Source organism: Sphingobacteriales bacterium, assembly GCA_016700115.1.
GTDB lineage: Bacteria > Bacteroidota > Bacteroidia > Chitinophagales > UBA2359 > UBA2359.
This window is the reverse complement of sequence record CP064999.1, coordinates 2,306,854-2,364,524: the sequence shown is the minus strand read 5'-3', so window position 1 is coordinate 2,364,524 and position 57,671 is coordinate 2,306,854. Positions and strand designations below refer to the sequence as shown.

The following is a 57,671-nucleotide window of genomic DNA, read 5'->3' as shown; positions in this document are numbered from 1 at the left end:
TCAGCTACAACAACTATTTTAATAAGATGCGCACAAATCCGGCTGCAAACACTCCGACACAAACACAACAAGAGAACAATAACTCAACTCCCGAAACACAAAATACCGAAGGGAATTAAGTTTCGACAATCTTAAATTTAACCCCTCTTTTCTTAAAACTCAGATTGTTTTAACAATTTTTCATTAACAAATCAACCAAATCATATCTATTATGAGCCAAGCAACCGAAACATCCCCTGTGATTCAGGAACCAAAAAAGGAAGCGTGGTTTTCGCCCAAAAACAGAAAACTGGTATCAGATCCACTGACGGATAATAACCCGATTACCATACAGGTTTTAGGTTTATGTTCTGCTTTAGCCGTTACGACACAGGTGAAACCTGCATTAATCATGGCTATCGGTGTTATTTTGGTAACCGCCTTTGCCAACCTGATTATTTCATTGATTCGCAATACCATCCCCAACCGGATCAGGATGATTGTTCAATTAGTAGTAGTTGCGGCATTAGTGGCATTAGTTGACCAGATTTTACGCGCTGTTGCCTTCGATGTCAGCAAGAAACTTTCTGTATTTGTTGGGCTAATCATTACAAATTGTATAGTCATGGGCCGTTTGGAAGCATTTGCAATGGGCAACAAACCCTGGCCTTCATTGTTAGACGGGATAGGAAACGGCTTGGGATATGGGGCAATTTTGGTGATTTTAGCCGTACTTCGCGAGGTGTTTGGTTCCGGAACTTTGTTAGGCTATCATGTGATACCTAAGATTGTCTATGATTTAGGTTATGTCAACAACGGGGTCATGGTAACTCCGGCTTCCGCTATGTTTTTGATTGCCATTATCATTTGGATACAACGCGCCCGAAACCCGAAATTGGTTGATATCAGCTAATGATTTTTTTTATTGTTTAATTCTCCGAAATAGTACGATATGCAAGACTTACTAAACATATTTATCAAATCTGCCTTTGTAGAAAATCTGATATTAGCCTATTTTATTGGGATGTGCTCATTTCTGGCAGTATCAAAAACCGTCAAAACTGCAATTGGCCTGGGCGCAGCAGTAATATTCGTATTAGGTATTACAGTTCCCATAAACTGGCTTTTGCAACATTATCTTTTAGTAGAAGGCGCTTTGGCATGGATTCACCCTTCATTTGCCACCGTAGATTTGACGTTTCTTACATTTATATTGTTCATCGCTGTAATCGCCTCCATGGTTCAATTGGTTGAAATGGTGATTGAAAAAACATCACCAACCCTTTACAATGCTTTAGGTATTTTTTTGCCCCTGATCACAGTAAACTGCGCCATTTTAGGAGGTTGTCTCTTTATGGTTCAAAGAGAATATAACTTCGCGGAAGCTACTGTTTACGGCTTAGGCGGTGGTTTTGGTTGGGCATTGGCCATTATAGCCCTTGCATCAATCAGAGAAAAATTGCGCTATTCCAACGTGCCTGCACCCTTGCGGGGCTTAGGCATTGCCTTTATCATTACCGGACTCATGGGCATTGCTTTTATGAGCCTGATGGGAATTAAATTATAATTCACACTTTCTGCAACACTCAGTAAAAATAGTTTTATGGTACCAGTTATAACGGGAAGCATTTTGGCTTTTCTTTTTATGATTATGTTGCTGACCGCAATCTTACTTTATGCCAAAGCAAAGCTAATCCCTTCCGGCAACGTAAGCATTGTGGTTAACGGACAAGACGATGCGCCCTTGTCTGTTGCTCCCGGCTCAACTTTGCTCACTGTTTTATCCGAAAAACAACTGTTTCTTCCTTCAGCGTGCGGAGGAGGGGGAACCTGTGCCATGTGCAAATGTCAGGTTTTGGAAGGTGGAGGAGATGTATTGCCTACCGAAATGAACCACCTGACCCGCAAACAAGCACAACATCACTGGCGTTTAGCATGTCAGGTAAAAGTGCGCAACGATATGAAAATAGTTGTTCCAGATGAAGTGTTTGGGATTAAAAAATGGGAATGTGAAGTGGTTTCTAACCGCAATGTTGCGACCTATATCAAAGAGTTCATCGTAAAATTGCCCCAAGGCGAGTTTCTGCACTTTGAACCCGGCGGGTATATCCAGATTGATGTACCTACTTGCGAAGTAGATTACAAAGATATAGAGGTCGAGCCTCAATTTCGTCCTGAATGGGATAAATACGGTATGTGGAGTTTAAAAATGAAAAACCCCGAACCGATTTTCCGTGCCTATTCAATGGGAAATCACCCGGCCGAAGGAAATATCATTTTGCTCAATATTCGTATTGCCTCTCCACCGTGGGACAGGGCAAAAAACAAATTCATGGATGTTAACCCCGGCATCTGTTCTTCTTATGTGTTTTCCCGTAAACCCGGTGATAAAGTAACTATTTCAGGTCCTTACGGTGAGTTCTTTATAAAACCCACCAACAAAGAAATGGTCTATATCGGCGGCGGTGCCGGAATGGCTCCTTTGCGTTCTCATTTGTTCCATCTGTTCCATACCGAGAAAAACCGCGAACGAAAAGTAACTTACTGGTACGGCGGTCGTTCTGCAAAAGAACTCTTTTATACTGAAGAATTCCGACAAATCGAAGCAGAGTTTCCAAACTTTACCTATAATATCGCCTTGTCAGAACCTTTACCCGAAGATAACTGGACAGGTTTAAGAGGGTTTATCCACATGGTGCTGTTTAACGAATATCTGAGCAAACATCCCGAACCGGAAGAAGTGGAATATTACCTTTGCGGCCCTCCTGCTATGTTAGCAGCATCCTTAAAAATGTTAGACGACATGGGTGTGCCGGAAGAAAACATCGCATTCGACGATTTCGGAAGTTAATATCTTAACTTTTCTATCTTAAACAGTAAAAGGGACAATTACAACTCTGTGTAATTGTCCCTTTTTTATTGAATATAAAGTGCGAGTTAGGTTGCTTTTACTATGAGACAGAAATTATAAATACTTCCAAAATTATACAAACCTCCTGTATTTACAGAAAACCTATTGACTAAACTATTCAGGAATATAACAAAAAGTTCGCAAGGCCTTTCCTGAACAATCCCCCCTACTCCTTCACCACCTTCCCCGAAACCACCTCAACTCCGTTGTTGAGCGTTACCACATACAAACCCTGAGGGTAAGGCAGCATATCTAAAACGTAGTTGTTTGTCCCAAAGGTTGGCTGTAGGCTTTTTTCAAACAGCAGCCTTCCGGTCAGGTCGTATAGGTTTAGGGTTATGGGTTGGGATTGGGGGGGGGTGTAAGGTAAGAAAGGTTTTTTGTGTAGTGGGATTGGGGCTTATTAGGTTCAGTTTCAGGTTGTTGTTCGAAGAAATAGGTGATGTACTAATACCTACGGTTTCTAAAAGATTTTCATACCATCCTATTTTAACATCAAAGTAAAAAGCCGACAAAACGTCTATATCCCAATCACCGTCTAAATCGGCGGAATGATAAAGGGTGTTGTCCTAAAAAACTCAAGCGGAACCTGTATTGTTTCAAGGTGTTTGTCGAGGGCATCTTCCACTCGACTCACTTCATCTGTGGATTTTTGATTGCAGTAAATCGCAATGGCACGGAAATAATAAGCCAAAGCAAAAATTATTTCTTCGGGTTTGCCCCAACTAACAATCAAATCGGAACCCATATCCCTCAACAAGTGCCGGAGATCTTTCATTCTCTCTAATAAAAGTTTTGCTCGGTGATTTCCGGTTTTAGTAAATACAAACCCGAGGGCAACAAAATGACGAGGGTCTATGCAATAGACCGGTATGATTTATCCGGCATCCTGAACAGCTCGAAACAACACCTTGTTGTCGTGAAACCTCAAATCGTTTCTAAACCAGACAATAATGATTTGTTTCATGCCTGAATAAGAGTACAGGACGGTAAAGTGTTGTTGCCCTTCTCAGGATAAAAATAGTGCCATAAAATTCTTGTTTTTTTCAAATAAAGTTAATAACACAACGATCAGCTACCTAATCAAAGTAATATTCCGGCTAACTTCATGGGTTTTGATTTCGGTAGCAAAGGTAAATGTAGCATATCAGACATTCACGCCAAAGGGAGTGGGTTGTTCGATGAAACGACATTTTTATAATGATGAATAAACTTTAAAACAGGTAACAAAACGCTAAAGTAAAAAGTGATTAGGTCAGTAAATTCATTAACCAATTTTAAAAAAAACTAAAAAAATGAAAACACGAATTTTTCTCCCAACAGTTTTATTAGCACTGTTTGTATGCCTGAATACATTTGCACAAAAATCAGGAATTGTACCCGATCAGTATATTGTTATTTTAAAAGAAAGTTCTGCTAAACCGGTGTTAAAAATTAATTTGGACAAAGGTGGCAACAAAAAACAAACTACCGACCGCGAAGAAAAACAAAAAGGCAACGAAACTTCCCGCCAAAACACACTTAAGAAAGTGCGTGAAGTAAGTGCTAATAACAAATTGAAATCAAATGCTATTTTAGCTGAATTTGCAGATGTTACTGTCGGGTTTGCAGCCAAATTAAGTGAAAAAGAAGTTCGCGAATTAAAGAATGATCCAAATGTTGAGGGGGTATATGAAGACTACTACATTGAAATGGATACAGATGAAGATTTCGATCTGACATGTGTTGAAGTAAGCAGTTCGATGCTTCCTCAGTCAACTGATTGTGCAATAACCAAAGCCGGAGGCCCTGTAAATGGCTCAAACAAAGCGACTTGGATTTGGATTATTGACTCCGGAATAGACTTAGATCATCCCGATTTGAATGTAATTACTTCCTCAACCTATGCCAAGTCATATATTCCGGGCGAAACACCCAATGATGGTTGTGGCCATGGAACACATGTTGCCGGAATTGCTGCTGCTCGCGATAACTCAATTGGTGTTGTAGGAGTATCGGCAGGTGCAAAAGTAGTACCGTTAAAAGTGTTTGACAACAGTTGTGATGGAGCTGCTAGTTTTGCCTCTACCGTACTTACTGCGTTAAACCATGTTGCAATGTATGATATTCCCGGAGATGTTGTCAATATGAGTTTGAGAATTGGAATTTTTAGTGTTAATTGCGAAAGTGGAGATCCTGCATTGCGAAATGCCATTCAAAACCTCGGCTTAGCCGGTACCCATGTTGTAATGTCTGCCGGCAATTTGGGTGTTGCTTCAAACACGCAGCGTCCCGGCTGTATTAATGGAACCAGAGTTTACACAGTCGGCAATATTACTTGTGCAAACGCATATAATACCGGCTCAAATTTCGGCATTCCTTCAATAGATTGGGTTGCCGTAGGCACCAGTGTTTATTCTACACTTCCGGGTGGCGTATATGGGTACAAAACAGGAACTTCAATGTCGGCACCGGTCGTAGCAGGTATCGTTCATTCTAAAAATGCAGCGCCTGTAAGTTTAGGTAATGTTGTCTATGGTGGAACAACCTATAAAATTGCAAAACGGTGATTTTCTAACATATAGTTTTAACACAACCACTGTATCAGCAATAAACTGCTTTTGCAGTGGTTTGTTTTTAATGAACCAAAATCTTTCACTTTAAACTAAATTACAAACATGAAAAGTGCTTTTATTTCAATGATTGTCTATTGTTGTTTTTTGTTGTTTGCCTGTGCCAATCAAAACCCTACATCAAACGACAATAATTCAACCCCAACACCGGAAAAACAAAACCAAGCCCAAAAAGTTACCTGGACTGAACTGTATAAAGGTGGCATGAGCGCTGTTGAACAACCCAAACAGTTGGTCGTTACCAATCAAGACGCATACAGCACATTATGGGCAGAAACTTTCGGATATGTTATCAACCCTGTTCCCGAAATACCAAAGGTTGATTTTTCCCAAAATGTAGTTGTCGCTGCTTTTATGGGACAAGTTAACACAGGAGGACATGAAATAAAGGTAAAATCGGTCGAACAAACCGATGGCGAAACAACGGTCAAACTTCTATATCGTACCCCTGCACAAAACTGTCCGGTTACAGATGCTCAGGAAAACCCTTGTTTGTTTTTTTCCCTGCCAACCAATCTAACCGGCAGCAACAAGGTTGATATTCAGGTAGAATCTGAAACCTATCATTGCGACTGATAACCAGAGGTTGATTTCAAACTTTGCTCTCTGAATAATCTGTTCAGAACTGATTTAACTAAAACAGAATTGCCTTTTTTTTTTGCTATTTCTAAGGAAGTATAAATACCCTACTCCTTCACCACCTTCCCCGAAACCACCTCAATCCCGTTGTTGAGCGTTACCACATACAAACCCTGTGGATAGGGCAGTATGTCTAAGATGTAGTTATTTGTTCCGATGGTTGGTTGTAGATTTTCTTCAAACAGAAGCCTGCCGGTCAGGTCGTATAAGGTTAGGGTTATGGGTTGGGATTGGTGGCTGTGGTAGGTTAGAGTGGCGGAGTTTCGTGTGGGGTTTGGGGTGATTATTAGTGGAAAGGCAAGTGCATTGGGTAGTGTGTTGATACTGACAGGTAAGTAAAGTTGATTGATATAGGACAATATATTTAGAGACAACCCGGATGATGATAAAGCGTCTAAATCTCCATCAGTATCTATATCAACCGCATATACTGCATCAGGAGATTCTTGAGTCAGGTTTAATAATTGTTGACTTCCAAATGTGCCCCCTCCTAAATTTCTAAACCATGAAACTTTACTTGTTGGGTTACCACCGTTGAACCCAGATCCGACTAACACATCTTTCCACCCATCATTATCAAAATCTGCAGCTATGGCAGCACGCGCAAATGGTGAATTACCACTAACATAATGATGTTGGATAAAATTTCCAGTGCCATCATTTTCAATCCATTTTACATTGTTATTTTGATATGCAGGATATATAATATCTAAATCCCCATCATTATCGAGGTCTGCAGCTGATACTTTGTAAACCATAGTAGCGCTTAATATGTATAATTCGTTACTAAAGTTTCCTCCGCCTTGATTCATATACCAAGATATACTATTGTCTATATCAGAGCAAGTTAAAATATCAACCAAACCATCATTATTAAAATCTTCTAAAATAAGTGTTCTTTTAGCATTGGCATAGGTTGCTATTATTATTTCATCTGAAAATATGCCATCACCCTCGTTTAAGTACATAACCAATTTGTCTTGATGGAAGTACGAAACAACCAAATCTATATTGCCATCATTGTTTATATCGCCGGTGGTTATTGTAGTGAAACTGTTATAGGTTTTTTCGTCAACAACATATTTGATGTTGAAACTTCCAGATCCGTCATTTTCATGCCATTCAACTGTACAGTCGTACTCAGAAGCAGTGGCAATATCCAAATCACCATCATTGTCTAAATCTGCTATTGAAACGGATCTTATCAGATTGTTGTTAAAAGCAAACCTATTGATGCTGACAAAATTGCCATTTCCAGTGTTTTTGAACCAAGCCATAAATCTATCATAATAACTGGAAGTTAGTAAATCTTCAATTCCATCGTTATCAAAATCTGCAAAATGAATGTATAATGAGGCAAAAGTATCAAAAGTGATAATATGCTGATCGCTAAAGTTTCCAAAACCATCATTAGCTAACCATGCAATTTTGTTGTTTGACGTTGCAGCTACAAGTATATCTAAAGTGCTATCATCATTTAAATCAGCAACAGTTATGTCGTGAGAATTTCTCATGTTTTCTGCAATTATTTGAGGTTCGTTGTAAATACCTCCTCCTGCATTTATAATTAATATTATTACATGATCCATAGATGTATAATTACTACTAACTACTATATCAGGCCAACCATCATTTGTTAAATCGGTTACTGTAATAGCATGTGGATCAATAAAATCCGTTAGTACAGTTTGTAAAGTGCCAAAATTACCTGACAAGTTTTGGAAAATCTGAAAAACTCCAAAAAAAATATTGGATAAAACAATATCTGTTTTACTGTTTCCGTCTAAATCACCAAATGCCATATCAGCACATTCATATGCCTCCAAATATATGCTTTGATAAATACTAAATTGCCCTAAACCATTATTCTTATATATTCTCAAGTATGAATCTGCAACAATAAGGTCTATATCCCCATCATTGTCAATATCTGTAATTGACAAGTTCTTTAAATAGTTTATGTTCATAGATTCTCCTAATGCAAAACTCCCATATCCATTATTAAGATACCAAACAATTTGTCCATCATCTTTTGATGCTGATATAACATCTGTATCGCCATCTAAATCAATATCTGCAAAATCTACAAAAAAAGCACCTAAGGCAAACGCATCTATAATATTTTGTAGCCCAAAAATACCGTCTCCTAAATTCTTATGCCATGCAACTTTGTTGTCATATTTTGATGCAAAAACAATATCTAAATTGCCATCATTATCCAAATCTGTTGCTCTGACACAGTATGCTCCAATAGCATTGTTTGATATGATTTTGATTAAACTGTAGTTACCGCCCCCTTCATTTTTGAACCAACCAATTCTATTGTCAGCAACCGATGCTGACACAATATCATCGAGTCCATCATTGTCAATGTCCGCTACAAAAACAGATATTGGACCATTTGTTTGAGGCATTAATATTTGTTGTTGACTAAAACTTGTTTGCCCCACTGTACTAAAAAAAAAGCAAGATAACGAATGTATAAGCAAAATGATATTTAAAAGACAAAGCCTTTTCATAGTATTTATAATTTGATTTTAAAAACATGGTTTGAAATTCTTATCGTAAATGTAGTCATTGAAAAATTTCTACACATCTCCATATTAATAAATTACTCCTTAACCACCCTACCCGAAACCACCTCAACCCCATTGTTTAGCGTTACCAAATACAAACCGTTAGAATACTTTGTCATATCCAAAATGTAGTTGTTTGTACCAAGGGTTGCTTGCAGGGTTTCAGTGTGGAGCAGCCTGCCGGTTAGGTCATAGAGGTAGATGGTTATGGGTTGGGTTTGTGGGGAGGTGTAGATTAGGGTGGCGGTGTTTTGCGTGGGGGTGGGTACGATATGGAGGGTGACAGTTGTTACATCGGGAGTGCCGATACCGGTGAAAAGCAAGTTTTCCTTCCAGGCTATTCTATCATCATGATTCGAAGCAAATAAAGCATCTAAATCACCATCTCCATTTAAGTCGGCTGCATAAACATCTCTAGCATTACTGGCACCGGAGATGTTTTGTGTTGTGCTGAAATTGCCTGTTCCGTCATTTTCATACCATTCTACATCACCATATATAAAATAACCGGATAAATTTAAATAGCCGTAATAAGTAGTAGCCATAATATCAATATCTCCATCGTTATCCAAATCGGCTGTAAAAATTTTTGTTAATTGGTGGTTGGCAGTAGTTAATATAATTTGCTGTTCGCCAAAGTTGCCGAAGCCATCATTTTCTAACCAAGCCATATAATCACCATAAGCCAACAAAACATCTATATCTCCATCCCCATCTAAATCAGCAGTATATAATAATGCTGAAGTGCCGGGAGTTGAAGTGATGATTTCCTGCGACCCAAAAATACCTGCTCCTTCGTTTTTATACCATGCAATTTTACTATGAAAAGCCGATATAAGATCTAAGTCGCCATCGCCATTCAAATCAGCTAAACAAACTGACCTTATTTCATTGTTAGCAGTACTAATGATTTGCAGCGGACTAAAGTAGCCGAAGCCATCATTTTCGAACCAAACTATATTATCACCATAAGTCGCTAACACATCTATATCCCCATCTTCATCTATGTCATCGGCATGAACTGACTTTAAAGGAGTTGTGTTATCAATAAATGCTGTGATGATTTGATATGGTTCAAAATTACCCGCCCCATCGTTTTCGTAGCATACTATTGTATTCTGAAAAGCCGATAATACATCAAAGTCGCCATCGCTATCCAAATCAACAATATAAACATACCCAGATTTATTGATAGATTTATTGATGGTTTGTGGTGGTCCAAAATTACCAATCCCATCGTTTTCGTACCAAGCTATTCTTTTATAAGAACCAGACAATACATCCTTATCCCCGTCACCATCTAAATCAGCAGCATAAACAAAATATGCTTTATACGCAGAAGGAGCGATGATTTTATCATCAATGAAATTACCTAATCCATCATTTTCATACCAAGCTATTTTGGCATCGCGATAAGTTGACGTATAAATACTATTGTTAAAAGAACCTGATATTACGTCTTGATCACCATCCCCATCCAAATCTGCGGCATAAACAGAATGAGCACCAAAGGCATATTGAGTAATGTCATACTGTGATATAAAATTACCTAATCCGTCGTTTTCATACCAGACAACCGAATTTAACTCCAATATGTATAGCTCCATTGAAAAATCATAATACACGTTTCCATTGGTAGATAAAACGTCTAAATCACCATCGCCATCCAAATCAGCAACATAAACTGAAATGGATATTTCGGGGGGAGTATCAGTAAACTCTTGAATGATAAAGTTTCCCAACCCGTCGTTTTCAAACCATGCATTATTTGCCAAATTAAATAACACATCTAAATCCCCATCGCCATCCAAATCAGCAGCAGACACAAACCATATATCATTAGCAGCAATAGTGATAATTTGCTGCACTCCAAAGTTGCCAGAGTCATCGTTTTCATACCAAGCTATTTTGCCATACGCATAAGAAGCCGATAACACATCTGTATCCCCGTCTCCGTCCAAATCGGCAGCATATACAGACAATGCGCCATCGGCAACTGTGGAGATAATCTGTTGCATACCAAAGTTACCATCACCATCATTTTCATACCAGGCTATTTTGTCGTCATTTCTGGAAGCCGACAACACGTCTAAATCCCCGTCCCCATCCAAATCTGCGGCAGAAACAGAACTTGCGCCATCGGCAGTAGGAGAGATAATCTGTTGTAAACCAAAGTTCCCTGCGCCGTCGTTTTCATACCAAGCTATTTTGTCATCCGCATAAGAAGCCGATAACACATCTGTATCCCCATCTCCGTCCAAATCGGCAGCATATACAGACAATGCGCCATCGGCAACTGCGGTAATGATGTGTTTTACTCCAAAATTACTAGCCCCGTCGTTTGCATACCAACCAATTTCATCGTCTTGATAAGAAGCCGATATAACGTCTGTATCACCATCTCCATCTAAATCGGCAATATAAATAGATGATGGAGATATGTTTTTCACAATCACCTCTTGCGAACCAAAGGTTGTTTGAGCAAAAACCGCCATAGTTGATAACAAAAATAAAATAGCACAAATAAATCCTGAAAACCGGGTGAGTTGAAATGATTTCATTGTTCTTATTTTTAAGTGGTTGAAATAAATTTTTTAAGAGTAAGATATTAGACGAAAGATGAAAGACATAAGACGAAAGAACTTACCACTTATGCCTTACCACTTATCCCCCCTACTCCTTCACCACCTTCCCCGAAACCACTTCAACCCCGTTGTTGAGCGTAACCAAATACAAACCCTGTGGATAGGGCAGTATGTCTAAGATGTAGTTGTTTGTTCCGATGGTTGGTTGTAGATTTTCTTCAAACAGAAGCCTGCCGGTCAGGTCGTATAAGGTTAGGATTATGGGTTGGGATTGGTGGCTGTGGTAGGTTAGAGTGGCGGAGTTTCGTGTGGGGTTGGGCAAGATATGGGTTATACCTAAACCCGCAACGGACTGGGTCCGGTTCAGGGTGATGACTTCTCCTGCCTGCCTTGTGGTTCCGTCGTAATCGGTTTGGAAGAGGCGGTAGTAAGTAAACGGGTAGGGATTGGTGTGGGTGTATTGGTAACTTTTTGCGGTGGAAGTGGTGCCTGCTCCGGCTATTTGGGCGAGGGAAGTAAACTCGTTTCCGTCGGGTGAGTATTGGAGAGTGAAGTAGGCGTTGTTAATCTCTGCTGCCGTTGTCCATTGCAAGAGGTTGGTGTGGGGGAGTGTGGTGCCAGTGAATCGGGTGAGCGTTATGGGCAGAGGGGGCGAGGCAGGCAGTTCGTAAACCAGCGTATTCAGAGTGGTATTGGTGATGATGGGCGGGTTTTGGTCAAAGTAAATGTCGGCGGTGTTGTTTACGGGGGTGTTATCGGATAAGCCGGGGAGAGGCTTAACAGCAAACATCACGAAGCCGTGACTGCCGGGTTCGTTGGTTGTGCTGTCGGGCAGCATGATATCGTGAAAATGAAATTCTACCAAGCCATTTGAGTAGCGGTAGGTTTGCATGTCATGGCTGCTGTTGACGATTCGGAAGGTGCTGTGGTCTAAATGTGGAGAAAGCACATCGGTGATGCGCACGTAAAAAGCGGTGTCGTTGCCGGTGTTTTGGAAACGGATGGTATAAAACAGTTCCTCGTCCATGAGGGTATAGTTTTGCGGACCGATACCTGAGGGAGAAACAGTTTTGTCGTTGGGGTCGTAAGCACAATTTACTGTCGGGTAGTACGCAAAACTATTTGTAAAAGTTTGATTGCCGGAACTGTCGTAGCTTGTAACATTGAGGTTGTTTTGTAAAACGGTACCAAATTCAGAAAAACCGGGAGCTTGTATGCCTGCAATGATAAGGTTGTTGCTGTTGGGCAACAGGTTGTTGATATGCCAATAGACAGTACCCATTATGCCGACAGAATCGGGCGGAGGAGTGGCGCTGATAAATGTAAGCAGGTCATCGGGCTGAAAAGCAACAATAGTCAAATCTTCTACTGCCGTTCCTTCGTTGGCAATGGTAAGGTAATAAGTAACAATATCGTTACATCGGTTAAAACCGGAAATCAGATAAGGTTGAATTTCAGAAACCGGATTGACGGGGTAAATGCCAAAATTGTTGTCGTTGCTTCCTTGTGTAGATGTAACGTTTACTGTTAATGTAGTGGGTGAGGTTGCCATCCACCCTTCCGGCAGGGTAAAAGTTAGTATATAATCGCCCTCTTCGGGGTAGAAGAAAGCAAATGTTCCGTTTGTATTGGTATAGGTGTTGATAGAGTTGGGAGTTATGGCTATATTTTGGAAATTTAAACCGAAATCGTCTTCATCGAGTAAGCCGTTTTGGTTGAAATCATAAAACACTGTACCCATGATTTGCGGGTTGTTGGAAAGGTTTTCAAACCAAACAATTTTATCGAATATAGATGTTGCCGCAACGATGTCCAAATCACCATCTCCGTCCATGTCAGCCAGACATACGGCTTCTACCCAACCATTTACATAGGCAGCAATTTGTGCCGAAGTGAAGTCGCTGCCGTTTCCTAAGTTTTCATAATAGTATATTGTTGTTTCATCTACCACAATAATGTCATCATCACCATCTCCATCCAAATCTGATGCTTTTATTTTACAGCACACTGCACCGGCTATAAAGTTGGAATTGCCAAAACTTCCTGCGCCATCGCCTTCAAGCCAAACTAACCAATTAGGGGAAGTTCCTAAATGCCCGATTATATCAATATTACCGTCGTTGTTGATATCCCCAACTTCAACCGGGCTAACCGGATATTGCTCGGCATAAGCGAACCCGGCAAAACCATCATTCAAGTATATCTGTGTTAATGACGATCCTCCACCAAACGTTCTGTTTAAAAAGTCTGCAAACCCGTCATTATTGACATCGGCAAGGACAAAGTTTTTTATGCTGGCGTAGCTGCCGACAAAAGTAAAATTACCTGCGCCATCGTTTAAAAACCATTTCAAGTCATCAGAATCGGTCAGGGCAACAAAATCCATAAAACCGTCATTGTTTAAATCGGCTGTCGCGCCCTTAACACATTGCGACAACAGCAAGTTATCGGCAGGGTTGTTTAAGGCATCGGGTAAAAAGTTCATCCATGCTTGGTGTTGATAGAAAAGTTGTCCTTCGGCACTTCCTGTTTCATATCCAAAATAGGTGATTTTGTTCAAATTATTCATGTAAGCGAACTCGTCGCAGTAGTTGTTGTCGGTGTTTTGAATAATTATTTGAGACGGAGCGAAAGTTGTTCCCGGTTGGTTTTTGTGCCAGACAATATTGCCGTTGCCGCCCGATGCCGATATTACGTCGGGCAATCCGTCTTCGTCCACATCTGCAACATAAACATCGGTAGGATTGGTAATTATGGGATTTATCAGGTTATGATTGGTGAAATTAAAAGGGGAAGTCTGTTCCTCCCATTCCAATACATCGTTGTTTTGGAGGGCTTTAGCAATATCTACCAAACCATCGTTGTTAAAGTCGGCAATTGCAAAGGTCATACCGCAGGCAATTGTATAAGGTAGCCCCTGCCAGGTAAAATTGGCAGAGCCGTCATTTAACAATGCTCCGAAACTTCCACCCCAAGCCCAAGCACTTACTGAGATGATTACATCGGTATATCCGTCGTTGCTTATATCGCTAATTTAAAATCTACGATAGCTGAAAACAGAAACGGGCTTGTGTATAAAACCTCCTGTGCGCCGTAGTTTCCCAGTCCATCGCCGGGTTTCCACGAAACAATGGCAAAATTCGTTTCGTTTACTCCGGCTGTTACCAAGTCGGGAATTCCGTCTCCGTTCAAATCGCCCAGCACCCCTCAAAAGGCGGTACGCCGGCTGCGGGCTGCGGCGGGTTGAAATTGCCCGTGCCATCATTGGCAAACCATATCCAACCGCTGCCTAAAGCAACGAGAATATCTTGATCTCCATCTGAATCAAAATCTTCATACCGTACTTCCGATGCCATTCCAGACAAGTCGTCAATATATTGTAAGGGTCCGAAATTATTTGAACCCAAGTTTTGAAACCATGACAGTCGCCGTTTAATTTCCGACAGCATGAGTATGTCGGAGAAACCATCGCCGTTAAAATCGGGCGTGCCAACCAATATCGGGAGGTTAATTTCCGATTGCGCAATCACCTGTTCGGGACCAAAGGTAATCTGTCCCTCCACCTCTATAGTACTAAACCAAGATAAAACAATACACAAAAAACCCGCTAACGGAGAGAATTGGAATGATTTCATTGTTCTTATTTTTAAGTGGTTGAAATAAATTTTTTAAGAGTAACGTGAGGTTGGAATTAAATTTAGATAAATAATAGTGGGGAATAGAAAAAAGAGGTTGTAGTTGATATAATTTTGAGTTTGGAAAAAAAATCACCAAAAAACAACCACTATATTCTTTATGCTTCTTGTTATAACAAACAAACTGGTATCGTTGTACATAGAGATTGACGATTTATTGCTTGACTATACTAACTGCAATCAATCACACTGTATTTTGGGTCATAAACCTCGGGACGAAAGCTTGGTTTAAGTCCATCGGAAATAGCCACAATTCTTGTATTTTACCAATTATCCGGTTACAAAACTTTTCAATACTACTATGAACAACTCATTTTGGGCGAATTTAACCATTATTTTCCAAAAGCACCCGGCTATAAGCACTTTTTATCATTGATACACAAATGCTTGCCGGTATTAGTGCTTTGGATGTTACGTTCATGTGAAAAAGCCCTCAAAACAGGCTGTTACTTCATAGACGCAACCAAATTACCGGTATGCCATATACATCGTCAAAGCCAAAATCGGGTGTTTAAAGACATCGCTGCCAAAGGTAAGACCTCCACAGGTTGGTTCTTTGGCTTGAAGTTGCATTTAGTCATCAACCAATTCGGAGAAATTGTTAAGTTTGCGCTTACTGCTGGAAATGTGGCAGACAATAACCACAACTTGCTGCGCTATCTGTTGGGCAACTTGCAGGGCAAATGTGCAGCAGACAAAGGCTATTACACCAAACTCTTTGACGAATTTGTTAAACAAGGTTTACAGCTTATCCTAAAACCAAAGAAGAACCGTAAAAATCAATATCCCGCTTTGCCTAAAGATGTCTCTCTCAGTAAAAAAAGAGCATTGATTGAATCGGTAAATGATATTCTGAAAACAGTTTGCAATTTAGAACACACAAGACATCGCAAACCGGAAAACGCAGCTACACATTTTATGGCTGCTCTAATTGCCTATCAACACTTAGATAAAAAACCATCTGTTTTTATCCCCAACGAAAATAATTACACAAACACCATCCAATTTGTTGCTTAATATCACTTAATCCCTTGTAAAATAAGACTCCAATTTCCAACCTCACGTTAAGAGTAAGATATTAGACGAAAGATGAAAGACATAAGACGAAAGAACTTACCACTTATGCCTTACCACTTATCCAATTTACTCCTTCACCACCTTCCCGGAAACCACTTCAACCCCGTTGTTGAGCGTTACCACATACAAACCCTGAGGGTAAGGCAGCATATCTAAAACGCAGTTGTTTGTTCCGATGGTTGCCTGTAGGTTTTTTTCAAACAGCAGCCTGCCGGTCAGGTCGTATAAGGTTAGGGTTATGGGTTGGGATTGGGGGGAGGTGTAGGCTATGGTTGCTGTGTTTTTGGCGGGGTTGGGTATTATTTTTATGGAGAAAGCCGAAGCATCCGGCAAAGTGGTAACGTTTAGTACCGTTTCCAAGAGGTTTTCATGCCAAGCAATGATATTTTCATATCGAGCAGCGAATAAGATGTCATCATCACCATCACCGTCCAAATCGGCAGCAAAAACAGAAGTTGGCCCATTCGTAGTGGTTATTAGTTGTTTTAACCCAAAGTTTCCTGTACCATCGTTTTCATACCATGCTAATTGGTTGTTATATAAAGATGCTGAAATTATATCTACATCACTGTCATTGTCTAAATCAACTGCAAAAACAGACCAAACTCCATTAGCAGTGTTGGAAACAACTTGCATTTGAGTGAAATCTCCGTTTCCATCATTTTGGTACCATGTGATTGTATGGTCATCGGCAGAAGCCGATATTACATCAATATTGCCATCGTTGTTTAAATCGTCCGCAAAAACCGATTGTGCACCTATAGCAGTGCTGGAAATGACCCGTGATTCGCCAAAATTGGCAGAACCATCGTTTTCGTACCATGCAATCGTATTATCTAATCTCGAAGCCGAAAGAATATCAAAATCTCCATCGCCGTCCAAATCATCGGCATAAACACAACGTACTCCCATTGCATTTGTAGATATAGTTTGTTCATCGGTAAAGTTACCCGAACCGTCATTTATATACAAGGCAATTTTATTATCCAATCTTGAGGCCGATATGACATCAAAATCCTCATCGCCGTCCAAATCGGCAGCAAAAACAGAATAAGCCCCTAAAGCATTGGTCGAAACAACTGGCTGTTCTTCAAAACTGCCATTTAAGTTTTTGTACCATGCTATTTTGTTATCCAATTCGGAAGCCGATAAAACATCGTTAATGCCATCTCCGTCTATATCGACCGAGTAAACAGATCGCGCACTTAAAGCAGAAGTAGTAATAATAATTTGCGGCATAAAACGGCCGGCACCATCGTTTTCGTACCATGCTATTTTATTGTCGTTGGCGGAAGCCGATATTACATCTAAATCACCGTCTCCGTCTAAATCAATTGCATAAACAGATTGTGCATCCAAAGCTCCGGCGGTTACAATTTTTACTGTATTAAAATTACCGGCACCATCATTTTCATACCAAACTATCGCTCCTTCATTAAAAGTTGCAATAACATCGAAATCGCCGTCATTATCAAAATCGTCAGCATATACAGGCATGTCATAACTTCCGCTGAATGCTATAATTTGTTCTTGTCCGAATATTCCGGAACCATCATTTTCAAACCAAACTATTTTGTCGTCCCAAGTTGATCCCGATAAAACGTCTATATCTCCGTCACCGTCTAAATCAACAGCAAAAACAGATTTAACTCCAGCGGAATTAATAGATATGATTTGTTCTGCACCGAAAATTCACGATCCGTCGTTTTCATACCAGGCAACTTTGTCATCAAAAAAAGAAGCCGTCAAAACATCTAAATCACCATCTCCGTCCAAGTCAGACGCTGATGCATAAGTATTGCCAACAGAATCATCTATGGCAATAATTTGCTGCGCTCCGAAATTGCCGCTTCCATCGTTTCTATACCATGCTACTTTATTGTCAATGTAAGAAGCCGAGATGACATCCAAATCTCCGTCTTGGTCTAAATCGGCAGCATAAACCGATTGAGCGCCAACAGTAAATAAAGAGATTATTTTTTGCGGACTAAAATTGCCGGTTCCTTCATTTTCATACCAGGCTATTTTATTATCCCAATCTGAAGCAGATAAAACATCAATGTCTCCATCGCCATCTAAATCTGAAGCATACACGGAGACGGCCATTAGCGCATTAACAGAGATAATTTGTTGAGAACCAAAATTACCCATTCCGTCGTTTTCGTACCAAGCTATTTTGTTGTCATTAAAAGAAGCCGACAACACGTCTATATCTCCATCGCCGTCAAGATCGGCGGCATAAACAGATTTTACCCCATCAACGAGAGTGGTTACAATTCGCTCAAGACCAAAGTTTCCGATACTGTCGTTTTCATACCATGTTATTTTATTATTATTAAATGAACTTGCCAAAACATCCAAATCGCCATCGCCATCAATATCGGAACTATAAATAGTGGTTGCATCTATCGGTATGTTGGAGATAAAACGCCGAGTGTCAAACAGAGTTTGTCCATAAATCAATTCGGCAAATAATGAGCAAACTGCGTAAGTCAAAAGTGGGGTTAATTTTCTCATCTCTGGTAAAATTTATCGTAATTATTTACTTTTTAGGAAACTCTTGTCCGTAAAAATATAGCCGAGAAACTACACTATGGCGGTTTTACTGTTGGTTTACTCCTTCACCACCTTTCCCGAAACCACCTCAATCTCATTGTTGAGCGTAACCACATACAAACCCTGCGGGTAAGGCAGCATATCTAAAACGTAGTTGTTTGTTCCAAAGGTTGGCTGTAGGTTTTTTTCAAACAGCAGTCTTCCGGTCAGGTCGTAGAAATTTAGGGTTATGGGTTGGGATTGGGGGCTGTGGTAGGTTAGGGTGGCTGTGTTTTTTACGGAGTGTTCTTGTGGTAAAAATCAAGCCTGTATAAGATTTTCCACTTCCAATTTAAGTGTTGGCAGGTGGTTTACGATTACCGCCCATATTTGAACAAGCTCCACTTCATCGTAGCCATGCGAAATTTTATTGCTCATGTTAATGATTTTTCTGGTGTTGGAAATGGTAATATCAGGCTTCATATCCAACAGACGTTTTACTGCCTCCCCAATAATTTCAAAATTGCGTTCAACAGCTTGTTGAACGAGTTTATTTTGCTCATAACCGGCAAAATCTAAAGGATAACCAACATACACATTAATATTGCCGATGCTGTCCAAGATGTCTTGCAAAAGTTTATAGTACCTGTTATCCATAAACCTTTACTTTAGAGGCATTGATTTCCCGAATAAAGTAGGGGTTTTTAGGTGTGGACTCTTGCAGTAAATCAATCTTTCTTTGCAGTAAATCTTCAAGTTCGAACTGTAAATTCCACATTAACTCCCCTTTTTCAAGCGGCGACAACCCCTCTTCAAAATTGACGAGTAAATCAATATCGCTTTGTTCATTAAATTCCTTCGTTACTGCCGAACCGAATACAAAAGCATTCCTGATTTTATGCGTTTGTAGTATCGTAATCACCCCGGGTAAATGTTTTGCTAAATAAGAATGTAGCATGTGATGCCGTAAATTTGTGATTAGTAAATCCAAAGATAAACAAAGTTTCAACTTAGTGCTTTAAAAATTCAAATTAGTCCGCAGATATGCCCCCTACTCCTTCACCACCCTCCCAGAAACCACCTCAACCCCGTTGTTGAACGTAACCACATACAAACCCTGCGGATAAGGCAGCATATCTAAAACGTAGTTGTTTGTTCCAAAGGTTGGCTGTAGGTTTTTTTCAAACAGCAGTCTTCCGGTCAGGTCGTATAGGATTAGGGTAACGGGTTGGGATTGTGGGGTGGTGTAGGTTATTGTGGCTGAGTTCTTGGTGGGGTTGGGCAGGATATGGGTTAGGGCAAAACTTCCGGCGGGTCGGGTTCGGTTCATGGTGATGACTTCTCCTGCCTGCCTTGTGGTTCCGTCGTAATCGGTTTGGAGGAGGCGGTAGTAGGTGAGCGGGAAGGGATTACTGTGTGAATGTTGGTAGCTCTTTGCTGTGGAAGTGGTGCCTGCTCCGGCTATTTGGGCGAGGGAAGTAAACTCGTTGCCATTAGGTGAGTATTGGAGGGTGAAGTAGGCATTGTTAACCTCTGCTGCCGTTGTCCATTGGAGGAGGTTGTCTTGGGGTTGAACCGTACCGGTGAATCGGGTGAGCGTTATGGGCAGAGGGGGCGAGGCAGGCAGTTCGTAAACCAGCGTATTCAGAGTGGTATTGGTGATGATGGGCGGGTTTTGGTCAAAGTAAATGTCGGCGGTGTTGTTTACGGGGGTGTTATCGGATAAGCTGGGGAGAGGTTTAACAGCAAACATCACGAAGCCGTGACTGCCGGGTTCGTTGGTTGTGCTGTCGGGCAGCATGATATCGTGAAAATGAAATTCTACCAAGCCATTTGAGTAGCGGTAGGTTTGCATGTCATGGCTGCTGTTGATAATCCGGAAACTGTTGTGGTCTAAATGGGAGGACAGCACATCGGTGATGCGCACGTAAAAAGCGGTGTCGTTGCCGGTGTTTTGAAATCGGATGGTGTAAAACAGTTCCTCGTCCATGAGGGTATAGTTTTGCTCACCGATACCCGATGGTGTAACTGTTTTGTCGTTGGGGTCGTAAGCACAATTTACTGTCGGGTAAGTATTACTGAATAAATAGTTTGTATTATTTTGTATTTTTGCGCCTATGGGACGAGTAAACACACCGATACTAAGTGAAACAGGTCGAAAAGAGTTAGAGACACTGTTTAAAAAATCAGATAACCATAGTTTGCGAAAACGCTGCCAGACAATTTTGTTAAAAGCTGAGGGTCGGCATTCAAAAGATGTAGGAAGCATAGTAGGCATGTGTCATGTGAGTGTGAACAGTTGGTTAAAACGGTATAAATCAGATGGGATAGCAGGCTTATACATCAAACCGGGGCGTGGCAAAAAGCCTCTTATTGATAAAAAATCGGATGAGCATGCTATCTTGGAAGCCGTCAGTCAGCATCGCCAAAAAGTAGCTACCGCCAAGGCAGAATGGGAGGCTTCAAGTGGAAAAGAAGTAAGCAAGAGCACTTTTAAACGTTTTTTAAAAAGCTTGGGGGACGATATAGACGTATAAGAAAGCGTTGCAAAGGAAAGCCTGATGAGCAAATTTATCAGTCGAAGAAATCGGACTTGCAAGAATTGGAGAAGTTGTCCAAAAAGGGCAGATAGACCTATTTTATGGCGATGAAAGCAGGGTTAGTAGCGAGGGATATGTCCCCTACGGCTGGCAATTCCCCGATGAGAAAGTGGCTGTATATACAGAAAAAGGGTACAAAGTCAATATATTTGGCTTGATTAGCAGAACAAATCAATGCTATTGGGAAACCACCCAACAGAATATAGATGCCAAGTTTATTGTCAATCATTTGGATAAATTATCGCTTAACATCAGAAAACATACCGTTGTTGTCTTGGATAATTCCAGTGTCCACCAATCTAAATTATTGAACCTCTTACTGCCTATTTGGCAAAACAGAGGCTTGTTTGTCTTTTTCTGCCCACTTACTCGCCGCATTTGAACATCGCCGAAACGATGTGGAGAAAGTTAAAGTGTGAGTGGCTTGTTCCAGAAGATTACCTCGAAAAAGATAGCCTCCTTTATGCTGTCAATCGTTGTATGGCTAATATAGGCAATCATCTCAAAATCAATTTTAGCCCTTTTAATGCAAACTAAATATGGTCAAGTACTTAGTACGCAAAACTATTTGTAAAAGTTTGATTGCCGGAACTGTCGTAGCTTGTAACATTGAGGTTGTTTTGTAAAACTGTACCAAATTCAGAAAAACCGGGAGCTTGTATGCCGGCAATGATAAGGTTGTTGCTGTTGGGCAACAGGTTGTTGATATGCCAATAGACAGTACCCATTATGCCGACAGAATCGGGCGGAGGATTGGCGCTGATAAATGTAAGCAGGTCATCGGGCTGAAAAGCAACAATAGTCAAATCTTCTACTGCCGTTCCTTCGTTGGCAATGGTAAGGTAATAAGTAACAATATCGTTACATCGGTTAAAACCGGAAATCAGATAAGGTTGAATTTCAGAAACCGGATTGACGGGGTAAATGCCAAAATTGTTGTCGTTGCTTCCTTGTGTAGATGTAACGTTTACTGTTAATGTAGTGGGTGAGGTTGCCATCCACCCTTCCGGCAGGGTAAAAGTTAGTATATAATCGCCCTCTTCGGGGTAGAAGAAAGCAAATGTTCCGTTTGCATTGGTATAGGTGTTGATAGAGTTGGGAGTTATGGCTATATTTTGGAAATTTAAACCGAAATCGTCTTCATCAAGTAAGCCGTTTTGGTTGAAATCATAAAACACTGTACCCATGATTTGCGGGTTGTTGGAAAGGTTTTCAAACCAAACAATTTTATCGAATATAGATGTTGCCGCAACGATGTCCAAATCACCATCTCCGTCCATATCAGCCAGACATACGGCTTCTACCCAACCATTTACATAGGCAGCAATTTGTGCCGAAGTGAAGTCGCTGCCGTTTCCTAAGTTTTCATAATAGTATATTGTTGTTTCATCTACCACAATAATGTCATCATCACCATCTCCATCCAAATCTGATGCTTTTATTTTACAGCACACTGCACCGGCTATAAAGTTGGAATTACCAAAACTTCCTGCGCCATCGCCTTCAAGCCAAACTAACCAATTAGGGGAAGTTCCTAAATGCCCGATTATATCAATATTACCGTCGTTGTTGATATCCCCAACTTCAACCGGGCTAATCGGATATTGCTCGGCATAAGCGAACCCGGCAAAACCATCATTCAAGTATATCTGTGTTAATGACGATCCTCCGCCAAACGTTCTGTTTAAAAAGTCTGCAAACCCGTCATTATTGACATCGGCAAGGACAAAGTTTTTTATGCTGGCGTAGCTGCCGACAAAAGTAAAATTACCTGCGCCATCGTTTAAAAACCATTTCAAGTCATCAGAATCGGTCAGGGCAACAAAATCCATAAAACCGTCATTGTTTAAATCGGCTGCTGCGCCCTTAACACATTGCGACAACAGCAAGTTATCGGCAGGGTTGTTTAAGGCATCGGGTAAAAAGTTCATCCATGCTTGGTGTTGATAGAAAAGTTGTCCTTCGGCACTTCCGGTTTCATATCCAAAATAGGTGATTTTGTTCAAATTATTCATGTAAGCGAACTCGTCGCAGTAGTTGTTGTCGGTGTTTTGAATAATTATTTGAGACGGAGCGAAAGTTGTTCCCGGTTGGTTTTTGTGCCAGACAATATTGCCGTTGCCGCCCGATGCCGATATTACGTCGGGCAATCCGTCTTCGTCCACATCTGCAACATAAACATCGGTAGGATTGGTAATTATGGGATTTATCAGGTTATGATTGGTGAAATTAAAAGGGGAAGTCTGTTCCTCCCATTCCAATACATCGTTGTTTTGGAGGGCTTTAGCAATATCTACCAAACCATCGTTGTTAAAGTCGGCAATTGCAAAGGTCATACCGCAGGCAATTGTATAAGGTAGCCCCTGCCAGGTAAAATTGGCAGAGCCGTCATTTAACAATGCTCCGAAACTTCCACCCCAAGCCCAAGCACTTACTGAGATGATTACATCGGTATATCCGTCGTTGCTTATATCGGCCAATTTAAAATCTCCGATAGCTGAAAACAGAAACGGGCTTGTGTATAAAACCTCCTGTGCGCCGTAGTTTCCCAGTCCATCGCCGGGTTTCCACGAAACAATGGCAAAATTCGTTTCGTTTACTCCGGCTGTTACCAAGTCGGGAATTCCGTCTCCGTTCAAATCGCCCAGCACCCCCTCAAAAGGCGGTACGCCGGCTGCGGGCTGCGGCGGGTTGAAATTGCCCGTGCCATCATTGGCAAACCATATCCAACCGCTGCCTAAAGCAACGAGAATATCTTGATCTCCATCTGAATCAAAATCTTCATACCGTACTTCCGATGCCATTCCAGACAAGTCGTCAATATATTGTAAGGGTCCGAAATTATTTGAACCCAAGTTTTGAAACCATGACAGTCGCCGATTAATTTCCGACAGCATGAGTATGTCGGAGAAACCATCGCCGTTAAAATCGGGCGTGCCAACCAATATCGGGAGGTTAATTTCCGATTGCGCAATCACCTGTTCGGGACCAAAGGTAATCTGTCCCTCCACCTCTACAGTACAAAACCAAGATAAAACAATACACAAAAAACCCGCTAACGGAGAGAATTGGAATGATTTCATTGTTCTTATTTTTAAGTGGTTGAAATAAATTTTTTAAGAGTAAGATATTAGACGAAAGATGAAAGACATAAGACGAAAGAACTTACCACTTATGCCTTACCACTTATCCAATCTACTCCTTCACCACCTTCCCCGAAACCACCTCCACCCCATTGTTGAGCGTTACCACATACAAACCCTGCGGATAGGGCAGCATATCCAAAACGCAATTGTTTGTTCCGATGGTAGCCTGTATTGTTGCTTCATGCAGCAGCCTGCCGGTCAGGTCGTATAGGATTAGGGTAACGGGTTGGGTTTGTGGGGAGGTGTAGATTAGGGTGGCGGAGTTTCGTGTGGGGTTGGGCAAGATATGGGTTATACCTAAACCCGCAACGGACTGGGTCCGGTTCAGGGTGATGACTTCTCCTGCCTGCCTTGTGGTTCCGTCGTAATCGGTTTGGAGGAGGCGGTAGTAGGTGAGCGGATAGGGATTGGCGTGGGTATATTGGTAACTCTTTGCGGCGGAGGCAGTGCCTGCTCCGGCTATTTGGGCGAGGGAAGTAAACTCGTTGCCATTAGGTGAGTATTGGAGGGTGAAGTAGGCATTGTTAACCTCTGCTGCCGTTGTCCATTGGAGGAGGTTGTCTTGGGGTTGAACCGTACCGGTGAATCGGGTGAGCGTTATGGGCAGAGGGGGCGAGGCAGGCAGTTCGTAAACCAGCGTATTCAGAGTGGTATTGGTGATGATGGGCGGGTTTTGGTCAAAGTAAATGTCGGCGGTGTTGTTTACGGGGGTGTTATCGGATAAGCTGGGGAGAGGTTTAACAGCAAACATCACGAAGCCGTGACTGCCGGGTTCGTTGGTTGTGCTGTCGGGCAGCATGATATCGTGAAAATGAAATTCTACCAAACCGTCCGGGTAGCGGTAGGTTTGCATGTCATGGCTGCTGTTGACGATTCGGAAGGTGCTGTGGTCTAAATGTGGAGAAAGCACATCGGTGATGCGCACGTAAAAAGCGGTGTCGTTGCCGGTGTTTTGGAAACGGATGGTATAAAACAGTTCCTCGTCAACAAGGGTATAGTTTTGCTCCCAAATTCCTTCGGGAGTAACCGTTTTATCGTTGGGGTCGTAGGCGCATACAACTATGGGGGTGTAAGTATAAGTAGCTGTGTCAGTTGGATTACCTGTATTGTTGTAGCATGTAGCAGACAGGCTGTTTTGCAAGTAAGAACCTATATTAGTAAAATCGGGGGCTTGAAAGTATGCTGTCAATAAGCTGTTGCTATTAGGCAACAGATTATTAACATGCCAGTAAATCACTCCGGAAGTACTTATTGAATCGGGAGGGAGAAAAGCAAAGGAAAAAGTAAGCAGAGGGTCAGGCTGAAAAGCAACAATTGTCATGTCTTCTATTGCTGTTCCTTCGTTTGCAATGGTGAGGTAATAAGGCACAGAGTTACTGCATCGGTTTAAGCCGGAGTTAATATAGGTTTGAATATCAGAAATAGGGCTAATGGGGTAAATGCCAAAATTGTTATCGCTACTTCCTTGTACAGTGGAAACACTTACTGATAACGTTGTGGGCGAAGTTGCTGCCCATCCCTCCGGCAAATTAAAAGTTAAATTGTACTCGCCGGCATTGGGGGTAACAAAAGTAAATCCTCCGTTTGAATTGGAATATGTGTTTACTACGTTTGGAGTAAGGGTAATGTTTTGAAAATTTAAACCGAAATCGTCTTCATCGAGTAGCCCGTTTTGGTTGTTATCGTAAAACACCGTTCCTGAGATTTGCTGGTTGTCAGACATATTTTCATACCATACTATTGATGATTCAAAAGGTATCGAAAAGTAATTTGTACTTGCAATTACAACATCTAAATCAAAATCCCCATCCATATCAACCATTTTCATGCTCATAGTATTGATGGGAATATCCGTTATCATTTGTTGTATCGGACTAAAAATTCCATAGCCCAGATTTTCAAAAAACACTATATTAGATGCCAATAGACCAATTAAGTCCATATCTCCATCAAGATCCATATCTACTAACTGAACATTAGACATATCGGCTTCACCAATAACCTGTGGAGTTCCAAAACTACCTGTTCCATTGGCGGGTAACCATAAAAATTGTGAATCCTGACTTAAAAAGAAATCAGAGAAGCCGTCCCCATTAAAATCTTCATTGTTAGATGTATTTGAAATACTATCGCTGACGGGTAAGCTAATTTCAGGTAATAGTTGAAAGTCCTCTCCGGTATTTACATGCCAGATTAACAAATTGCCGGAAATAACACCTATATCTTTCAGCCCATTATTGTCAAAGTCTTCTATTAACCAGTTGCTGTAATCAAAAGAATAGAATGAGTAGAAGTTGTCAAAATTTCCATCCCCATTGTTTAAAAAAACACTAAAAAAAAGTTCTGTTTCATCTACTGATACTATATCTATTGCTCCATCATTGTTCAAATCTGAAAAACGAATATCATAAGTATTGTTTGAAAAAGTGATTTCAAGTGGCACCGCATCATCAACATAATAATATCCACTTGTATAAACAAAGCCTCTATATAACTTCACCTGTCCATCAAAATCCAAAGTTATCAAATCAATAAAATCGTCGTTATCAAATTTGCCTATGTACAGAACTATCATTGGCGATAAATAAAAGAAACCTGCACAATCAGGGTGTTGAATTTTTAGGGTAATAAAATCGCCTGTTTCTGTTTGGGTATAATATGTCAAATAACCTAATATCATATCAACATCGTAATTTATGGTTACAAAGTCAATTAGATTATCGTCATTTAAATATACAGGATAAATATTTTGTATATAGGAGCAAGAAGTGTAGGTTAAGGGTATTTCCGGAAAACCATCAAAACGTATCCCTACATAATCTTCTCTGCTTTTGCTGTTTACAATATCCCACAATCCATCAGAATTTAAATCCACAGCGTTTAAATATAAACTGGTACAATATTCCTGCAAATTTGAAGACGTAGTAAACTGACCGATTCCATTATTGTAAGTTATGTTCAGCAAAACGCTGTTTTCTTCCCAATTGCTAAGACCTAATGTGCTGACTATGTCTAAATCTCCATCATAGTCATAATCTAACAACTGAATACTGTAAAAATTAGATGCTTCACCACCGCCCATTCCATATCCGTACGAAGGAGCAAAAATATCTTGTACAGGGCCAAAATTATTACTGCCATCATTAGGCAACCAAGCTAACCGTAGCGTAGGGTTTTCAAAATCTTGTAGTGTTCCGTAATGGATTAAAATATCGTTATCTCCGTCTGAATCTAAATCGGCAGTAGCGATATAGGAAGGCTGGTAAAGCGGATCTCCTATTAATTGTTTGGGTCCAAAGTTCCCGCTTCCATCGTTGGCATACCAAACCAATCTGCCTCCTTCAAAACCGGCTACTATATCAGGTAAAGCGTCATTGTTTACATCTGCTACATCCACACTACCGGCATAAGTAGGTTGAACGTCAACCATTGGTTGGGCTGAACCAAAGACCCCCTCTCCATTATTTGACAGCCACACCAATTGGTTATTTATGGCAAGCAAAATATCATTATCTCCATCCAGATCAAAATCTGAATATTTTATATCCCTTATAGTATTGGGGAGATTTATTGTTTGAGGTATGCCAAAACTACCATTCCCATTATTGAGAAACCATTTGACTTGATTTCCATCAAAACCTAAAAAATCTACATCGTCATCACCATCAACATCTGTGACGATTATTCCTGCTAAAAACCCTTCAACGAGTACTTGAGCGCGTTGAAAACTGTTGTTTCCGTCATTTTTAAACCACGACACTAAAGACCAATCCGAGTGAACTACTATAATATCCAATAATCCATCGGAATTAATATCTGCACTATATACTTCGGTGGGGTTATTGACTTCTAATTGCGCTATCACCTGCTGAGGTCCAAAGGTGGTTTGCGAATAACCACTACCGGCAACTAAGATGCCAAGAATAATAACCAAATAAACGTATAATTTTTTCATAGTTGTTGAATTTTATGGTAGAGAAAACGAAAGATATTAGATGTGAAACGAAAGGAGTTATCAATGATGCCTCCCTACTCCTTCACTACTTTCCCCGATACCACCTCAATCCCGTTGTTGAGCGTGACCACATACAAACCCTGAGGGTATAGCAGCATATCTAAAACGTAGTTGTTTGTTCCAAAGGTTGGCTGTAGGTTTTTTTCAAACAGCAGTCTTCCGGTCAGGTCGTAAAGACTAAGGGTAACGGGTTGGGATTGTGGGGAGGTGTAGGTTAGTGTGGCGGAGTTTCGTGTGGGGTTTGGTGTTAAGTGGAAAGCAATTGCTGGTACATTTTGTGAACCCGAAAAACCGACTACGGTTTCTAAAAGATTTTCGTACCAGGCTATTTTGCTATCATTGTACGATGCCGACAAAACGTCTAAATCCCCATCCCCGTCCAAATCTGCGGCATAAACAGCCCTTGGACCATCTGCTTCCGTAGATATTATTTGCTGTGTTCCAAAGTTACCCGCGCCATCGTTTTCATACCATGCTATTTTGTCATCAACATTAGAAGCTGACAACACGTCCATGTCTCCGTCTCCATCCAAATCTGAGACAGATACAGACAATGCACCGATGGCAGTAATGGATATGATTTGCTCAGCACCAAAGTTGCCTACGCCGTCGTTTTCATACCATGCTATTTTATCGTCATTCAGAGAAGCCGACAAAACGTCCAAATCGCCATCGCTATCCAAATCAGCGGCATAAACAGAATATGCACCATTTGCAGCGGTGGTGATGATTTGCTGAGGTCCAAAGTTTCCTATCCCGCCGTTTTCATACCAGGCTATTTTGTCGTCAACCCAAGATGCCGACAAAACGTCTATATCCCCATCGCCGTCTAAATCGGCGGCATACACAGAGTTTGCGCCATTGGCAGAGGCGAAAATATTATGGTGAATACCAAAGTTGCCCGTGCCATCGTTTTCGTGCCAAGTTATTTCATTGTCATTAAAGGAAGCCGACAAAACGTCTATATCGCCATCGCCGTCCAAATCGGCAGCATAAACTGACGAAGCCCAATCGGACTCAAAGGTAATGATTTGCTGTGCCCCAAAGTTGCCCGTGCCATCATTTTCATACCAAGCTATTTTGTCGTCATAATAAGAAGCGGACAAGACATCCATATCACCATCGCCGTCCAAATCTTCGGCGTGAACAGAATTTGCGCCATTGGCATTAAAGGAGATGAGTTGCTGTTTGCCGAAATTGCCTGCGCCGTCATTTTCATACCATGCTATTTTGTCATCAACAGCAGAAGCGGACAAAACATCCATATCGCCATCGCCATCTAAATCTGCGGTATAAACGGATCTTGCGCCATCGGCTGAGGTGGAGATGATATGCGGAACTCCAAAGTTTCCTGCGCCATCGTTTTCGTACCAAGCTATTTTGTCATCCTCTGAAGAAGCTGACAATACATCCACATCTCCATCGCCGTCTAAATCGGCGGCATATACAGTGTTTGCGCCATTGGCAGTAGTGGTGATAATTTGCTGTGTACTGAAATTACCTACGCCATCGTTTTCGTACCAAGCTATTTTGTTATCACCCGAAGAAGCCGACAATACATCCACATCTCCATCGCCGTCTAAATCGGTGGCATGTACAGCGTTTGCGCCATTGGCAGCAGTGGTGATGATTTGTTGTGTGCTGAAATTACCTACGCCATTGTTTTCATACCATGCTATTTTGTCATCATCAATAGATGCCGACAACACATCAAAATCACCATCTCCGTCCAAATCGGCAGCATAAACAGACCATGCACCATCAGCAGAGTTGGATATGACTTGCTGCACTCCAAAGTTGCCGGCACCATCGTTTTCAAACCAGGCTATTTTGCCATCATTATAAGAAGTCGACAAAACGTCTATATCCCCGTCTCCGTTCAAATCGGCGGCATAAACGGATTGGGTGTTATAGATGGAGGTGGATATGATTTGCTGTGCTCCAAAGTTGCCCATGCCATCGTTTTCGTACCATGCTATTTTATTATCAAGAAAAGAAGCCGACAAAACATCTAAATCGCCGTCGCCGTCCAAATCGGCGGAATAAACAGACCGTGCACTAGAAACAGCAGTGGTGATGATTTGCTGTGAGCCAAAATTGCCCGTGCCATAGTTTTCATACCAAGCTATTTTATTATTATACTCAGATGCTGACAAGACATCAAAATCCCCATCTCCATCCAAATCGGCGGCATATACAGAACTTGCGCCATTAGCGACAGTGGTGATGATTTGCTGTCCCCCAAAGTTGCCCATACCATCGTTTTCATACCAGGCTATTTTATTGTCCTTAGATGAAGCAGACAAGACATCTATATCACCATCATTATCTAAATCAGCGGTATAAACAGAACTTGGAGCATCGGTTTCAGTTTGTACAATCACCTGCTGCGGGCCAAAAGTAGTTTGCGCCTCAGCGAAACCTTTCACCAAAACCAATAAAACAGCCATCAAAAAAATGTTTCGTGATTTCATGTTGTGGGGTTTTTAGCGATACACCTAAAAATACCGACTTGTTTGGGATATTTTTTTGTAAATATACAAAAAATAACAGGAAGTAACCACTGTTGGGCATTTACCTCCTTTTTAATTTATACGTCCCCCGGAAACATTAAGCTATAAAAACAGTTTTTCAGTTTTTCGTAACAACTTTTACAGTTGCCAATTCTTTAGTTTGACTTGTTCGGAAAAGCTTTTCAAAATTGCCCGATTGTGTGATAAAAACAAGGCCTGCCAATGAAGGAATGAGCAGGTTTATCAACCACAGACAAAAAGTAGCCGAAAGAATGGCCGCTGAAGTGCCGGCGGTAAATCCAATAAAATAGAGTGCTAAATTCCCCCTGACACCCAATTCGGCCATAGCAATTGAAGGAATAAATGTCTGAACAAAGTATATGCTGCAAATCAAAATACAGGCTTCTGCCCAACTAAATGAGATGCCAAAAGCATGAAGCAAAAAAATATACTGCATTGTGTAAACCATATATCTGACTAAAGACCAAAACAGAAGAATAAGAAGAGTTTTGTGGTCTGTCAGTTTCAGGGGAGCAACAAAATCAGAAACTTTTTTAAAAAAACGGCCTCGTAAAAATTGAGGTAACGCATGAATTTTAAAATAAAAAAACAGGGCAGTGCTGATTAAGGAGACGGCTAAACCTATAAAAGCCATACTCAAAAGAAAAGTCAGACCTGAATAATAGAAACAAAATAAAAAAAACGCCGTAAATCCCAGCGTCAGATTTACCAATAATTGGGAAAAGCTACAGGTCAAAGCAAGAGGAATTGCCTTAAAACTATCTTCCTGTTGAAGCGTCAGAATACGTCCGACATACTCACCGGTTCTATTGGGCGTTAGCATCGAAACAGTTACGCCGCATAATATACTTTTAATACTCCCGGAAAAACTAATTCTTTCCAAAGGCTTCAAAACACGTTGCCATTTCAAAGCCTCCAAGCCCCAGTTTGCACCAACCAATAACACAGCAACCACCAAACTGAGGATTCCCTGAATACTTCCGGCATTTTTTAAAGTTGTCCAAACATCGGTAAGATTGGTTTTACCATGTAATTGCCGGTAGATTATATAGCCCAATAAAAAGGCAATCCCTATTTTTAGCAGAAATATCCCTACATTCGACTTTTGTATATTGTGAAACCGATTGGTAATCTGAAGCATAGTTGTTATAGTAAATAAAACGATAGTATCTAATACTCAACACAGGGTATAAATACATTGTTAATCATCCGTCCAAAGATGAAAAAGGAATGACCTTCAAAACCAAAAACCGATGAAAAAAGGCATCAAAATATTAGGAATTGACCCGGGTACCACCGTTTTAGGTTATTCGGTCATCGAAATACAAGGCAAAAATATACAATTATTGAGCCTTGGAGTAGTGCATTTGAATAAATGTGCGGGACATTACAATAAATTGAAGCGGATTTTTGAAAAAATTACTTTTATTCTTGAAACATACCTGCCTGATGAGGTCGCAGTTGAAGCACCTTTTTATGGCAATAATGTGCAGTCTATGCTGAAATTAGGACGGGCACAAGGGGTAGTTATTACCGCCTCTATGCTCAAAGATATCCCTGTAACGGAATATTCGCCCAGAAAAATCAAACAATCCATCACCGGAAATGGCAATAGTTCTAAAGAACAGGTGTCTGCAATGTTGCAAAGTATTTTAAAGTTAGATGCCATCCCAAAGTATTTTGATGCCACTGATGCGCTTGGTGTTGCCTTATGTCATCATTTGCAGATTGGTTCTGCCATTTACCAAAAATCAGAAACCCCTAAAAGAAATAGCACCGGTGGCGGAAACTCGAAGAACTGGAAATCTTTTGTAGATGCCCATCCCGATAGAATCAAAAAATAGCCATTGTCTATTTCAGGGCATTGAACACTTTTTCAATGTGCAGTTAAAATTTAGCGCCTTTGGAAACTTTTTTTAAGGCGAACAAGAGATATCGCTTTTTGGGGATATGCTTCATTTTCAGAGAAAACACTTCCAAAACGTTAAAGGTACCCATGGCACTTAAGCTAAGGCCAATCAGAAATTTGCACTCCTTATAACACGCTCTTATCACACATAAGAAAAGCGTGTCAGGAAACCCGACACGCTTTTGTTCAGACATAGGTAAGTGTCTGTAAACTTATAGAATACTACATCTGCGAAATGATGGCATCGCCAAAACCCGAACAGGAGACCTCTGTAGCTCCTTCGGTCAGACGGGCAAAATCGTAGGTAACAGTTTTGGCTGCAATCGCTTTGTTGATGCCCTGAATAATCAGGTCGGCGGCTTCTTTCCAGCCCATATATTCTAACATAATAACCCCTGATAAAATCACCGAACTTGGATTCACTTTATCCAAACCTGCGTACTTGGGAGCAGTGCCATGCGTAGCTTCAAAAACAGCATGTCCGGTCAGATAGTTAATGTTTGCACCGGGAGCTATTCCAATTCCTCCAATCTGAGCGGCGAGGGCATCTGATAAATAATCACCGTTGAGGTTAGGAGTAACAATCACATCAAAATCTCTGGGTCGAGTCAGGACTTGTTGCAAGGTGATGTCAGCAATAGAATCTTTCAAGAGTAGCAGTTTCTTCCATTGTCCGTTTCCATGAGTGTGATAAAGCTCTAAGGCCGTGTTTATTTCGTCCAAAATGGCCTTTTTTTGCTTTTCGGTCATCAAATCATAACCGGGGTCCACCATTCTTGCATTTTCTTCTGTTGTCAGGTTTGGGTTTTTGTCTTTATTATCCAAAATCCAGCTTTCACGCTCAGTTACTACCTGACTTCTGAATTGTGTTTTACCCACTTCGTAGCCCCAGTTTTTAAATGCACCTTCGGTAAACTTCATAATATTGCCTTTGTGGACAAAGGTTACCGATCTGCGTTTTTCGCGAATGGCGTATTCAATTGCCGATTTAGCTAACCGTGAAGTACCTTCTTTCGAAATAGGTTTTACTCCAATTCCGGAGGATTCGGGAAAACGGATTTTATTTACCCCCATTTCCTTTTGCAAAAAATCAATGACTTTTTTTACCTCCGGCGTGCCCGCAGCCCATTCAATACCGGCATATATATCTTCTGTATTTTCCCGGAAAATGACCATATCCACATCTTCCGGACGTTTGACGGGTGCAGGAACACCGGTGATGTATTTTACCGGACGAAGACAAACATATAAGTCCAAAAGCTGGCGAAGCGCTACATTGAGGGATGTAATCCCACCGCCTACCGGAGTTGTCAGGGGACCTTTAATTCCCACTAAATATTCTTTAAAATCCTCTATGGTTTGAATGGGAAGCCATTCACCGGTTCTATTAAATGCTTTTTCTCCAGCAAGCACTTCTTTCCATTCAATTTTGCGTTTACCTCCATAAGCTTTAGCTACTGCCGAATCAAACACTTTTTTAGCCACCGGCCAAATATCAACTCCTGTACCGTCTCCTTCAATAAACGGAATTATTGGATGATCCGGAACTATTAGTTTTCCATTTTCAATCCTGATTTTTTGATTGCTCATATACTTTTTAAATACTGTTTGGTTTATTGATAATTCGGCAAAGTTACATTTTTTTTAACAATCAAGGAAACTGCAGTTTCCCGATAACGCAAAAGAAAAGCCCGCCGTGAAGCGGGCTTTTGCAAACAAACAATCAGGTTAATCTAAAAAACTAACCTTTCTGTTATCGGGAGAGCAATAATTGTAACTGATTGCCCGAACCATCCGGTTTTCGTAAGACCGCAAAATAAGCCCCTGCCGGTAATTCTTTCATATCAAACTGAATAGAATATTCCTTACCTGCCTGGGCAGTATCTTCAAATAATACCGCAACTTCTTTTCCATCTGTAGCAAAAACAGTTATTTTAACCGGTACTGTTGACGGCACCGCAAAGAAAATAGTCGTTTCTCCTTTCGTTGGGTTGGGCGCTGCGGTGAAAAATTCTCCAAAGATTTCTCCGGTTTCACCTTCAAATTTACAGGAGTTGACCGTTACAACCCTCGATGCTGTCTTGGTACATCCGGCCGAGTTGCTGACAGTAACTACATAAATACCCGACATAGCAGTAGTAGCATTAGTTCTGGTAACAACAGAGCCTGTTGCGGTAAAACCATCAGGGCCACTCCATGCATAGGATATTCCTCCCGAAGCCGTTAAGGTGATGGTGCCGCCCGCACAGAGGGATGAACTTCCGGTAATCGTTGCGTTAGGTGCTGCCAAAACGGTAATACTTTTACTTGCTGTTGCAGTACAGCCTCCGCTGCCGGTAACAGTAACTTTGTAAAGCCCGCCCATTGTGGTTGTCATGTTTGTTCGGTTCATTGTTGCTCCGGTAGCTGTAAATCCACCGGGGCCACTCCATGCGTAAGTGCCTCCTCCGGTTGCTGTTAATGTAAGTGTGGTGCCTGCACAAACAGAGGAAGGTCCGGTAATGGTAACAACGGGTAAGGGGTGAACCGTGACGAACATACTCGCAGTTGCGGTACACCCACCCGAAGCTGTAACTGTAACGGTATAAGTACCCGACATTGCAACAGTTGCGGCAGTTCGGTTGAGTGTCGAACCAACTGTCGAAAATCCGTTAGGGCCGCTCCATGCATAGCTGTTTCCTCCCGAAGCATACAGGGTGATGTTTTTACCGGCACAAACGCTGTTGTTGCCGGTAATGTTTGCGGTAGGCGATATGTTGACAGTAATGTTTCTGCTTGCGGTAGCAGAGCAGCCTGCGCCATCGCTGACCGTTACCGTATAAAGTCCGGCCATTGCCGTGGTGGCATTTGGTCTTACAAAAGTAGCATCTGAAGAGGTAAACCCGCCGGGACCAAACCAAGAATATACACTACCGCCGGATGCGGTCAGACTGATGTTGTTTCCGGTACAGAATACAGAAGGACCGGTGATGACAGCCGATAAAGAGGACGTAACATTCACGGTTTTACTCGCGGTTGCGGTACAGCCGCCTGAACCGGTTACTGTTACATAATAAGTCCCCGACATGGCTGTTGTCGCACCGGTTCGGCTTATGGTTTCTCCCGAAGCAGTATAGCCTCCGGGGCCGCTCCACTGATAGGAAACACCTCCTCCGGTAGCGTTCAGGGTAATCGTATTTCCAACACAGACTACCGTACTGCCGGTGATAACTGTTGCCGGTGTTTGATGAACGGTTACTTCTATGCTTGTTGCACCTGTACAGCCATTTGTATCATTTACCGTAACTGTATAAATACCCGACATCAATGTAGTAGCACCACTTCTGACGATACTGTGTCCGGTGGAAGTAAACCCGTCCGGTCCGCTCCACAAATAGCTGTTGCCCCCGGACGAAACCAAAAAGATACTACTGCCCGAACATAAACTGGTATTTCCGAGAATGGTTGGGGATGGACTGGAGTTAACAGTTACCGATTTACTTGCAGTTGCCGTGCATCCTGCTGTATTGGTAACTGTAACAACATAAAGTCCCGACATGGCTGTTGTCGCATTGCCAATTAAAATGCTCTCATCAGTTGAGCTAAATCCTTCCGGCCCTGACCATTGATAGGTTCCGCCACCTGTTGCAATCAATGAAATATCGCCATCAGAACAAAAACCTGATTGGCCGAGAATATCGGCGGCAACAGGTGATACATTAATGAGTGCACTTGCAGTAGAAGTACAACCCCCGGGGCCGGTTACGGTTACGGTATAAACTCCGGACATGGTTAAAGCGGCATTGTTCCGAACAAGATTTGCTCCAACATCTGAAAAACCATTTGGCCCACTCCATTCGTAGCTTGTGCCGCCGGTGGCCGTCAGGTCAATGGCACTTCCCTCACAAACTGCGGTTAGCCCGCTTATTCCGGCAACCGGTGTTGGATGAACCGTTATGTTTATACTTGTAATACTGACACATCCGTTAGTTGAGGTTACTGTAACTGTATAAGTACCGGACATATCAGGAACTGCATTGTTTCGAACTACGCTATGACCGGTAGTAATAAAACCATCCGGACCGCTCCAGCTATAAGAATTACCTCCCGATGCAATCAGGAATAGTGAATTCCCCTGACAGATAGAACTCACGCCGTTAATAGTAGCCAATGGTGCGGCAAAGACTGAAATTTCTATGCCGGCTGTAGCAGTGCATCCGTTTATATCGGTTACTGTAACTGTGTAAGTACCGTTTTCTGTGGCAATAACCGTTTGAGTGGTCGCATTACCGGCCAAACTATTCCACAAATACCCGACATAAGTACCGGCATCTAATCCGACACTGTTGCCCTGACAAAAAGTAGTAGGCCCATCTGCAGTAACAGAGGGAGTGGGAACATCATTAACAACCACTGTAGCAGAAGCCGTAGCGGTACAACCGTTGTCATCAGTTACAGTTACTGAATAAGTACCACTTGCTGAGGCTGATACGGTTTGAGTTGTTGCGTCTCCGGCAGTATCATTCCACAGATAAGCGGCATAAACTCCGGCATCCAGATTAACACTTTCTCCCTGACAAATTGTTGTCGTCCCCGGCGGTGAAATTTCCGGTTCAAAATCAGGTATGATGGACAAAGCTGCCGAGCAGGTTGCAGTATTTCCATTATTATCCGTTACAGTCAGGATGACTGTACTGCTACCTAAGTCATCGCAATCAAACAGAGTTTGGTTTAAGTTGTAAGTATCAATTCCACAAGCATCTGTACTGCCATTGTCTATCATAGCAGGGGTTATAGCTCCTGTGCCTGTTTCGTCTATCACTACCGTAATATCCTGACAGGTTGCAACAGGATTTACTTCATCTGCGACTACCACATCCGCAAGACAAAGCGACTCGTTTCCATTTACATCGGTAACCGTCAGCCTTACGGAGTTATTTCCCACATCAGTACAATCGAAATCGTATTGAGTCAAGACCATATCGGCAATTCCACAGGCATCGTTACTGCCATTGTTTATGTCAGCAACGGTAATACCGGCATTGCCAAACTCGTCTAACAAAACCGTTATATTTTGACAAAGGGCTTCAGGAGGTATTTGATCTGCTACTGAAACAAGTGCCGAACAGGTTGCCGTCAAGCCGTTATTATCTGTAACTGTCAGGGTGACGGAATTTGAACCCCCGACATTCAGGCAACTAAAACCGGTTTGATTCAAGCTTAAACTTGCTATTCCACAGGCATCGTAACTGCCGTTGTTCACTGCGGTTGCCGAAGTGCTGCCAATGCCGGTAATGTCTAACAGCACTGAAACATCCTGACATACGGCAGTTGGCGGGGTAATATCTTCAACAATTACCTCGACCGAAGCACAGGCAGTTGCGCCACAAACTGCATCGAAATACGTTACAAAATAGGTGGTCGTAACTGAAGGTGCGGGTATATCCAAAGACGTACCGGTACCAATGATTGTAGTGAAACAAGCCCCTTCAAACCAATAGGCATTGGCGTTTGTACCCAATAAGCCGCCTACTGCGGTTAAGGTAATATCTTCCGAAGCATTCGGACAAATGGTGAGAGAAGCTTGTCCATTTGCCGTAGCACCTGTCGGAGCGACTGATGCCTGATTGACAACTACCGTAACTGCATTGAACAGTACAGCCGAGCAGAAATAGGGTGATGTACTGGTTGATCTGATAAAGAAGAGGTATGGCGATCCTCCATAGCCCAATTCAGATGCAGGAACAGTGATGTTTTTAGCCCCTGTTCCGGCAGAAGAGATACTTGCTCCGGCAATCGGGCTAAAATCAGACCGCAACACCTGATAGGTATAACCTGACTGTGTAGGCGGACCAACTGTGATAATTGTATTACTGCCTTCACAAATGGGTGTAACAGCCGTTACATTTGCCGTGCTGACCGGCATAGCACCAACCTGTACGGTAGTAATAAACGGACTTCCGGGACAGCCATTGGCATACGGCGTAATGGTAAACTGAGTGGTTTGGTTAGTTGTCATAGAATTGGTCAGGACAACACTTATCGGTCCACTGATATTGGTTTCACTGTCTGTGCCGGTTATATTTCCTGTATTGTTACGGGTCCAGCTATATGTCGTTCCGGACACATTATTGTTCAACGGGCTTAGAGAAATATTCGTCATCTCTCCGGTACATATCACAGGATCTAAATTATCCACAGTAACACTCGGAGTCGGGTTCACGGTTACTGATACGGTAACTACTGTTCCGGAACACCCGTCGGCAAAAGGTGTGATGTAAAACACCACAATCTGTTGTTGATTGGTAATATTGGTCAGCGTTTCAGCAATAGTTCCAGTTACACCCGTTGCACTGTTAGTGCCGATAACATCCGTGGTATTATCTCTTGTCCAGTTAAATACAGTTCCGGAAACATTGGCAGGTAATGCGCTAAGTCCGATATCTGTAATTCCTCCGGTACAAAATTCAGAATTGTTGTTCGTTGCAGTAACTGTTGGAGTAGGTTTGACCGTAACGGAACCTGTTACCGGAATGCCATTACATAATACAACCCCCGATATATTTACAGGAGTTACGGTAATGGTATAAATACCTGCCGTATTGCCTGACAGTAAAATGCTGGAAGTAGTAGAACTCCCCGACAATCCGGCCGGCAAATCCCACTGATATTCCACTGCATTCCCCACCCCTGTTACAAAAGCTGTCTCAGTAGCGCCGGCACAGAAAATGACCGGTGCTATACTGCCACCGGTTGGGTTTTCCAGCACATTCACCGTTACCAACATTGTTAAAACCCTGATACATCCGGTAATGGTATTGGTTGCCAAAACATTAAAGGTGGTATTAGCTGTCAGACTGCCCGTTGGAAGATTGATGGTTCCTCCTCCGCCTACCGGTGTTCCTATATTTATATTACCTGCATTATTGCGCAACTGGTAGTTTACGTTTGCTTCTGAACTTGCAATCTGAATATTAGTAGCGGTGCCTGAACATATTAAAGGAGCAACTGCAACAGGTGTTAAATCATTGGGTAATGGGTTAACAACAATAATTACGTTGCCCGTCATCATGCGTTTGCAACCGCTGGTCTGATTGGTAGCTTCAACCGTATAAGTTCCCGGTAAGGTTTGGATGCTTGAAAAGTTAAAAGCAGCTCCCGTTCCTAAAAACATTACACCGGTTGGAGATCCGTTGTGGTACAGTTCATAACTAACCCCGTTTTGAGAGCCATTCAACCCAACAGACAACCCGATATCTCCTTCGCAATAATTGCCGCCACCTGTTACAGTATATAAACCAGGTAATGCCCGGACTGTTAGCGTAATTACAAAGTTACTGCCTATACAGTTTGCCGGTGTCGGTCCGGTTGGTGTGATGGTAAAAGTAAGGTTTTGGTCTGTTCCGGAAGTATTGGTAAAAGTACCTGTTAATACAGTTCCTGAACTGATACTGCCTGTTCCGGAAATATTTGGATTGGAAGACTGACTTTGTACTGCAAAAGTAGTTCCACTGATACTGTTGGCTGTAGTCAGGTTAAAATTCAGAGTTTCACCACTACAAATCAAAGGATTGGCTGTAACTCCAACCGGAACTTCCACCCCATTGATAGTTTCTTCATAAATATTCGAAGCATCACAGCCTCTTACTTCATCGGCTGCAATTCGGACACGAACTATATTAGCGCCCGTAGTTGCTGCAAAAGAAGGAAGCGCACCACTATAAGTACCAAAAGAATGGTTCATATTGTTGTAATCCCATTCATAAGAATAAGGGGTGATTCCTCCGGTTGCTCCGGTAGCGCTGCTGGCAGTTATCAGATCACCGATACAAACCACCGAAGCATTGACAAACAAGATATTGGTTGGTGGGGTTGGATCAGGATTAACAGTGATAGTAGCGAAAACAGGAATTGACCAACCGCAACAACGTTCCCTGACCTGATACCGCACCGTATAAGTTCCTGCCGTATTAAAAGGTCCGAAAGTAGGATTGGCAATATTTGAACTGAAAATTGCCGAGCCGCTTGGAAACGCAGATTTATTTGGCGCTGAAGACCCTGAAAATATTTCCCACCTGTAATCTACAATAGTTCCGAATGTTGATGCAGTAGCTTTCAGAGACCCCCCTGCACAAATCTGATTACCGGGTAAGGCACCATTATTGATATTGTTCAAAGTGATGACAGGAGCCGTTCGGGCATCGGGTTCGAGGCTCAGATATCTCGGATATACAGTAGCTCCTGCCTGAAGATTGTAATAGCCTGCTGTATTGTTGGTTGGGTAAATATCGGCTAAAAAAGTGCTGTTACTGTATTGTGAAGCAGTTGCACTTTGATTGTAACGCACATAGTCAAAGTTTGCAGGTAAAGTCCAGTTACCGCTGCCACTCGTATTGTTTATTGTCAATACTGAGTTGCGGCAAATTTTCATGTTGTTGTTGTAGATAATTGTAATAGCAGGTGTAGATGGAATAGAACTGCCTGAAGAGGTAGTACCATTGGATACAATCTGAGCGGAAGACCCATTGGCTCCATCTTGTCCTCTTCCTCCGTTGCCTCCGTTTCCGCCATTACCGCCTGAACCGCCTTGTGGATTTCCACAAACACAACTTCCACCGGTATTTCCATTATTGACTACTGTTCCCGATGAACCGCTTTGTCCGCTTGCACCATTACCGCCGGTGCCTCCTGTTCCGGCTGCTGTGTTGGTATTGGTTAAAGTTGCTCCGGTTGCTGAATTAAACCGCCAGATAGCAAAAGAACCGCCGCCGCCGGTTCCGCCACCGCCGCCAAGTCCTCCACCACCGCCTGCACCACCGGTTCCGCCGGTATTTCCGGAACAATTTATACATGCACAGGTTCCGCCTCTCGAACCGCCGCCGCCGCCGCCGCCGCCGCCGCCAAATCCATTACTTCCACTTGCTGCCGTTCCTCCGGGAGTATAATAAGAAGCTGAAGTCGGTGCCGGAGTCGTAGGCCTGCTTCCGGCAGGATAACTTGTGGATGCGTTTCCTCCGGTACCTCCTGTACCTGCTTTACCAGGTCTTGAAGAACCGCAGCAAATTCCGCCACTTCCGGTATCTCCTCCACTTCCTCCGGCTGCTCCACCGTTACCGGCTGCTCCGGTTGCACCTGCTGATGGATTTCCGCATCCACTTACACCACCTGAACCGCCACCACCATTTCCGCCTCCACCGGCACCTCCTGAACCTCCTGAAGTTGTTGCTGCCGTACCATTTGCAGCAGCACCCGAAGTGAAGTTGCACCGGACAATTGAATAGTTAGAACAGCCGCTTAACCATAAGGCATAATTTGAACAACCTCTGTTGGAAGCATCCACACCGGTCGCTGCTGTTGTCGAAACATTCAAATCCACCAAGGCCCAACCGCTAACAGAATTGCCGCTGAATCCTATTCTGTGACAAACGCCCGACACGCTTTGGATAGAAGAATTGCAAGAGATATTGGTAGTCGAATTTGACGATTTTGTCCAAACACCCGAGACAACATCAAAACCACCTTCAATCTGAATATTGGATTGCAAATTCAGAATTGATGATTGAGTATAATTGCCATTTCTGACTTTAATATGGCTAATGCTGTTTGCAACAGCCTGCGAAAGTGCAAAACTAAGGGTGGCAAAAGGATTGGAGGGTCCTCCGCCACCAACAATATCAGTACCGGTTGTTGCTACATAGATAAAATCGCAGGCAGGATCACCAACGGTTGTTGTACAAACAGCAGTATATGGACTGGAACATCCTGAGAAATTATAAGTAACACTCACAGAATAGTTGCCATTAGTAGAAGGTAAAGTCCAGTTTACAGACGAACCGGAAGAGGAGGATAAAGAACCCCCGCTAACTGCCCATGCATAGGAAGCATTGGTTACATGTCCGGAAGAGGGAGGTTGCAGTGTATTTAAGGTAACAACTTGGCCGGGAGAAACTGTACTCCCACAAATCGGGCTTTGAATAGCAGGTGCCCCATCTCCTGTGCCAAAAGGCCATCCACTCTGATTGGTGTAAGGTCCTGAAGCAATAAAGGCGTATGTAACTGTATAGACAGATGAGGTAGTATTGTTGCTCGAAAAATCTGCTGAACAGTTGGAAGTAGTCAAGACGCGATAATAACGGGTACCTGAAATCTGACCCGGTGTTAAGGTCATAGTAGCATTTGTATTGGTAGAACCGTTTGCAGCTCCGGGAATATCAGACCAAGGCCCGCCCGGAGTATTTGAGATTTGCCACTTATACCATCTTGCTAATACTCTACCGTTTCCATCTGTACTTGAAGTAGCAGTTAGAGTGGCCGGAGCAGCGCCATTACAACGCACCTGATTTGCAGGGCTTACCGATGAAAGAACAGGTGCGAATTGATACCGCCAGTATAAGCTCCAGTAAACTGCCCAGGTTCCCGTTGTACCGTCAGAACTGCAATTGCGCTGACCGGTAAAGTAGTTCCACATACAAGGAGAAACAGAAGAAGCGGCAAAAGCGCTGTTGACGGTTCCATATCCACCGCAAGAGGCATCGTTTGCATTGAAAAAACAAGTAAGCTCGTCATCAAATTCAAAACCGTTGAGTTGCATGGATACATTTGTACTATAACCCACAGTAGTAGCATTATACCAGGAGTAGTTCGTAATACCCTGCCACCCACAGGAAACATCGTTTCGATCCACATTCCAGTCGTAGTTGGATGCACCTACAAACAAACGACTTCGCCATCTTGGATCAGGAGAAGAAAAAGCACAGTCCCCGCATCCGGATTCGGAGTAATAGAGGTCGTCTCCATCTACTTCAAGCAATATATTTTGAGCTTGGATAGATGTTAAGCAAATAAAATTTGTGCATAAAATCAATAAGGTGTAAAGTCTTTTCATAAATTACTGAGTTAAGGCATTTAGAAATTGTTTGCATGGTTTATTTGTATTTTTTTATCTATTTTTTTTGATGCAATTCAAGTGGTTTAGCTAAGGTAGTATTTGTAATTTTAGATTCCATCAAAAAGCATATTTTTTTTTACTTTTTTTTATTGCCAATCAAAAATATTTACACGTTTAAAAACAAAAAAGCCCCGCTGATATGGCTATCAGCAGGGCGTTATAAAGTATGGAAACTTATATTAAATATTGCGAACAATACTATAAGTGAAAGTTGCCGGAATTCACCGGAAAAAAACAGTATTTTATTGTACCATTAATTTAGAAGATACTGCACTACCATTACCGGTAATCTGAACCATATACATACCGGATGCCAAATCCTGAGTATCTATGTTAAACGCATGAACTCCTTGCTGTAAATTGCCGGCAAATACTTTTTTAACCACTTTACCGCTCAGGTCGCTTACATTAATTGTTAACTGACTGTTGTTAACTACTTCAAATTGCAATATGCTCATTCCCTGGCTGGGATTAGGCAAAAGTTGCAAAGAACTGGAATTGACAACTTGCAATATGTTTTCTACTGAAGTATTGGTTTCATAAGAAGTATTAACCGGATCCCAGTTTGCCCAGCTTGCTGTCCAATCGGTTGTGCCGAATGCACCTCTAAAGGTTGTAGGAGTAAAAAAGCCGGCAATTAATCTGGGGTTGTCAAAATTTGCGCCGCTCAATAAAGGTGAACCTGACATGGGACGGAAGTCGGGATTGGTTAAATCCTGTGGATTGGTCAATTGCTGAGAAGCGATCGTTGTTTCAGTTTGATTGCCAAAAGACTGAGTATTAAACCATCCGGCAACATCAAAGGTGCTTCCACTTTCGACAGTAAGTAAGTTGGCAGGATTGGTTGCTACTATGGTGGTATTGCGGATTTGCAAATCTCCGGCAGTAGCCGCCCCTTGAGAAGCAGATCCGTCAAGCAGTAACCCTGTGGGGAATCCCATCAGCGCAGAATTATATATAGAGCATCGGCTATTTCGGCGGATATGCGCTGCTCTGCGATAAAGCGGATTGATTTCGTTACCACCGTCCAAAACGGGTCCTACAACTGTAATGTTAGAAAATGTAGGTGCGGTCAATGGCGTATTGGTTGTACCGGAAGCATCATTATCACTCTCAAAACTATTGGAAGAAGATTGGTCGGCAATTTCGGGGTCGCGAAGCACAACTGCATATTGTATATTGCCGCTATAACCAAAATCGGTATCTAAATCATCATCCCATGCGCGATGTGAAATGAGATATTTAGCATTGACGGTTCCGCCAAACCACTCAAAAGAATCATCACCGCAATAACTGACCTGAATATATTCTATCGTTGTTCCGGAACCTACGGCACCCATAGTCAATCCATTAATTTCGTTATTATCGGTAAATGCTATTCCGGCAAATTCAATCCGCACATAGCGCAATACGCCGGAGTTGTCGTTGGGGTCAGTGCCTCCATAAAGCCCATCACCTTCGGCATTGTTAACCCCGCCTTCAATCTCGGCTTCGTTGCCGGGTTTGTTTACGGGTGCTCTGCCTAAAAGAATCAAGCCTCCCCAGTCACCATAAGTGCGATCACCGATGGGTTCATTGGAGGTGAAAACTATAGGCATTTGTGCAGTTCCGTCAGCTATAATTTTTGCACCTCTTGTAACAATTAATGAGCCTTTGCTGGATTTTTCACCTTTGATAATCGTGCCGGGTTGAATGGTGAGGGTGGCTCCGTTTTTAACGTACACAAATCCTTGCAATAAATAAACATTGCTATTGGTCCAGGTGGTGTTGGTTGTAATATTTCCTGAAACAGGTACAACCGGATTTTGTGCAGAAATACTGCTAAAAATTGTCAAGCAAATTACTAGTGTAAGTAAGAAAAATCTCATGGGTTTAAAATTTTGTTATGAGTTATGAGTTTTTAATTAATTGGATGCGATCAAAATTTTACTGCTGTTGTCTTTTTAAAAACGATAACCGATGGTGATCCCAATATTTGTACCGGTTCTGTATCCGATAGTCAGGTCATCGTCTTCATGATAAGTTGTATGTTCTGTTCCTTCGGGGTTTTGGTAAAAAATGAACGATTGGTTCAAAATATCACTCACATTCAGGCGGATATTTCCTTTTTGGAGGAAATCTTTGCTGATTTGAAAATCCAGCAAATTCCGGCTGCTTTCGTAGATGTCCGGAATACCTTCTCCGGCATCGCCCACCTCTGCAATACGTTCGCCGATACGGTTGTACAACAAAGTGGTGCTTAATCCGAGGTTTTCCCAGGTATAGCTCAAGCCCATATTGATCACATAAGGAGATTGTCCCTGAAGCGGACGGTCAATAGGGTTGGCTTCATCGTCCGTTTGTACTTTTGAATATATATAGGCTAAGTTAGCCCAAGCCACCATCTTTTCTAATCGGGACGAAATGAAGCCGAAGTTTTTTCGGACTTCTGTTTCTACTCCATAATTTTGTGCGCTGGTTGCATTGGTATAGGTGATGATAAAGGTGCCTATCCCTGCATTGTTAACTGTTTGCTCAATCGGGTTGTTGAATTTTTTGTAAAATGCACTCACAGAAAATAACTGAGCATTTTCGGGAAACAACTCATACCTTAAATCTAAATTCAGAATAGAAGCTTCTTTTAAATTTGGATTTCCGGTTACCACTAATCTTCGTTCAAAATCGTAAAATCCAAAGGGAGCTAACTCACGGAACTCAGGTCTTGACATGGTTTGTGAAGCCGATAAACGAATATTGCTTTTATTAGTTAAGGCATAAGAAATATTTAAAGAAGGCAGTACACTGTTAAATTTCTGGTTAAAAGTTGTATCTCCTGCAAATGTATAGGTGGTCAGATCCTGATCGGCCTGTTCAAATCTTGCACCTAAAACGGCGCGAAATCTGTCAGTAAATTTGGCATCCCACATGGCATAAGCGGCAGTAACACTTCTTCTTGCATCATATTTATCTGAAAAGTTGGTGCTCTCTTCTAACCTGAAACGGGTATCGCTGATGTTTTCAAGAGCAAAAATCTGATCTGCCGGCAATTGTCGGATAGAAAGAGGAACCCCTGTTGCACGGACCATCCCCATAATTCGCGCATCAAATGAGCGGTTTTTCTCCTGATAAAACACTCCTGTTTTGATGGTCTGCTGTTTTCTGAACAGGTTAAACGGAATGCTTAAGTCTGCCCTTCCGCCATAAGCCTGATCGTGTAAATTAGAAAAGAATCGTCCGCCATATTTAAAGGATGGAGAACCTAAAGGGACTTCGGCAGTATAAACGGCATTTTCATCTTCTGAATCGGCGGGCAGGAAGTAAGTAATACTTCGCATGTCAGGGATTGTGCGGTCTATTTGTGTGTAATTACCATTCCACAAAATTTTGATGCCGGTTTTGGGCAAAAAATGTTCACCGGTCAATTGATGTGTTTGCAGCTTTGTGGAAGTATAAGACATGAAATTACCTTTTTCAAAATTGTTGGATTGCGCTATATTATATCCTTCCCGTTCAACCGTTACATCAGCAACATTGGAAGTAAAGCTGGCCTGATAATTGAATTTATGGTTGCGTTGCAACAAAAAGCGGGTATTGAAAAGGTTGCCCCATGAAATTGTTTCGGTAAACTGCTGATCTGTTGATTCATAAATTTTACCTTCAAAATCATAGTCGTTCCGCTCAATTTCCATATTCCGCAAAGACTTTGAATAAGTAGAAGCTGCTATAAATCCGATTTGGTTGCCATTTTTCATGGATTTGGTAACTCCGCCTGAGAATTGGTAATTTTGATTAGGTGCAGCGGATTCGTTTTCCCTTAAAGACCAAACTGCGGGGAGCAATTTAGTGGCTTCGACTCTTTCAGCTTTAGTTACTGCGCTGAGATTCTCCGGAAAATCATTGGGTAATTGCCGGTCGCTATTGTTCAGCCCTAAAAACGGTATTTTCTGATCGTAATCTTTGAACGACTTAAACGTAGTCAGGGAATTGTAACTTGTTCCTATTTGTATGTTGAAAAAAGACTTTTCGGGCACATCTTTGGTCAATACCTGAATGATGCCGCCACCAAATTCGGATGGCATATCAGCACCGGCTGTTTTATAAATCACCATATTATCTACCATCGCACTGGGAATAATATCAAAAGCAAAAGCCCGCCGGTCGGGTTCTGTACTGGGCATCAGGGTATTGTTAATCATTGCCGCATTATAGCGGTCGTTCAACCCCCGGATAATGGCAAATCTTCCATCCTGAACAGTTGTTCCGCTTACCCTGCGAAGCACTTCGCCAGTATTTCGGTCCGGAGTTTTGCGAATAACATCCCCGGGCATGACATCGGCTATGGTAACATTGTTTTTTTGGAGCGAGAGCATGGCAGCAACCGATTCCCGTCTTGCCGTAGCTGTAACGATTACTTCCTGCAATTCGGCGGCTGCTGTTTTTAGTGTTACATTCAAACGAAGAGGATTTGATTTTGCTGCCAATATTCCTTCAACTTTTTTTCCCTCATAACCTATATAAGTAAACAGCAGGTTATAGGCTGTATTTTCGGCAGGAAGATTTAAAGAGTAGTTACCGTCAATATCGGTAGTAGTGCCGGTTGACGTGCCTTCTATTGTGATATTAACCCCAACTAAGGTTTCATTTGTGGTAGGGTCAACGACCGTTCCGGTTACAATCTGACCGTATAAAACGGGCAAAACAAATAACCATGTTAATAAAAAAAATGATAAGTTTCGCATACTTTTTTTGTTTTTTGATTTTCTACCACAAAATTACGGCGGTCGTTTTTCAAAAAAGCGGGTATGCAAAGAGGTAATTGAAGGGTAATAATAGGTTAAGCATGACTTAACAAATCCTTAACAAACGGGGGGATTTGTTAAATAATTGGTAAAATCCGTCAACAGATAGATACTTGTTTTTATGGCTTCGATTGCAATATTTTAATAAGAAATCCATCCCGTTGTAACCGATAAATTTAAATTGAAAATAACCCTCAACTTGAATTTAACCACTATCTTCTGAACTGATAATGATTGCCGGATGAAGGGTATATCAGGGGAGTAGAAAACATTAAAAAATCAAACAACTCAAAGTTAAAAGGAAGAAAATTCGTACCGGATTCCGGTGCTTAATAAAATTGCACCTACAGGTTGTCGTAAATACCCGGTTGTCCGTACATTAAGATTGGGCGTAAACAGCTCGGTAGTTTTAGAAAAGCCGGGAATTGCTCCCATGATATCAGCTTTGACAACCAATCTCAAACCTTTGATCTGAGGCAACAAATAACCGATGCCGGCTCCGGTTGTTAACGCAAAAGCAAGCTTTGAATCGGGTTGCTGAATATGTAAAAAATTGTTTTCGCCATCAAAACCAGAAACCACTATTTTAGGCAACCGGCTATGAACTACACCGCCTTGAAGATAAATTTCCATCAACATTTTTTGCTGCGAAAAACTGAAGTATGGCCCTATTGTAAACAAATGATTTTGCCATTTCTGAGCCCATATATAATTTACATAACTATTTTCATCAGACAATTGATAGAGAAAATTTTGCAAATACTCGTTTTTGCGAATTGCAGAGGTATAATGTCCGAGTATTGCACTAAGCCCTAAATGTTTGGTCAATAAATACCCCCCACTCAACTGCCCGGCAAATCCGGTTAAGGCAAATCCGCTGTTTTGATTGGGCGAAACGGAACCATAGGCATTGCCGGGTAATGCTGCGCCCAATAACAACTGAACATAATGTTTTGGCCGGGGTGTTTCGTTTGCTTTTTGTTCTGACCAGGTTTTTTCATATAAGGTCATTGGTTGGTTGCTTTGGGCAAAAGAAACCATACAGATAAGCAATAAGCAACAAAATAAAGTTTTCAATTTTGATTGGAATGGTAAGTATGCGGCAAGGTATTAAAAAAATTGCTGAATCCGGAAGTTTATAGCTGATGCAGTTTTCTGAACGAAAAAATCAGCTAACCCTGTTAAGGCAAATGAAATCCTGTGCGAACGGTAACTTCAGAACCGTATGCCAATAAGACGGAATCGGGTTTTTGGAGAAACGGTGCAAATTGTTGGCCGTATAACATAGCAGCATTGCAATAAACATCGTAATTCAAAACATCATAAACTTTCCATTTGGGGTGTTCCACCTGATAGGCCTTGGTGCTGCCGTCTTTTTGTTTGTTAAACCCCCAATAATGTTCGGTTATAAATTCTTCTATGGAACCGGGCATCAGGTCTTTGGGAGCCGGGTTGGCGGTTAAACGCATATAATTCCATTCATTGCTGAATTTCCACGCATATTTTACCTCTATAAGTTCCTGATTATGAGACAGGCTATGTTTCATGGGATAACAAACATAAGGCTCATTGTAAAACCAACGCGCAATCTTTGCGATCGCAAAACGCGGAACAATTTCCCTGACAAAAACCACTCCCCGATGCCATTGTCCATCCCTGTCTTTTCGCCGGACATATAACCTGAGATTGACTTCTTCAAAATTAGTATGATAAGGGAAAGCAATGCCTTTCACTTTTGTATTTTCAAACAAGAAACCGACAAGGCTGGCATAAGTCTGACCATTCCAAAAATCTGTTTCAGTTCCTTTAGGCAGATAGGGTTCAACCAGTTCGGGCGGAATAACATAGTTAAACATCGCCAGATATTTCCATTCGGCTTGTAAAAAAACAGAGGGTGTTAGTAACATGTTTTGAAGAATAATCTGACCTGTCCGGTTGGCAGGGTAAGGATTGGCTGAATGCTTACCGCGTATTGAGGTTTTTGCAGATTCTAAAAATCAAATCAGCTCGTTGGTAGATAGAATAAACCCGTTTCTGATTAACAGGGCCTGATGATTGAGCATTGAGATAGTTTTTATAGGCGGTATCAAATTGTTTGTTCTTTTCGGCCAAATTACATTGGGGATTCATCATAAACTGAGCACAACCAATTTCACTATAAGAACACCAACTGTCAATTAGCCCGTCATTATTCGAATCCCAAACTTTTTCAAGCCAGTTGCCGCCTTCAGCCCAGGCAATCGTATTATCGGTACCATCCTGATTTCTGTCCCAATGATAAATCTGATATAATGGCATACCCGGAACAGTAAGTTCCTCCTGCCATCTTTCGTATTTTCCGTCATTATTGGCATCATAACCAAACCGGCGTTCACCTTTCCCGTTATCCCAAACCCACATTCCCGAACCATCACCCATTGTTGCCCGCCAATACGTCCATCCCTCATTATGGGTATAAGGACCTTCCCATTTTGAAACAATATTGACAGGATGGTTGGGGTCGTAAGACAATGATTCAGGCCCTTCTGCTGTCTGATAGTTTTGCGCCATCATCCAAAAAGGTACTAATATCAACAGCCATAAAACCAAAGCCCTGACCATACAAAAACCGAAGACAACATTAGATTTGGATTTGCATTCCATTGTGAGTAGTTTTAAAGGTAAAAAATGCCGGGCTATTCTGATTGTGTGAAAAGAACAGTAAGTTTTAAGGATTGTGAATTAAAATTCCATTTACTAATCCTTGAGACAGATCAGGAAAATTTTTCATGCCGCAACAACACTTCTATTCTTTTATTTTACAAATTTAGGAAAAAGTATTACTCGATTATTTTTTACCGTCTTTTTTTACAATAGTTCAACTCAACAGATAAAATCCCTGCCACGAATAAGCTGATAAGGATAATAAAGCCGAAAGAAAACTTGACGTTGTTAATCAAATAACCTCTTACCTGACGCTGGCAACAGACTAAACCCTTCTTTTTCAAAAAGAAAGACAGAAGAAGTACTATGATGTGTTTCAATCATTTAATAGCCGCTAACTATTACATGGCAATGAGTAAGTCCGGCTTTAACAAGAAAAGATAAGTTTCCCATTTATCGAAATCATACCTCTATGAACGGGCATTCGGCGTAAGAAAGAGCTATCTGATTTAAGGTATGGTAAATTTCGTCCAGATTGTCTAAAGTAACCAATGCCGCACGGTAGGATTTTATATTGGGAAACCCGCGAAAATAGTTGGTATAATGTCTTCTCATTTCGAGGATTCCCAACTTGTTGCCTTTCCATGCTACAGAATGGGATAAATGTTGCCGAACTGCGTTTACCCGCTCTTCAGTGGATGGAGGGGGCAATGTTTCTCCTGTTTGCAAAAAGTGTTTGATCTCTCTGAAAATCCACGGATAACCAATTGACGCCCTTCCTATCATGATTCCGTCAACCCCGTAACGGTTTTTCATTTCTAAAGCCTTTTGCGGAGAATCAATATCCCCGTTTCCAAAAACAGGAATGTTCATCCGTGGATTGTTTTTAACCTCACCAATCAAAGTCCAGTCTGCTTCGCCTTTATACATTTGTTTTCGGGTGCGTCCGTGAATAGAAATGGCCTTGATGCCAATATCCTGCAAACGCTCTGCCACCTCGACAATATTTTTGGTTTGTTCGTCCCATCCCAGGCGGGTTTTAACGGTAACCGGCAGTTTAGTGCTTTTAACTACCGTTTCGGTTAATTTTATCATTTTGCCGATGTCTTGTAAAATACCGGCACCGGCCATTTTACAAACCACCTTCATCACCGGACAACCATAGTTTATATCTAACAAATCGGGGTTAGCTCGCTCTACAATTTCAGCAGAAACACTCATGCTTTCAAGGTCAGCACCAAAAATTTGAATCCCAATTGGTCGCTCCTCTTCGTATATATCTAATTTTTTGATGCTTTTTTCTGCATCCCGAATCAATCCTTCAGAAGAGATGAACTCGGTGTACATCAAATCAGCACCAAACTGTTTGCACAAAGCCCTGAATGGCGGATCGCTTACATCTTCCATTGGGGCAAGCAATAGTGGAAATTCACCAAGTTCAATATTTGAAATTTTAACCATAATCCTTAATTTGCACCAATTCTGAGTATTTCACTTAGAAATCAAAGTGATAAACAAATCAGAAAAGCCACCGGTTTGTTTCAAAAATAGCTAACAGGTTGTAAATTTACACAAATTTAGGCATAAGATGAACAGATTGCGGTTTGAGGCAAATATTAAACCATATAGAATACAGTTCCTGTATTTGCTGCTTTTGCTGCTGATATCCTACTTTTTTTTCAGTGTTTTGCAGGTTTTTATACTAATGCTTGCGGGATATAATCTCGAAAGTATTCAAAATCTGGTTGAAAATTTAGGCCCTCAAAATATCGGACTATTAAAAGCGCTGCAATTAGTGACAACCATCGGCGTGTTTATAGTTCCGGCCATTTTGTTTTCATATCTGAAAAGCGGCAAGGCGGGCGGTTATCTTCCTTTAGGTTTACCGCTTTCTTCAAAGGCTGTTTTACTGGCAGCAATGGTAACAATCAGCGCTTTGCCGTTAATGGCTTTTTTTATGGAACTCAACCAGTCTGTTTCTCTGCCTTCTTTTTTGAAAGGAATTGAGCAATGGATGCGAGAAATGGAAGGAAATGCCGAAAAACTAACCCTTGCTTTTTTAAAAATGGATACCCCGCTGGATTTAATGTTGAACATTGTCATCATAGCCTTGTTGCCTGCATTGGGCGAAGAGTTGTTGTTCAGGGGGTGTTTGCAACAACTGTTTACAGAATGGACTAAAAGACCCCATTTATCCATCATGTTGGCGGCGGCAATATTTAGCGCATTTCATTTTCAATTTCTCGGTTTTGTTCCACGCATGTTAATCGGAGCTTTTTTAGGCTACCTGTTTTACTGGAGCGGTAATTTGTGGTATGCCATTATCGGGCATTTTGTAAACAATGCGCTTCAGGTGGTTGGATATTATTTTACCCAGGGAAGCAATACAGGTTCAACTTTGAAAGCGATGGATTCTTTGCCAACTTCCAGCATTTTACTCGGAACTGCTATCTTTAGCGGCACTTTATATCTGTTTTACAAAAACTTCAACCGTTTAAAAACATCGCCCGAAATCTTAGAACTCAACAGGTTCGACTGATTGGCATGATTTTCCGGTTAATCTCCAACTAAAATTAAATCCTTTTTCTGTCCCTTCCTGTTAATTCCGGCAGTATGGTAGTTTTTTAAACTTTATTAACTGAAATTTTTATCCCACTCAACATCAGATTTTTACCTATCTTGCTGTTTCATGGAACAACAAAAACATTCAACCTCAACGCAAATAATTTATTCACTTTTAAAACAAAATGTCCTTTAATCCATAAAATTATAAGAAGAATCAAGTCTTTATCATGTCAAATCACTTACCATTTTTAAAGCTCCCCTTTTTCATCACTGTTCTTACATTGGCGATTCTCGGTGTTTTATCTTATTACCCGATTACCACCACTTTTTGGTGGCAGTATGTTTCAACAGTCAATTATTCTGAAGTTTTTTGCGAACTCACCAGACCTTATCATCTTATCAGAGAGCCGATCAATACCCTCAGTAATTTACCCTATTTATTTGTCGGTTTGTTGGTACTTACCGTAACGGCACGGGACAGGTACCGGAAATTTCGATTGCAAAAACTGTATAACAACCTGTTAATCAGCTACCCCGTTTACGGATATGTGATGGGTTCGGTATTGGTTCTTATCTTTCTGTTCAGCTCTTTTTTTCATGCTTCCCTGATTGCATCGGCACAACAATTAGATATGGCCGGGGTAAATGCGCTGTTATTGTTCCCGATGATTTATGCAATTCACAGGATGTATAATTACTATCATTTCAAAAAAACCTATTTGACAAAACGAGGGTTGCCGTTGCTGTTTTTGAGCATTTTTGTAATTGCAACCGTAATTCTGACGATTTTTAAGTGGGAGTTAAACGCCATGATTGTAGTGCCGGGTCTGGTCGTTGTGTCTGTTTTGCTTTTTGCCCTGTCTGAGTGGCTATGTCCCAACCATACCAACAAGCGATGGTTATTGGTTTCGGGAATTTCAATTTTAATCGGGATGGTGTTTTACTTGTTCGATGAACAAAAAATAGGATGCAACCATACAAGCATTTTTCAGGCACATGCTTTATGGCATCTATTTGCCGCATTTTCCTCACTGGCTTTATATCTCTATTTGCGCAGTGAAAACCTAAAAGAAAAGTTCAGACAATATCGCCTGCATATCTGATAAAAACCGGATACCATAAAAAAAGGGAGATGAAGTTTGGACTCCATCTCCCCTTTTTATCTTTTAAAAGATAAATTATATAATTTAATGGTTGCGAAAACCGAAATTAGCCAATCTTATTCGGGATGCAGGTCAATTTGGTGTTTGGCTAAAATTTCTTTGGCTTTATCTAAAATAGCCGTATCCTCAAGGTAAACAATGCCACCGTTAGGCCTTTTGTTCAAAATGAACACCTACTGTTTCACCCGTATCATAGTGCGTGCCGCCAAAATAGTTGCGAACGGTTTCTTCAGAGATATTCAAGGCTTCAGCAATTTCATGAGTGCTGCCATGAGGAAGGCTGTCTTTGATGTGACGCAAATCATTAAACGTGATTGTAGTGTGCATAGCGCAAAAATTTTAATTGGGTTATCTAATCTAAATCTGAACGTTAAGGTAGTGTAAATAATTCCAAAATTGAAACCCCTTCACTTACTTTTTTTCCTGACTTTGACAGTTAAATGAGATAACCCGTTAATAATCAATGATAATAAGAAATAAAAAACCGCAATTGTAGTGGCAACTTCTTTTCTTAGGCTATTGTTTTTAAGACAATATGCTTACATTTGCGGTATGTTTGTAAAAGCCACTAAATCTAAAAACCATACGTATATTCAGTTAGTGGAATCTTTTCGTGAAGGAAAGACTACCAAGCACAAGGTAATTGCCAACTTTGGTCGCCTTGACCAGTTGCGTGATTCAGGATTCCTACTATCAGTTGGGCAGAAATTGCTGTCATTGAATAACACGCCTTGCATTGGGGCAGAGAATTTGCAGGAAACTGCACGCTTCTGTTATGGTCATTTGGTCTATAAAAAAGTATGGGAGCAACTTGGCATCGGAGAAATTATCAAAAAATGTGCTAAGGGAACAAGGATAAAGTTCGATATAGAAGAGGTGATTTTCTATTGTGTGCTTCATCGTCTGTTGAAAAGCAAATCAAAACATCAAGCATTTAAAGATCAGAAATTGTTTTATGGGCTGTGAAACATAATTGGGTTGCAAGAAATTTACCGAAGTTTAGATTTTTTGTGTGATAAAAAGCAGGCAATTGAGACACAACTGTTTTACCATAAAAAAGGCGTTTATGCTAAGCCCATCGAAGTTGCTTTTTATGATGTAACGAATTATCACTTTGAGACAAACAGAGCAGATGCTTTACGCGAATTTGGGTTTAGCAAAGCTGGAAAGTTTAATGAAGTACAAGTGGTGATGGGCTTATTTATAGATAGCACAGGCAGACCGATAGGCTACGATCTTTTTCCGGGTAATACTTTTGATGGTCAGACGATGGTAGATGCGCTGAAAATGTTAGAAAAGCAGTTTAATATAAGAAAAGTCATTGTAGTAGCCGACAAAGGTCTCAACTCGAAAGAAAATTTTCATTTAATACGTCAAGCGGGTTATGACTACATTGTTAGTGCCCGCTTAAAATCGATGCCCCAAAAGTTGGTACAAAAGATTTTGGCAACCAATGATATGGAGACAAAGACTGTGTGCGAGGATACGGGTGAAGTAACATTTAGCTGGAAAGTGTTGGATTACGAAACAACCTACAGCGATGCCAATAAAAAGAAACAAAAATTGCAAGATAAACTCCTAATTACTTGGAGTGCCAAAAGGGCAGCCAAAGACGCAAGAGACAGGGAAAGACAAATACAAAAAGCAAAAGTCAAATTAGACAACGGAGCGGACTTGCAAAACAAAAAGGGGGCTAACCGATTCCTGAAAATGGCGGAGAGTACCAATACAAAAGCTGCTGAAATAGACCAAGAACGAATAGATGAAGATGCAAAATGGGATGGTTACTACGGCATACAGTATAGTAAAATGGATATGACGAACGAAGAAGTCTTGGCAAACTACCATCAATTATGGAAAATAGAAGAAAGTTTCCGGGTATTGAAGACCACCCTATCCACTCGACCAATTTTTCATTGGACACCCAAAAGGATAAAAGGACATTTCATGACCTGTTTTTTAGCATTCATGCTCGAACGGACGGTGGAACTAACCCTAAAGTTTGCAAACATCAACTTAAGTCCATGCAGTATTAAAGAAGAACTCAATCAAATGCAATTGTCTGAACTAACAATTGATGATAAAAAGTACTTGCTGAAAGGTGCTGACACAGCATTAACCAACAAAATCCTTTCGGCATTTCGTATCCCTCCGTTCAAAGACTTAGCTCCAGCGAACTAAATAACCCGTTTTGTAGTGGCAACTATGCCATTTTTAGGAAACTTAACTCGCTGATTATCAATGGTTTGTGAAATTTAACTGTCAAAGTCAGGGGAGTTAAACGCCATGATTGTAGTGCCGGGTCTGGTCGTTGTGTCTGTTTTGCTTTTTGCCCTGTCTGAGTGGCTATGTCCCAACCATACCAACAAGCGATGGTTATTGGTTTCGGGAATTTCAATTTTAATCGGGATGGTGTTTTACTTGTTCGATGAACAAAAAATAGGATGCAACCATACAAGCATTTTTCAGGCACATGCTTTATGGCATCTATTTGCCGCATTTTCCTCACTGGCTTTATATCTCTATTTGCGCAGTGAAAACCTAAAAGAAAAGTTCAGACAATATCGCCTGCATATCTGATAAAAACCGGATACCATAAAAAAAGGGAGATGAAGTTTGGACTCCATCTCCCCTTTTTATCTTTTAAAAGATAAATTATATAATTTAATGGTTGCGAAAACCGAAATTAGCCAATCTTATTCGGGATGCAGGTCAATTTGGTGTTTGGCTAAAATTTCTTTGGCTTTATCTAAAATAGCCGTATCCTCAAGGTAAACAATGC

At 41.5% G+C, this 57,671-nt stretch carries 41 protein-coding genes and 2 pseudogenes (2 of these 43 only partly in view); 15 read left to right on the top strand and 28 right to left on the bottom strand.

What is annotated here, in order from left to right:
* The 4 genes from nqrC to IPM47_08380 form a co-directional block, all read left to right on the top strand.
* Positions 1–119, top strand: the 3' portion of a protein-coding gene (nqrC, locus tag IPM47_08395) for an NADH:ubiquinone reductase (Na(+)-transporting) subunit C (protein ID QQS30924.1). The gene continues 664 nt to the left of window position 1, outside the view; only the last 119 of its 783 coding nucleotides appear in the window; its start codon lies off the left edge, out of view; its stop codon occupies positions 117–119.
* 92 nt (positions 120–211) lie between these two features.
* Positions 212–892 carry an NADH:ubiquinone reductase (Na(+)-transporting) subunit D gene (locus tag IPM47_08390; GenBank protein QQS30923.1) on the top strand — a complete coding sequence of 227 codons (681 nt, stop codon included), beginning with the start codon at positions 212–214 and terminating at the stop codon, positions 890–892.
* 39 nt (positions 893–931) lie between these two features.
* The gene (gene nqrE, locus IPM47_08385; protein ID QQS30922.1) at positions 932–1,546 is read left to right on the top strand and encodes an NADH:ubiquinone reductase (Na(+)-transporting) subunit E; all 615 of its coding nucleotides are present in this window, start codon (positions 932–934) and stop codon (positions 1,544–1,546) included.
* A 36-nt stretch (positions 1,547–1,582) separates the two neighbouring features.
* Complete coding sequence (locus IPM47_08380; GenBank protein QQS30921.1) at positions 1,583–2,830, top strand: NADH:ubiquinone reductase (Na(+)-transporting) subunit F; 1,248 nt, start codon at positions 1,583–1,585, stop codon at positions 2,828–2,830.
* 226 nt (positions 2,831–3,056) lie between these two features.
* Here the strand turns inward: IPM47_08380 and IPM47_08375 are convergent, their stop codons facing one another.
* The 3 genes from IPM47_08375 to IPM47_08365 form a co-directional block, all read right to left on the bottom strand.
* On the bottom strand, positions 3,057–3,284 hold the full coding sequence (locus IPM47_08375) for a T9SS type A sorting domain-containing protein (protein QQS31425.1): 228 nt from the start codon (positions 3,282–3,284) through the stop codon (positions 3,057–3,059).
* A gap of 144 nt (positions 3,285–3,428) precedes the next feature.
* Positions 3,429–3,767, bottom strand: a complete 339-nt coding sequence (locus tag IPM47_08370) for a deoxyribodipyrimidine photo-lyase (protein QQS31424.1) — start codon at positions 3,765–3,767, stop codon at positions 3,429–3,431.
* The gene (locus IPM47_08365; GenBank protein ID QQS30920.1) at positions 3,768–3,857 is read right to left on the bottom strand and encodes a deoxyribodipyrimidine photo-lyase; all 90 of its coding nucleotides are present in this window, start codon (positions 3,855–3,857) and stop codon (positions 3,768–3,770) included.
* Between the two features lie 328 nt (positions 3,858–4,185).
* On the opposite strand from IPM47_08365, the gene IPM47_08360 reads away from it, so the two are divergent.
* Positions 4,186–5,439 (top strand): S8 family serine peptidase, encoded by a 1,254-nt coding sequence (locus tag IPM47_08360; protein QQS30919.1) that lies wholly within the window; start codon positions 4,186–4,188, stop codon positions 5,437–5,439.
* Positions 5,440–5,547: 108 nt separating this feature from the next.
* On the top strand, positions 5,548–6,078 hold the full coding sequence (locus tag IPM47_08355; protein QQS30918.1) for a protease complex subunit PrcB family protein: 531 nt from the start codon (positions 5,548–5,550) through the stop codon (positions 6,076–6,078).
* 110 nt (positions 6,079–6,188) lie between these two features.
* On the opposite strand, the gene IPM47_08350 is transcribed toward IPM47_08355, so the two are convergent.
* The 5 genes from IPM47_08350 to IPM47_08330 form a co-directional block, all read right to left on the bottom strand.
* Positions 6,189–8,555: a T9SS type A sorting domain-containing protein gene (locus tag IPM47_08350; GenBank protein ID QQS30917.1), complete on the bottom strand. Its 2,367-nt coding sequence runs from the start codon at positions 8,553–8,555 to the stop codon at positions 6,189–6,191.
* Between the two features lie 197 nt (positions 8,556–8,752).
* A complete protein-coding gene (locus IPM47_08345) occupies positions 8,753–11,278 on the bottom strand; it encodes a T9SS type A sorting domain-containing protein (GenBank protein ID QQS30916.1) in 2,526 nt (841 codons plus the stop codon).
* A 112-nt stretch (positions 11,279–11,390) separates the two neighbouring features.
* Positions 11,391–14,192: a T9SS type A sorting domain-containing protein gene (locus IPM47_08340; GenBank protein QQS30915.1), complete on the bottom strand. Its 2,802-nt coding sequence runs from the start codon at positions 14,190–14,192 to the stop codon at positions 11,391–11,393.
* Positions 14,193–14,323: 131 nt separating this feature from the next.
* Positions 14,324–14,506 (bottom strand): hypothetical protein, encoded by a 183-nt coding sequence (locus tag IPM47_08335; GenBank protein ID QQS30914.1) that lies wholly within the window; start codon positions 14,504–14,506, stop codon positions 14,324–14,326.
* Positions 14,491–14,937 carry a VCBS repeat-containing protein gene (locus IPM47_08330; GenBank protein ID QQS30913.1) on the bottom strand — a complete coding sequence of 149 codons (447 nt, stop codon included), beginning with the start codon at positions 14,935–14,937 and terminating at the stop codon, positions 14,491–14,493. The genes IPM47_08335 and IPM47_08330 overlap by 16 nt, the downstream gene beginning before the upstream one ends.
* Positions 14,938–15,240: 303 nt before the next feature.
* Here IPM47_08330 and IPM47_08325 point away from each other — a divergent pair, with 303 nt between their 5' ends.
* On the top strand, positions 15,241–16,014 hold the full coding sequence (locus IPM47_08325) for an IS982 family transposase (GenBank protein QQS31423.1): 774 nt from the start codon (positions 15,241–15,243) through the stop codon (positions 16,012–16,014).
* 126 nt (positions 16,015–16,140) lie between these two features.
* Here IPM47_08325 and IPM47_08320 read toward each other — a convergent pair whose 3' ends face one another.
* From IPM47_08320 to IPM47_08295, 6 genes are all read right to left on the bottom strand, one after another.
* Positions 16,141–17,571: a T9SS type A sorting domain-containing protein gene (locus tag IPM47_08320; protein QQS30912.1), complete on the bottom strand. Its 1,431-nt coding sequence runs from the start codon at positions 17,569–17,571 to the stop codon at positions 16,141–16,143.
* A gap of 195 nt (positions 17,572–17,766) precedes the next feature.
* Entirely contained in the window at positions 17,767–18,591 is an 825-nt protein-coding gene (locus IPM47_08315; GenBank protein ID QQS30911.1) for a VCBS repeat-containing protein, read from the bottom strand.
* Positions 18,592–18,687: 96 nt separating this feature from the next.
* Positions 18,688–18,861 carry a T9SS type A sorting domain-containing protein gene (locus IPM47_08310; GenBank protein ID QQS31422.1) on the bottom strand — a complete coding sequence of 58 codons (174 nt, stop codon included), beginning with the start codon at positions 18,859–18,861 and terminating at the stop codon, positions 18,688–18,690.
* Positions 18,862–18,930: 69 nt separating this feature from the next.
* Positions 18,931–19,266, bottom strand: a complete 336-nt coding sequence (locus IPM47_08305; protein QQS30910.1) for a DUF86 domain-containing protein — start codon at positions 19,264–19,266, stop codon at positions 18,931–18,933.
* The gene (locus tag IPM47_08300) at positions 19,259–19,567 is read right to left on the bottom strand and encodes a nucleotidyltransferase domain-containing protein (GenBank protein ID QQS30909.1); all 309 of its coding nucleotides are present in this window, start codon (positions 19,565–19,567) and stop codon (positions 19,259–19,261) included. The genes IPM47_08305 and IPM47_08300 overlap by 8 nt, the downstream gene beginning before the upstream one ends.
* A 93-nt stretch (positions 19,568–19,660) precedes the next feature.
* A complete protein-coding gene (locus IPM47_08295; protein QQS30908.1) occupies positions 19,661–20,743 on the bottom strand; it encodes a T9SS type A sorting domain-containing protein in 1,083 nt (360 codons plus the stop codon).
* Between IPM47_08295 and IPM47_08290 the strand changes: the two genes are divergently transcribed.
* Together IPM47_08290 and IPM47_08285 are read left to right on the top strand one after the other, a co-directional pair.
* Complete coding sequence (locus IPM47_08290; protein ID QQS30907.1) at positions 20,727–21,146, top strand: helix-turn-helix domain containing protein; 420 nt, start codon at positions 20,727–20,729, stop codon at positions 21,144–21,146. The two genes, IPM47_08295 and IPM47_08290, sit on opposite strands and share 17 nt — an antisense overlap.
* A 91-nt stretch (positions 21,147–21,237) precedes the next feature.
* Positions 21,238–21,746: pseudogene (locus IPM47_08285) on the top strand (transposase).
* Positions 21,747–21,760: 14 nt separating this feature from the next.
* Here the strand turns inward: IPM47_08285 and IPM47_08280 are convergent.
* The 4 genes from IPM47_08280 to IPM47_08265 form a co-directional block, all read right to left on the bottom strand.
* On the bottom strand, positions 21,761–24,292 hold the full coding sequence (locus IPM47_08280; protein ID QQS30906.1) for a VCBS repeat-containing protein: 2,532 nt from the start codon (positions 24,290–24,292) through the stop codon (positions 21,761–21,763).
* Positions 24,293–24,404: 112 nt separating this feature from the next.
* Positions 24,405–28,310, bottom strand: a complete 3,906-nt coding sequence (locus IPM47_08275; protein ID QQS30905.1) for a VCBS repeat-containing protein — start codon at positions 28,308–28,310, stop codon at positions 24,405–24,407.
* A gap of 74 nt (positions 28,311–28,384) precedes the next feature.
* On the bottom strand, positions 28,385–30,844 hold the full coding sequence (locus IPM47_08270; GenBank protein ID QQS30904.1) for a T9SS type A sorting domain-containing protein: 2,460 nt from the start codon (positions 30,842–30,844) through the stop codon (positions 28,385–28,387).
* A 157-nt stretch (positions 30,845–31,001) separates the two neighbouring features.
* On the bottom strand, positions 31,002–32,045 hold the full coding sequence (locus IPM47_08265) for a flippase-like domain-containing protein (GenBank protein QQS30903.1): 1,044 nt from the start codon (positions 32,043–32,045) through the stop codon (positions 31,002–31,004).
* A 112-nt stretch (positions 32,046–32,157) separates the two neighbouring features.
* Here IPM47_08265 and ruvC point away from each other — a divergent pair, with 112 nt between their 5' ends.
* Positions 32,158–32,748, top strand: coding sequence for a crossover junction endodeoxyribonuclease RuvC (gene ruvC, locus IPM47_08260; protein ID QQS30902.1), 591 nt, complete (start codon positions 32,158–32,160; stop codon positions 32,746–32,748).
* A 287-nt stretch (positions 32,749–33,035) separates the two neighbouring features.
* Here the strand turns inward: ruvC and icd are convergent, their stop codons facing one another.
* The 8 genes from icd to dusB form a co-directional block, all read right to left on the bottom strand.
* A complete protein-coding gene (icd, locus tag IPM47_08255) occupies positions 33,036–34,403 on the bottom strand; it encodes an NADP-dependent isocitrate dehydrogenase (protein QQS30901.1) in 1,368 nt (455 codons plus the stop codon).
* Between the two features lie 163 nt (positions 34,404–34,566).
* Positions 34,567–43,677, bottom strand: coding sequence for a hypothetical protein (locus IPM47_08250; GenBank protein ID QQS30900.1), 9,111 nt, complete (start codon positions 43,675–43,677; stop codon positions 34,567–34,569).
* 305 nt (positions 43,678–43,982) lie between these two features.
* Entirely contained in the window at positions 43,983–45,608 is a 1,626-nt protein-coding gene (locus tag IPM47_08245) for a T9SS type A sorting domain-containing protein (GenBank protein QQS30899.1), read from the bottom strand.
* Positions 45,609–45,683: 75 nt separating this feature from the next.
* Positions 45,684–48,458 (bottom strand): TonB-dependent receptor, encoded by a 2,775-nt coding sequence (locus IPM47_08240; protein QQS30898.1) that lies wholly within the window; start codon positions 48,456–48,458, stop codon positions 45,684–45,686.
* Positions 48,459–48,812: 354 nt separating this feature from the next.
* Positions 48,813–49,529, bottom strand: a complete 717-nt coding sequence (locus tag IPM47_08235) for a hypothetical protein (protein QQS30897.1) — start codon at positions 49,527–49,529, stop codon at positions 48,813–48,815.
* 170 nt (positions 49,530–49,699) lie between these two features.
* A complete protein-coding gene (locus tag IPM47_08230; GenBank protein ID QQS30896.1) occupies positions 49,700–50,425 on the bottom strand; it encodes a DUF2071 domain-containing protein in 726 nt (241 codons plus the stop codon).
* A 55-nt stretch (positions 50,426–50,480) separates the two neighbouring features.
* Complete coding sequence (locus IPM47_08225; GenBank protein QQS30895.1) at positions 50,481–51,161, bottom strand: hypothetical protein; 681 nt, start codon at positions 51,159–51,161, stop codon at positions 50,481–50,483.
* A gap of 462 nt (positions 51,162–51,623) precedes the next feature.
* Positions 51,624–52,622: a tRNA dihydrouridine synthase DusB gene (gene dusB, locus IPM47_08220; GenBank protein QQS30894.1), complete on the bottom strand. Its 999-nt coding sequence runs from the start codon at positions 52,620–52,622 to the stop codon at positions 51,624–51,626.
* Between the two features lie 127 nt (positions 52,623–52,749).
* Here dusB and IPM47_08215 point away from each other — a divergent pair, with 127 nt between their 5' ends.
* Both IPM47_08215 and IPM47_08210 read left to right on the top strand, forming a co-directional pair.
* On the top strand, positions 52,750–53,700 hold the full coding sequence (locus IPM47_08215) for a CPBP family intramembrane metalloprotease (protein QQS30893.1): 951 nt from the start codon (positions 52,750–52,752) through the stop codon (positions 53,698–53,700).
* Positions 53,701–53,953: 253 nt separating this feature from the next.
* Positions 53,954–54,829, top strand: a complete 876-nt coding sequence (locus IPM47_08210; protein ID QQS30892.1) for a ceramidase domain-containing protein — start codon at positions 53,954–53,956, stop codon at positions 54,827–54,829.
* Between the two features lie 116 nt (positions 54,830–54,945).
* On the opposite strand, the pseudogene IPM47_08205 reads toward IPM47_08210, so the two are convergent.
* Positions 54,946–55,216 (bottom strand): annotated as a pseudogene (locus IPM47_08205) (DNA-binding protein).
* Positions 55,217–55,384: 168 nt separating this feature from the next.
* On the opposite strand from IPM47_08205, the gene IPM47_08200 reads away from it, so the two are divergent.
* The 3 genes from IPM47_08200 to IPM47_08190 all read left to right on the top strand — a co-directional run bounded on the left by IPM47_08200 (position 55,385) and on the right by IPM47_08190 (position 57,469).
* Positions 55,385–55,855: a hypothetical protein gene (locus IPM47_08200; protein ID QQS30891.1), complete on the top strand. Its 471-nt coding sequence runs from the start codon at positions 55,385–55,387 to the stop codon at positions 55,853–55,855.
* A 12-nt stretch (positions 55,856–55,867) separates the two neighbouring features.
* Positions 55,868–57,070 (top strand): IS1634 family transposase, encoded by a 1,203-nt coding sequence (locus IPM47_08195; GenBank protein QQS30890.1) that lies wholly within the window; start codon positions 55,868–55,870, stop codon positions 57,068–57,070.
* A gap of 105 nt (positions 57,071–57,175) precedes the next feature.
* A complete protein-coding gene (locus IPM47_08190) occupies positions 57,176–57,469 on the top strand; it encodes a hypothetical protein (protein ID QQS30889.1) in 294 nt (97 codons plus the stop codon).
* Between the two features lie 116 nt (positions 57,470–57,585).
* On the opposite strand, the gene IPM47_08185 is transcribed toward IPM47_08190, so the two are convergent.
* Positions 57,586–57,671, bottom strand: partial view of a DNA-binding protein gene (locus IPM47_08185; GenBank protein QQS30888.1) — the end only. 184 nt of this gene lie beyond the right edge of the window; only the last 86 of its 270 coding nucleotides appear in the window; its start codon lies off the right edge, out of view; its stop codon occupies positions 57,586–57,588.

Excerpts from the sequence above, each read along its gene's own strand:
- IPM47_08300 (QQS30909.1), bottom strand. The coding sequence starts at position 19,567 with ATGCTACATTCTTATTTAGCAAAACATTTACCCGGGGTGATTACGATA.
- IPM47_08380 (QQS30921.1), top strand. The coding sequence starts at position 1,583 with ATGGTACCAGTTATAACGGGAAGCATTTTGGCTTTTCTTTTTATGATT.
- IPM47_08320 (QQS30912.1), bottom strand. The coding sequence starts at position 17,571 with ATGCCTGTATATGCTGACGATTTTGATAATGACGGCGATTTCGATGTT.
- icd (QQS30901.1), bottom strand. The coding sequence starts at position 34,403 with ATGAGCAATCAAAAAATCAGGATTGAAAATGGAAAACTAATAGTTCCG.
- IPM47_08250 (QQS30900.1), bottom strand. The coding sequence starts at position 43,677 with ATGAAAAGACTTTACACCTTATTGATTTTATGCACAAATTTTATTTGC.
- IPM47_08245 (QQS30899.1), bottom strand. The coding sequence starts at position 45,608 with ATGAGATTTTTCTTACTTACACTAGTAATTTGCTTGACAATTTTTAGC.
- dusB (QQS30894.1), bottom strand. The coding sequence starts at position 52,622 with ATGGTTAAAATTTCAAATATTGAACTTGGTGAATTTCCACTATTGCTT.
- IPM47_08305 (QQS30910.1), bottom strand. The coding sequence starts at position 19,266 with ATGGATAACAGGTACTATAAACTTTTGCAAGACATCTTGGACAGCATC.
- IPM47_08240 (QQS30898.1), bottom strand. The coding sequence starts at position 48,458 with ATGCGAAACTTATCATTTTTTTTATTAACATGGTTATTTGTTTTGCCC.
- IPM47_08225 (QQS30895.1), bottom strand. The coding sequence starts at position 51,161 with ATGGAATGCAAATCCAAATCTAATGTTGTCTTCGGTTTTTGTATGGTC.
- nqrE (QQS30922.1), top strand. The coding sequence starts at position 932 with ATGCAAGACTTACTAAACATATTTATCAAATCTGCCTTTGTAGAAAAT.
- IPM47_08350 (QQS30917.1), bottom strand. The coding sequence starts at position 8,555 with ATGCCTCAAACAAATGGTCCAATATCTGTTTTTGTAGCGGACATTGAC.
- IPM47_08190 (QQS30889.1), top strand. The coding sequence starts at position 57,176 with ATGATTGTAGTGCCGGGTCTGGTCGTTGTGTCTGTTTTGCTTTTTGCC.
- IPM47_08210 (QQS30892.1), top strand. The coding sequence starts at position 53,954 with ATGTCAAATCACTTACCATTTTTAAAGCTCCCCTTTTTCATCACTGTT.
- IPM47_08315 (QQS30911.1), bottom strand. The coding sequence starts at position 18,591 with ATGAGAAAATTAACCCCACTTTTGACTTACGCAGTTTGCTCATTATTT.
- IPM47_08290 (QQS30907.1), top strand. The coding sequence starts at position 20,727 with ATGGGACGAGTAAACACACCGATACTAAGTGAAACAGGTCGAAAAGAG.
- IPM47_08235 (QQS30897.1), bottom strand. The coding sequence starts at position 49,529 with ATGACCTTATATGAAAAAACCTGGTCAGAACAAAAAGCAAACGAAACA.
- IPM47_08365 (QQS30920.1), bottom strand. The coding sequence starts at position 3,857 with ATGAAACAAATCATTATTGTCTGGTTTAGAAACGATTTGAGGTTTCAC.
- IPM47_08230 (QQS30896.1), bottom strand. The coding sequence starts at position 50,425 with ATGTTACTAACACCCTCTGTTTTTTTACAAGCCGAATGGAAATATCTG.
- IPM47_08275 (QQS30905.1), bottom strand. The coding sequence starts at position 28,310 with ATGAAAAAATTATACGTTTATTTGGTTATTATTCTTGGCATCTTAGTT.
- IPM47_08390 (QQS30923.1), top strand. The coding sequence starts at position 212 with ATGAGCCAAGCAACCGAAACATCCCCTGTGATTCAGGAACCAAAAAAG.
- IPM47_08265 (QQS30903.1), bottom strand. The coding sequence starts at position 32,045 with ATGCTTCAGATTACCAATCGGTTTCACAATATACAAAAGTCGAATGTA.
- ruvC (QQS30902.1), top strand. The coding sequence starts at position 32,158 with ATGAAAAAAGGCATCAAAATATTAGGAATTGACCCGGGTACCACCGTT.
- IPM47_08280 (QQS30906.1), bottom strand. The coding sequence starts at position 24,292 with ATGAAATCATTCCAATTCTCTCCGTTAGCGGGTTTTTTGTGTATTGTT.
- IPM47_08360 (QQS30919.1), top strand. The coding sequence starts at position 4,186 with ATGAAAACACGAATTTTTCTCCCAACAGTTTTATTAGCACTGTTTGTA.
- IPM47_08215 (QQS30893.1), top strand. The coding sequence starts at position 52,750 with ATGAACAGATTGCGGTTTGAGGCAAATATTAAACCATATAGAATACAG.
- IPM47_08345 (QQS30916.1), bottom strand. The coding sequence starts at position 11,278 with ATGAAATCATTTCAACTCACCCGGTTTTCAGGATTTATTTGTGCTATT.
- IPM47_08270 (QQS30904.1), bottom strand. The coding sequence starts at position 30,844 with ATGAAATCACGAAACATTTTTTTGATGGCTGTTTTATTGGTTTTGGTG.
- IPM47_08340 (QQS30915.1), bottom strand. The coding sequence starts at position 14,192 with ATGACCTTTGCAATTGCCGACTTTAACAACGATGGTTTGGTAGATATT.
- IPM47_08355 (QQS30918.1), top strand. The coding sequence starts at position 5,548 with ATGAAAAGTGCTTTTATTTCAATGATTGTCTATTGTTGTTTTTTGTTG.
- IPM47_08330 (QQS30913.1), bottom strand. The coding sequence starts at position 14,937 with ATGAAATCATTCCAATTCTCTCCGTTAGCGGGTTTTTTGTGTATTGTT.